This is a genomic window from Streptomyces sp. NPDC037273, from assembly GCF_055603625.1.
Genome location: NZ_JBVJVO010000005.1, coordinates 149674 through 196020, shown reverse-complemented (window position 1 = coordinate 196020; position 46347 = coordinate 149674). Strand labels below are relative to the sequence as shown.

General features: G+C 72.4%; 29 protein-coding genes and 1 pseudogene (1 of these 30 only partly in view). 17 read left to right on the top strand and 13 right to left on the bottom strand.

The genetic code is table 11. The features are described 5' to 3' along the window. Positions 1 to 297 precede the first annotated feature (297 nt). From ACZ7G1_RS15780 to ACZ7G1_RS15760, 5 genes are all read left to right on the top strand, one after another. A complete protein-coding gene (locus tag ACZ7G1_RS15780) occupies positions 298 to 2430 on the top strand; it encodes a discoidin domain-containing protein (RefSeq protein ID WP_470881184.1) in 2133 nt (710 codons plus the stop codon). 67 nt (positions 2431 to 2497) lie between these two features. Further along, complete coding sequence (locus ACZ7G1_RS15775; protein ID WP_470881182.1) at positions 2498 to 3577, top strand: DUF1996 domain-containing protein; 1080 nt, start codon at positions 2498 to 2500, stop codon at positions 3575 to 3577. A 52-nt stretch (positions 3578 to 3629) separates the two neighbouring features. Further along, on the top strand, positions 3630 to 6161 hold the full coding sequence (locus ACZ7G1_RS15770; protein WP_470881180.1) for a beta-glucosidase: 2532 nt from the start codon (positions 3630 to 3632) through the stop codon (positions 6159 to 6161). 180 nt (positions 6162 to 6341) lie between these two features. Continuing rightward, positions 6342 to 7415: a LacI family DNA-binding transcriptional regulator gene (locus ACZ7G1_RS15765; protein WP_470881178.1), complete on the top strand. Its 1074-nt coding sequence runs from the start codon at positions 6342 to 6344 to the stop codon at positions 7413 to 7415. Positions 7416 to 7578: 163 nt separating this feature from the next. Then, entirely contained in the window at positions 7579 to 8973 is a 1395-nt protein-coding gene (locus ACZ7G1_RS15760) for an ABC transporter ATP-binding protein (protein WP_470881176.1), read from the top strand. A gap of 29 nt (positions 8974 to 9002) precedes the next feature. Here the strand turns inward: ACZ7G1_RS15760 and ACZ7G1_RS15755 are convergent, their stop codons facing one another. Further along, on the bottom strand, positions 9003 to 13088 hold the full coding sequence (locus ACZ7G1_RS15755) for a CHAT domain-containing protein (protein WP_470881174.1): 4086 nt from the start codon (positions 13086 to 13088) through the stop codon (positions 9003 to 9005). 151 nt (positions 13089 to 13239) lie between these two features. Further along, positions 13240 to 14550 (bottom strand): ROK family protein, encoded by a 1311-nt coding sequence (locus tag ACZ7G1_RS15750; RefSeq protein ID WP_470881172.1) that lies wholly within the window; start codon positions 14548 to 14550, stop codon positions 13240 to 13242. A gap of 184 nt (positions 14551 to 14734) precedes the next feature. Between ACZ7G1_RS15750 and ACZ7G1_RS15745 the strand changes: the two genes are divergently transcribed. The 8 genes from ACZ7G1_RS15745 to ACZ7G1_RS15710 all read left to right on the top strand — a co-directional run bounded on the left by ACZ7G1_RS15745 (position 14735) and on the right by ACZ7G1_RS15710 (position 29529). Continuing rightward, positions 14735 to 16051 (top strand): ABC transporter substrate-binding protein, encoded by a 1317-nt coding sequence (locus ACZ7G1_RS15745; RefSeq protein ID WP_470881171.1) that lies wholly within the window; start codon positions 14735 to 14737, stop codon positions 16049 to 16051. Between the two features lie 14 nt (positions 16052 to 16065). Beyond that, a complete protein-coding gene (locus tag ACZ7G1_RS15740) occupies positions 16066 to 17061 on the top strand; it encodes a carbohydrate ABC transporter permease (RefSeq protein ID WP_470881170.1) in 996 nt (331 codons plus the stop codon). A gap of 28 nt (positions 17062 to 17089) precedes the next feature. Beyond that, on the top strand, positions 17090 to 17929 hold the full coding sequence (locus ACZ7G1_RS15735) for a carbohydrate ABC transporter permease (protein ID WP_470881241.1): 840 nt from the start codon (positions 17090 to 17092) through the stop codon (positions 17927 to 17929). Positions 17930 to 17967: 38 nt separating this feature from the next. Next, the gene (locus ACZ7G1_RS15730; RefSeq protein ID WP_470881169.1) at positions 17968 to 19326 is read left to right on the top strand and encodes a GH1 family beta-glucosidase; all 1359 of its coding nucleotides are present in this window, start codon (positions 17968 to 17970) and stop codon (positions 19324 to 19326) included. Between the two features lie 180 nt (positions 19327 to 19506). Then, complete coding sequence (locus tag ACZ7G1_RS15725) at positions 19507 to 20517, top strand: LacI family DNA-binding transcriptional regulator (protein ID WP_470881168.1); 1011 nt, start codon at positions 19507 to 19509, stop codon at positions 20515 to 20517. Positions 20518 to 20813: 296 nt separating this feature from the next. Beyond that, positions 20814 to 24194: a CARDB domain-containing protein gene (locus ACZ7G1_RS15720; protein WP_470881167.1), complete on the top strand. Its 3381-nt coding sequence runs from the start codon at positions 20814 to 20816 to the stop codon at positions 24192 to 24194. A gap of 38 nt (positions 24195 to 24232) precedes the next feature. Further along, on the top strand, positions 24233 to 28513 hold the full coding sequence (locus ACZ7G1_RS15715) for a discoidin domain-containing protein (RefSeq protein WP_470881165.1): 4281 nt from the start codon (positions 24233 to 24235) through the stop codon (positions 28511 to 28513). Between the two features lie 248 nt (positions 28514 to 28761). Next, positions 28762 to 29529, top strand: coding sequence for an IclR family transcriptional regulator (locus ACZ7G1_RS15710; RefSeq protein WP_470881163.1), 768 nt, complete (start codon positions 28762 to 28764; stop codon positions 29527 to 29529). 25 nt (positions 29530 to 29554) lie between these two features. Here ACZ7G1_RS15710 and ACZ7G1_RS15705 read toward each other — a convergent pair whose 3' ends face one another. Beyond that, positions 29555 to 30121, bottom strand: coding sequence for a GNAT family N-acetyltransferase (locus tag ACZ7G1_RS15705; protein ID WP_470881162.1), 567 nt, complete (start codon positions 30119 to 30121; stop codon positions 29555 to 29557). A 185-nt stretch (positions 30122 to 30306) separates the two neighbouring features. On the opposite strand from ACZ7G1_RS15705, the gene ACZ7G1_RS15700 reads away from it, so the two are divergent. After that, positions 30307 to 32349 (top strand): calcium-binding protein, encoded by a 2043-nt coding sequence (locus ACZ7G1_RS15700; RefSeq protein WP_470881161.1) that lies wholly within the window; start codon positions 30307 to 30309, stop codon positions 32347 to 32349. A 289-nt stretch (positions 32350 to 32638) separates the two neighbouring features. On the opposite strand, the gene sigJ is transcribed toward ACZ7G1_RS15700, so the two are convergent. Then, complete coding sequence (sigJ, locus tag ACZ7G1_RS15695; protein WP_470874661.1) at positions 32639 to 33604, bottom strand: RNA polymerase sigma factor SigJ; 966 nt, start codon at positions 33602 to 33604, stop codon at positions 32639 to 32641. A gap of 191 nt (positions 33605 to 33795) precedes the next feature. Between sigJ and ACZ7G1_RS15690 the strand changes: the two genes are divergently transcribed. Further along, on the top strand, positions 33796 to 34200 hold the full coding sequence (locus ACZ7G1_RS15690) for a hypothetical protein (protein ID WP_470874662.1): 405 nt from the start codon (positions 33796 to 33798) through the stop codon (positions 34198 to 34200). Here ACZ7G1_RS15690 and ACZ7G1_RS15685 read toward each other — a convergent pair. The 9 genes and pseudogenes from ACZ7G1_RS15685 to ACZ7G1_RS15645 all read right to left on the bottom strand — a co-directional run bounded on the left by ACZ7G1_RS15685 (position 34197) and on the right by ACZ7G1_RS15645 (position 44198). Continuing rightward, positions 34197 to 36274 (bottom strand): annotated as a pseudogene (locus tag ACZ7G1_RS15685) (HelD family protein). The gene ACZ7G1_RS15690 and the pseudogene ACZ7G1_RS15685 overlap by 4 nt on opposite strands. A gap of 64 nt (positions 36275 to 36338) precedes the next feature. Continuing rightward, entirely contained in the window at positions 36339 to 36965 is a 627-nt protein-coding gene (locus tag ACZ7G1_RS15680) for a TetR family transcriptional regulator (protein ID WP_470874664.1), read from the bottom strand. A 55-nt stretch (positions 36966 to 37020) separates the two neighbouring features. After that, a complete protein-coding gene (locus ACZ7G1_RS15675) occupies positions 37021 to 38232 on the bottom strand; it encodes an NADase-type glycan-binding domain-containing protein (protein ID WP_470874666.1) in 1212 nt (403 codons plus the stop codon). Positions 38233 to 38237: 5 nt separating this feature from the next. Beyond that, positions 38238 to 38807 (bottom strand): phage tail protein, encoded by a 570-nt coding sequence (locus ACZ7G1_RS15670; RefSeq protein ID WP_470874667.1) that lies wholly within the window; start codon positions 38805 to 38807, stop codon positions 38238 to 38240. Beyond that, a complete protein-coding gene (locus ACZ7G1_RS15665; RefSeq protein WP_470874669.1) occupies positions 38804 to 40789 on the bottom strand; it encodes a putative baseplate assembly protein in 1986 nt (661 codons plus the stop codon). The genes ACZ7G1_RS15670 and ACZ7G1_RS15665 overlap by 4 nt, the downstream gene beginning before the upstream one ends. Before the next feature lie 6 nt (positions 40790 to 40795). Continuing rightward, positions 40796 to 41194: a GPW/gp25 family protein gene (locus tag ACZ7G1_RS15660; protein WP_470874671.1), complete on the bottom strand. Its 399-nt coding sequence runs from the start codon at positions 41192 to 41194 to the stop codon at positions 40796 to 40798. A gap of 13 nt (positions 41195 to 41207) precedes the next feature. Further along, entirely contained in the window at positions 41208 to 43022 is a 1815-nt protein-coding gene (locus tag ACZ7G1_RS15655) for a VgrG-related protein (RefSeq protein WP_470874672.1), read from the bottom strand. Continuing rightward, entirely contained in the window at positions 43019 to 43759 is a 741-nt protein-coding gene (locus tag ACZ7G1_RS15650; RefSeq protein WP_470874674.1) for a CIS tube protein, read from the bottom strand. The genes ACZ7G1_RS15655 and ACZ7G1_RS15650 overlap by 4 nt, the downstream gene beginning before the upstream one ends. A 1-nt stretch (position 43760) precedes the next feature. Next, positions 43761 to 44198, bottom strand: coding sequence for a phage tail protein (locus ACZ7G1_RS15645; RefSeq protein WP_367826902.1), 438 nt, complete (start codon positions 44196 to 44198; stop codon positions 43761 to 43763). A 182-nt stretch (positions 44199 to 44380) separates the two neighbouring features. On the opposite strand from ACZ7G1_RS15645, the gene ACZ7G1_RS15640 reads away from it, so the two are divergent. Together ACZ7G1_RS15640 and ACZ7G1_RS15635 are read left to right on the top strand one after the other, a co-directional pair. Continuing rightward, the gene (locus tag ACZ7G1_RS15640) at positions 44381 to 44560 is read left to right on the top strand and encodes a hypothetical protein (RefSeq protein WP_470874677.1); all 180 of its coding nucleotides are present in this window, start codon (positions 44381 to 44383) and stop codon (positions 44558 to 44560) included. Positions 44561 to 45316: 756 nt separating this feature from the next. After that, on the top strand, positions 45317 to 46347 hold the 5' portion of the coding sequence (locus ACZ7G1_RS15635; protein ID WP_470874678.1) for a hypothetical protein. The gene runs 160 nt beyond the window's last position; the window shows 1031 of its 1191 coding nt (coding positions 1-1031); it begins with the start codon at positions 45317 to 45319; the stop codon falls past the right edge of the window.

Genomic DNA, 46347 nt, shown 5'->3' with positions numbered 1-46347 from the left:
TCTCGCTGCGCGTGGTCGCCGACCACATGCGCACCTCCCTCATGCTCATCTGCGACGGCGTCACGCCGCCCCCCCCCCCCCCCCCCTCCCTCCTCCCCCCCCCCCCCCCCCCCCCCCCCCCCCCCCCCCCCCCCCCCCCCCGGGGCTTCGCCGTAAAGAGCACCTCGGTAAGGGGACCTCCTTAAGTCAAGCCAAAAGAAAAGTCGGTTGCGGTTATTGACGACGTTCGGCGGGCGCGGGCAAGGTCTGGGAGAGCGCTCTCCCGCAACTCCCCCCTCGCCACAAGGAGATCCCCCCATGCCCTCAGCCGGCATACCCGTGGCCACCGTGGTGGCCTCGACACTGCTCGCGCTCCTCCCCGCACAACAAGCCCAGGCCGCCGCCCCCACCCTGCTGTCCCAGGGCAAGCCCGTCACCGCGTCCAGCCAGGAGCACTACGGGACCCCGGCCGCCGACGCCGTCGACGGCAACCTCGGTACCCGCTGGTCGAGCGCGGCCTCCGACGACCAGTGGCTGCGGGTGGACCTCGGAGCCCCCGTCGCCGTCAGCCAGGTCGTCCTGCGCTGGGAGGCCGCGTACGCCAAGGCGTACCGGATCGAACTGTCCACCGACGGCACGACGTGGACCTCCGCCTACAGCACGCAGAGCGGCGCGGGCGGCACGGAGACCGTCGCCGTCTCCGGCACCGCGCGCTACGTCCGGATGCACGGGGTGACCCGCGCGACCGGATACGGCTACTCGCTCTGGGAGTTCCAGGTGTACGGGGAGACCGGCACCACACCACCGCCCACCGGCGCCGTCCGGGTCACCGGGAGCCAGGGCGACTGGCAGCTGACCGTGGGCGGGCAGCCGTACACCGTCAAGGGCCTGACCTGGGGCCCATCGGCCGCCGAGGCCCCCAAGTACCTGCCCGACGTGAAGTCCATGGGCGTCAACACCCTCCGCACCTGGGGCACCGACGGATCCACGAAGCCACTCCTCGACGCCGCCGCCGCCCAGGGCGTCAAGGTCGTCAACGGCTTCTGGCTCCAGCCCGGCGGCGGGCCCGGCGCGGGCGGCTGCGTCGACTACGTCACGGACACCGCGTACAAGACCTCGATGCTCGACGAGTTCGCGAAGTGGGTGGAGACGTACAAGACCCACCCCGCGACCCTCATGTGGAACGTCGGCAACGAATCCGTCCTCGGCCTGCAGAACTGCTACAACGGCACGGCCCTGGAGAACCAGCGCAACGCCTACACCGGCTTCGTCAACGACGTCGCCCGCAGGATCCACTCCATCGACCCCGACCACCCCGTGACCTCCACCGACGCCTGGACCGGGGCCTGGCCCTACTACAAGCGCAACGCCCCCGACCTCGACCTGTACTCGATGAACTCGTACGACAACCTCTGCAAGGTGCGGCAGGACTGGATCGACGGCGGCTACACCAAGCCCTACCTCATCACCGAGACCGGCCCCGCCGGCGAATGGGAGGTCCCCGACGACGCCAACGGCGTCCCCGACGAGCCGACCGACGCACAGAAAGCCGCGGGGTACACCGCCGCCTGGAACTGCGTCACCGGCCACCGGGGCGTCGCCCTCGGCGCCACGATGTTCCACTACGGCACCGAACACGACTTCGGCGGCGTCTGGTTCAACCTGCTGCCCGACGGCCTCAAGCGCCTCTCCTACTACGCCGTGAAGAAGGCCTACGGCGGCTCCGTCACGGGCGACAACACCCCGCCCGTCATCAGCGGCATGACCGTGACCCCGGCCACCGCCGCCCCCGCCGGGCGCGAGTTCACCGTCCGCGCCGACATCCGCGACCCCGACGGCGACCAGGTCACCCCCAGGATCTTCCTCAGCGGCAACTACGCCAACGGCGACAAGCGACTCGTCGAGGCACGGTGGCGCGCCACCGGCGACGGGACCTTCGCCGTCACCGCACCCGAGAAGCTCGGCGTCTGGAAGGTCTACGTCCAGGCCGAGGACGGCCACGGCAACGCAGGCATCGAGACCAAGTCCGTCCGCGTGGTCGCACCCCCGGTAGCCGGCACCAACCTCGCCCTCGGCCGGCCCACCACCGCCTCCTCCTACCAGACCGGCTACGGCGACTGCCCCTGCCCGCCGGCCCACGCCACCGACGGCCGCGCCGACACCCGCTGGGCCAGCGACTGGAGCGACCCGCAATGGCTCCAGGTCGACCTCGGGGCCGTCAAGGACATCCGTACCGTGCAACTCGTCTGGGACCCCGCCTACGCGAAGTCCTACGAGGTCCAGGTCTCCGACGACGGCACCACCTGGCGCACGGTCCACGCCACCACCACGGGCGACGGCGACGTCGACACCATCTCCCTCGCCACCACCGGCCGCCACGTACGGCTCCAGCTGACGGCCCGCGGCACCGGCTGGGGCCACTCGCTCCACGAGTTCGGCATCTACAGCTGACCGCCCCCGCCGACCGACCACCGAAACGCACCGCATCACCCATCCCCTCTCACGGGCAGGAGACCCCATGAGCGCGAGTCCGAAACGGCTCCCCGCACTGCTCCTCGGCACCGCCCTCGTCGCCACCCTCCTCGGCATCGGCACCCTCGCCTCCGCGGCGGACCCGGCACCCGACGCCACGCCGCCGGCCGCCGCCGCGCACGCGGGACACCGGATGGCCGCCTCGCTCCAGGCATCGGGCGACGACGCCGACGGAGACGGCTACATCCCCGCCGTACCCCAGGTCACCGGCGTGACGCCGTCGACGGCGACCCCGCCGCCACGCTACTTCCACGAGTTCCAGGCCAACTGCGCGGTCACGCACACGGCCCCCGACGACCCGATCGTCTACCCCGGGCAGCCCGGCAGGTCCCACGACCACACGTTCATGGGCAACACCTCCACGAACGCCCACAGCGTCACCGACACCCTCTACGGCGGCGCCACGGCCTGCAAGGCGCCCGCCGACGCCTCCGCCTACTGGATGCCCTCCCTCTTCGAGGGGGAGCGGAAGGTGCTGCCCAGCGGCCCCCAAGTCATCTACTACAAGACCGGAGTCACCGACTACACCAGCGTCCGGCCCTTCCCCAAGGGGCTCCGCTTCGTCGTCGGCAACCCCCTGCAGAGCGCGGACCAGTTCCGCGACCACCCCGGCTGGGTGGAGGGCTGGGAGTGCGGCAACAGCTACAAGAACGCCGACTTCCCGCAGAACTGTCCCGCCGGAACCCAGCTGAACCTGCGCATGCAGGCGCCGAGTTGCTGGAACGGGCTGTACCTCGACACCCCCGACCACCAGAGCCACATGGCCTACCCGGTCGTCAAGCCGGGCACCAACGACGACGTGTGCCCGGCGAGCCACCCCGTCGCCCTGCCGATGATCGAGTTCAAGATGGCCTTCCCCGTCGACGGCGACATGTCGGACGTCCGCCTGGCCAGCGGCCGCGGCTACTCCTTCCACTACGACTTCTTCAACGCCTGGGAAGAACGCACCCTCAAGGCCCTGGTCGACCACTGCATCATCGGCGGCCTCCAGTGCGACGCACGCGGCTACGACGAGACCCACCCAGAGCGCGGCGCCGCGCTGAACGCGCAGTACCGACTGCCCTGACCGCGCGCGGCCACCGGCATCCGATGACAGCACCCGCGAGGACGAGGGAGAGATGAACGACGAACGGGGCGCCCTGCCCGACGACATGCCCGATCAGCCGGCCGGCAGGCTCGCCCCGTCGGTCGACGAGCTCGACCCGCCGGCCGGCGAGTTCGACTCGCTCATCGGCAGGCTCGACCTGGAGCGCAAGGTGCGGCTCCTCACCGGGGCCACCACCTGGCGGTCCGCCGCCGACGCGGCGATCGGGCTGCGGGAGATGGTCTTCTCCGACGGACCCGCGGGAGTGAGGGGAGAGGCCTGGGATGAGCGCCGGGTCTCCTTCCTCCTGCCGTCGGCGTCCGCGCTGGGGGCGACCTGGGACGCACCGCTGCTGCGGCGCCTCGGCGGCCTGCTGGCAGCCGAGGCGGTCCGCAGGGGAGTCGACGTCGTCCTCGCGCCGACCCTCAACCTCCACCGGACGCCACTCGGCGGCCGGCACTTCGAATGCTTCTCCGAGGACCCGGAACTCACCGCCCGCACCGGCACCGCCCTGATCCGAGGCATCCAGGAACACGGCGTCGCCGCGACCGCCAAGCACTACGTCGCCAACGACTCCGAGACCGAACGCCTCACCCTGGACGTCCGGCTCTCCGAACGAGCCCTGCGCGAGGTGTACCTGGCTCCCTTCGAAGCCGCCGTCGACGCCGGGGTGTGGCTGGTCATGGCCGGCTACAACAGCGTCGGCGGTACGACGATGACGGCCCACCCGCTGCTCGCCGAGCCTCTGAAGGGGGAGTGGGCCTTCGACGGCGTCGCGGTCTCCGACTGGGCCGCCGTCCGGACCACCGACGAACCGGCGCGGGCGGCGCTCGACCTCGCCATGCCCGGCCCGACGAGCCCCTGGGCGGCGGAACTCGCGGAAGCGGTCCGCGCCGGCCGCGTCCCCGAGCGCGCCGTCGACGACAAGGTCCGCCGCCTGCTCCGGCTCGCCACCCGGGTCGGCGCACTCGGCGACCACCCCCGCCGCAGGCCCTCCCTCCCGGCCGAAGGAGCGCGGCGACTGCTGCGCCGCACGGTCGCCGCCGGAGCCGTACTCCTCCGCAACGACGGCGTCCTGCCCCTCGACCCCGGAGGGCTCGACACGGTCGCCGTGATCGGGGAGCACGCCGCTTCGCCCCGCGTCCAGGGCGGCGGCAGCGCCGGCGTCTTCCCGTCCGCCGTCGTCACCCCGCTCGCCGGCATCCGCGCCTGTCTCCGCGGACGCGGGCGCGTCACGTACACCGCGGGACCCTCGACGGACGGACCGCCCGCACCGCTCGACACCGACCGGTGCACCGATCCGCGCTCCGGCGAGCCGGGCGTCCTGCTGCGCCTCCTGGACGCCGAAGGCCGCGAACTGCGCGCCGAACGGCGCCTGTCGGGCCGCCTGCTCGAACCGGACCTCGCACCGGACACGCACACGGTGGAGATCCGGGCCCTGCTCCGCCCCGACACCACCGGGCCGTGGACCTTCGGCATCGGCGGCTTCGGCCGGATGACGATCGAGGTCGACGGGCACGTCATCCTCGACGGCACCCACCCGCGAACCACGGACGACCCTGCGATCGTCCACGTCACCCCGCCCCTGCACACCACGACCGCCCACCTGGAACGCGGCCGCCACGTCCACCTCGTCGCCCGCCGCGAACTGGTCCCCGGCTCCGGCCGGGCGACGATCGTCGCCGCCGCGCCCCCTCGGCGCGCCACGGCTCCGGCGCTCGCCGAAGCCGTGGCGGCGGCCCGCGAGGCCGACGCGGCGATCGTCGTCGTCGGCACGACCGAGCACGACGAGACCGAGGGCCACGACCGCACCCACCTGTCCCTGGGCGCCGCGCAGAACGACCTGGTCCGCGCGGTCGCCGCCGCCAACCCCCGTACCGTCGTGGTCGTCAACAGCGGCGGCCCCGTCGAACTCCCCTGGCGCGACGAGGTCGCCGCGGTGCTCCTTGCCTGGTTCCCCGGCCAGGAAGCCGGCGCGGGCCTCGCCGACGTCCTCTTCGGCCGCCGCGAACCAGGCGGCCGGCTCCCCACCACCTGGCCCGCCACACTCGCCGACGCCCCCGTCACCCGCACCCGCCCCGTCGACGGCCGCCTCGACTACTCCGAGGGCCTCCACATCGGCCACCGCGCCTGGCTGCGCTCCGGCACACGCCCCGCCTACTGGTTCGGCCACGGCCTCGGCTACACGACCTGGGAGTACGGGACCCCCGACGTCCCCGCCCGCGTCGACCCCGATGCGCCCTTCACCGTCCGGGTGCCGGTACGCAACACCGGAGCCCGCCCCGGCCGCGAGGTCGTCCAGGTGTACCTGGCGCGACCCGACTCCGAGGTCGAGCGGCCCGTTCGCTGGTTCGCCGGCCACGCGGCCGTCCACGCGGAGCCGGAGACGACGGTCGCGGCCGAGATCGTCGTGGAGCCGCGAGCGCTGCGGTACTGGTCGCCAGAGCACGGCCGTTGGCGCACCGAACCGGGGGAGTACCGGCTGATGGTCGGTCGCTCGGCGGGTGCGGTGGAATACGGGACGACGGTCACGGTCGAACCTGCTCCGGACGACCGGAATGCGTGACCCTGTCGGCGCGGCGCCATCGTCCGTATATCGAATTCCTCTTTCCCGTACGCGGTGAATTCCGGGTGCGGGAACCGCGAATGCTCATCCGTGAATAGCGCACCGAGGTCGTCTCTGGCGCCCGCCACCTCTCGCGGCCCGCCCATCGTCCTCGGGAAAACGGCGCGTTACAGTACGGGAGTGATCAAGCGGGGACCGACGCTGGAGGACGTGGCGCGGGAGGCGGGTGTCTCCAGGGCGACGGTGTCGCGGGTCGTCAACGGGGTGCGCAACGTCGACCCGGCGATCCAGGACGTGGTGCGGCAGGCCGTCGAGCGCATCGGATACACCCCGAACAGTGCCGCCAGGAGCCTCGTGACCGGCCGCGACCCACACCCGGGCCCGCGCGCCGAGACCGTGGCGCTGGTCATCGCCGGGGCGGGCGACGAGTTCGCCGCGCGCGTCTTCGCGGATCCCTTCTTCGGGCGCGTCGTCAGCGGAGCCGTCACGTATCTGCGCGGGCGCGGGGCCCATCCGGTGCTGATGTTCGCGGAGTCCGACGACGCCAGGCGCCAGGTCGTGGACCACCTGCGGCGAGGCAGCGCGGACGGGGCGCTCGTCGTGTCCATCCAGGCGGACGACCCGCTGCCGTCGATGCTCGCCGCCTCGGGCGTTCCCCTGGTGCTGTTCGCGCGCCCGCCGGAGGCATCGGAGGGGGTGGGAGTGGACGCATCGGGTGGATCGGAGATCGCCTACGTCGACGTGGACCACCACGAGGGAGGCCGGCTCGCCGGCGCGCACCTGCTGGCCAGGGGATGCGAGCGCCTCGCCACGATCCGGGCGCCCCGGGACCTCCCGGCCGGCGCGGCCCGCCTCGCCGGGTTCCGCGAGGCCCTGGAGCGTGCCGGACGAGCCGCGCCAGCGGTGGTCGAGGGCGGGTTCACGGTGGAGAGCGGCGCGGCGGCGATGCGGCGGCTCCTCGCGGAGCACCCGGGCGTGGACGGCGTCTTCGCGGCCAACGACCTGATGGCCCAAGGGGCGTGCGAGGTGCTGCGCGAGCGGGGCCTGAGCGTGCCGGGAGACGTCGCGGTCGTCGGCTTCGACGACTCCAGCGTCGCCGTGACCTGCCGGCCGCCGCTGACGACGGTCCGCCAGCCGGTGGAACGGATGGCCGCGGCGATGGCGGAACTGCTGATCGCGCGGCTCCAGGGCGCGTCGGAGGGGCCGGCGCACGTGGTGTTCGCCCCGGAACTCGTCGTACGGGAATCGGCCTGAGGGCAACACGCGCGACGGACCCCGACAAGCCCCGTACCCCTGTCATTCCCCCCGTGGTGAATTCCTCTTTCCCTATCCGTACGAAACTGTTCCGCAGCGCTTCATGATGGGCTACTTTCGGCCACACACCCCCCTGTGATCCTTCTACTCCGGGCGGATTTCCATGAGTCGCGCCATCGTGCTGCGAGATGTGAGCAAGAAATACGGCGGTTCCCCTGTGGTGCGGCGGGTCTCCCTCACCGTCGAACCGGGCGAGTTCCTGGTGCTGCTCGGCCCCTCCGGATGCGGCAAGTCGACGGTCCTGCGGATGATCGCGGGCCTGGAGGAGATCACCGAAGGAGACCTGTACCTCGACGGCGAGCACGCCAACCACATACCGCCCCGCGAGCGCGACATCGCCATGGTCTTCCAGAACTTCGCCCTCTACCCGTCCATGACCTCGCGCGAGAACATCGGCTTCCCCCTGAAACTGCGGGACCCCTCGGCCGACCACGACCCGCAGGTCGAGTCGACCGCCCGCATGCTCGCGATAGAGGACCTCCTCGACCGGCTCCCCGGTCAGCTCTCCGGCGGGGAACGCCAGCGCGTGGCCATGGGCCGCGCCATCTCCCGGCGCCCCTCCGTCTTCCTCCTCGACGAGCCGCTCTCCAGCCTCGACGCGAAACTGCGCGGCCACCTCCGCGCCGAGATAGCCCGCCTCACCGACGAACTCGGCGTCACCACCGTCTACGTCACCCACGACCAGTCCGAGGCGATGTCCCTCGGCGACCGCGTCGCCGTCATGCGCGACGGCGTCCTCCAACAGGTCAGCCCACCGCAGGAGTTGTACGCCCGCCCCGCCAACGTCTTCGTCGCCGCCTTCGTCGGCACCCCCCGCATCAACCTCCTCGACGCCGTCGTCCACGCCCCCCTCGACGGCCCGATGAGCCTGGAACTCGGACGCCAACGCCTCCTCCTCCCCCTCCCGTTGAGCGTCGACCACCAGCTCCTGCGCATCCAACAGGGCCGCCCCATCATCGTCGGCCTCCGCTCCGAAGCCGTCCGCATCGCCCCACCCAGCCAGGCCCGCCCCGGCGAGGCCTCGCTCGTCGGCATCGTCGAGCACGTCGAATACCAGGGCCACGAAGCGCTCGTCCACCTCGACACCGGCTCCCGCCCCGCCGTCGTGGCCGACCTGGAGGCCTCCCGGCCCCGCACCGGCGGCCGCCGGGCCTCCCTGCGGAGGAAGCGCGGCCTCGGCGGCCTCCGGGCACGGGCAGCGGCCTTCGGTGTCGGCAGAGCGAGGGCCGTCCTGGAGACCGAGCGGTCCCCTTCGGGTGCCCCGTACGCCGTACCGGCCCCGACCGCCGTCCCCGCCTCCGCACCCGACCCCTACGCCGCCGCCCAGCGCCGCACCACGGGCCGCAGCGACCTCGTCCTTCGGACCGGCCCCCACGTCCGCGTCCGAACCGGCGCCCAGGTGCCGCTCCTCGTCGACCTCGCCCAGCTGTACGTCTTCGACCACCAGGGCACGAGGATCTGCCCGGCGCCGGACGCACTCCCGGGCCTGGACCAGTAGGCCCTGCCCTCAGGGGGCCGGCCATGGCCTCAGCCGGCGGGCCCCAAGTGGACGAAGCCGGCCCAGCCCCACGGATGCACGGGCGGATGCCCCCCTACCCCTGTGTCCGAGGCCAGGCGCTCCCTCAGGGCGCGCAGGGCCCGGTGAAGCGCGAGACCGGGATCGGGTTCGTCGCCCAGCGCGCGATAGAAGCCCGCGGCCAGCTCGGCACCCACCCGATCGTCCAGCTCCTGACGGACGGCGATCACATGGCGGAAGCCCGCGACATGGACGGCGGCGGCCAGATGGGCGGACTCGTCCAGGTGATCCGAGTCGGGCGTGGCGCCGTGACACGTCGACAGGTACGCGAGCACGCCTCCGGCGCGGCGCAGCCTGGTCAGGTCCGCGAGCGTCACCGGGCCGTCGAAGGCGCTGAGGGCCGTGTCCACGGGGTCGGTCACGGCCGCGGCGCCGTGCCCGGCGAAGTGGAACCAGGCGTGCCCGGGCAGGCCGTGGAGCAGCGCGGCCCGCGTCACCTCCGGCCCGTCGAGGCGGGTCACCGGCACCGGAGAGAACGCGCTCACCGACGCGACCTCGTCCGCGACGCCGTGGAGGACGTCCGCCCTGTCGTACGGGGTGGGGACCCCGGCGACCAGAAGCCGCGGCTCGGTCTGTGCGGGAGCACGCGATCCGGCCTCGGCCAGGGTCCTCAGCGTCGGCGTCTCGGAGGACACGACACGGTCGATGACGGCCCTCATGGAACCGTCGTGGTGCCCGGTGGCCGCCAGCGGGAAGGCGGTGAGAGGCCCGGTGGGGCACCACCAGACGCGCGGCCAGGGCTCGCCCTCGGCCGGAGCGGTCCGGTGCCCGAGGGCTTCCAGGACGGGCCCCGTGATGGTGTCCCAACCCCAGGCGAGCACATCCGCTATCTCGGCAACGGCGGTGCGGAACGCGACGGTCGCCGAAGGGGGCGCCGAGGAGCCGGCGGCCGACAGGAAGCCCTGGGCGTTCCCGGCGGTCCGCCACGCTTCCGTGAACCGGGCCGTTTTCTCGGCGATCTCCTGGGCGGTGACGGCGAGCGGGAGACACTCCTTACCGGCCGCCGTGACGAGGACGGCGTCGCAGCGCGTCGGCGCGACGTTGAGGACGACGACCGCGCCGCCGTCGACCGCACCCGCCAGGGAGCGCGGGGACGGCGGCCCGAGGAAGGCGTCGAACCCGTCGAGCCCGCGGATCTCCCGCACGAGCGCCCGGTGCTCGTCGTTCACCCGCGCCAGGAACTCGGCCCTGCCCCCCTCCAGCGCCCCCCGCACGTCCGCCCGTGCCGGCTGCCCGTCCGTCAGCTCTCTCGCCTGGGCGCGTACGGCCAGGAAGCGGTCGGCGAGGTCGCCGTCGACCTCCCGCAGCCGCTCGATGTCCGACTCGTGCTCGGTGAGCTGTGCCCAGAGGAGACCGCGTCCCTGCTCCAGGAAGTCGACCGCCCTTTCGGGATCGCCCGCCGCGAGGGCCCAGGCGGCGGCTTCCCGCGCGAAGCCACTCCATTCCTGGACGAGCCGCAGCCGGTCCGTCACCGTCATGCCGTGCCAGTCGATCTCGGAGAGCAGCTCCCAGGCGAGCTGGGCGCCCTCGGCGGCGGCTTGGACGCCGTCGTGGTCGTCCCGGAGGGCGCGCAGGGAGGCCCATTCCCGGGCGCACCAGGCTCGCAGGTGGATGAGGGAGCTCTTGTGCTGTCGACCCTCGTCGAAGGCGGCGAGTGCCTCGTCGTAGGCGGTGGGGATCTCGTCCAGTTCGGTCGTCACCTGGGCGAGCCGGAAGTGGAACTTCAACTGTTCGCCGAGCGTGCCCAGGAACTCCGCCCGGTTGGCATGTTCGAGGGGAATCGCGCGTACGGCGCCTCGTGCGCAGGCGATGCAGGCGGTGAGGTCCGCGATCTCGTAGCCCGTCGTGAAGCGGACCCGCAGGAGCATCGCGATCCGGCTGACGCGGCGGCCGCGTTCCACGTGGTCGGGCGGGGTCTCCTCGACGGCGCGCCGCGCGTGCGCCAATGCCTCGTTCAGGTCCGCGGGTTCCCCGGAGTGGTGGTACCGGCTCAGGAGCGCGCTGGCCAGGTTGTCCCATCGGGTCGCGGCGTGCACCTCGCCGTTCCCGGTGAGCGCCACGCACTCCCGTAGCTGGGCGATGGACCGTTCGAGATCTCCCATGTCCCCGAGCCGGCTGAACAGTTCGCCTTGGGCCGTTCCCAGGTTGTCGAGGACGGAGGCCTTGAGGCCCGGGTTGCCCGACAGTCGATCGACGGCTTCGGAGAGCGCGGCGATGGAGGCTCGCAGGTCCGTGAGGTCCCGGTTGTGGTCGTAGCGCAGTCTGAGGGCCAGGCCCAGGCGGTTGAGGGACATGGCTCGGGCGGGGCCTTCGCCGAGGTTGCCGAGGGAAGCGGTGGCCAGCTGCACGGCCTCGTATATGTCGGTCTTGGCGCCCCGCTGTTCGTACCGGACGCGCAGCAGTTGACCGAGCGTCGACGCCACCGTGGCCCAGTCGCGCGAGTCCTCCGCCAGCTGCTGCAGCACCGAGCGGAGCCGCGTGACGCACTCGTCTAGGTCTCCGGTCCGGCCCGTGCGCTGGATCCGGTCCTCCCGGAGCTCCGCGAGGACCGCGTGGAGATCGGCGTACCCGGGATCGCCGGGGCCGACTGTCGTGAGCAGCTCGTCCCCCTGCCGGATGGCCGTCTCCAGATAGAGGGGGTTGCTGTGTTCCGAGTAGAGGAACGCGAGGGCTTGGAGGGCTCTCACCTCGCCGGCGATGGCGGACGGGGACGTGTTGAGCGAGGCGATGTTCTCAAGGGCGTCCGCCTCCTGCAGACGGCCGAGGCCCGAGGCCAGGGATGCGGCCTCGTCGGCGTCCTCCAGGCTGCCGGTCACGATGGATCTGGTCGTCAGGGCGGTGTACAGGTTGCCGGTTGCCCGCCACCGATCCGGATCGTCGTGCGGGTACGCCTCCCAGGTGCGGCGTGCGGTCTCGACCAGCAAGTCCAGCGCCGCACGGGCGGGTGCGCCCGTTCCGCTCAGGGACCAGCGGCTGTGGAGCAACGTGGACAGGGTCGTCAGGTGTGCGGCGTGCCGGGGGTCCGCTTCGCCGTCGTCGTCGAGCAGGGCGCGCGCCTCCGCGATCGCCTCGTCGAGGTCCAGGGCCGAACGACAGAGCGTGGGGACGAGAGCCAGGGTTCGCCAGACCTTGTCGAGAACCGCCCACCGCGCGGGTCCGGCTTCTTCGATTCGCGCGGCTTCCTTGAAGGCTTCCAAGGCGTGGCGCAGCGTCTCCATGTCGCGGCGCGTCTCGGCGAGCGCGAACAGCGCCGCGCCCAGGTTGTCCGTGTAATGGGCCAGCCGGCCGTCGTCGGCCGGCTCGTCTCCCGGGCCGATCTCCAGGAAGCGGGAGTGCTGGAAGACCGACTCCTCAAGGAGCTCCACCTCGTAGGTGGCCCGATAGAGGAAGTACAAGGCGGTACCGAGCGAGTCGCACATCTCCGCGGTCGGGCCGGGGTCCGAAGGCCCGAGCGGCTCGGGGTCGGCCGCCTGACGCGCGAGTCGCACCGCCTGCTCCAGGACGGCGACGTCTCCGGACTCCCGGTGGCTGTCGTACTCCACATGGGCAAGGGTGTTCAATGCCTTGCGTCGCAGACGAGGAGTCGACGTCAACCGGGCGGCGATCTCCAGTACGGCCCGCGCGGTGGCGAGCCGCGCGGGCGAGCGGGCCAGCTGCGGGGCTTGCACGGAGAACGCGTCGCACGCGAAGAGGGCCAGCTCCGGTTGCTGGTCGATGAGACCGTGAGGAATCGCGGACACGGGATACGAAGTGCCCGTCGCCACTTCGAGCAGGACCGACGTGAGGATGATGGCGACGGGGGAGTCGATGTCATGGAGGTCGACCCCGCGCTCCGGGTCGAACCGGCGGAGGTGGAACCAGCACAGGGTGCTCAGCCCGTCCATGTCGAGCCTGCCGTCGTCCAAGGACGCGAGCGCGTTCCGGAGCACCGCGGCGGCCTCCGCGAGCGCCTCCGGCTCCCTGAGCAGCGTCCGGTCGCCGCTCTTCTCGTACCTCGCGAGCCGTGCGTCGAGCGCCGCTGCCGTCCCGTCGGACACGGGCGTCCCCTCCCTGTTGGAGCCGAACTGGCGCAACCGGGGGCGCTGCAAGGGAGTTGCGGCCGAAACCCCTGGTGTCTTGGTGAACTCGACGTGTCCGAGCGTGAGTTCGGTTCCCGGTAGGCAACGTCACTGATTCCCGAGGCAGTTCCTAGTGGGCAGCCCGCTCCCGCAGCGTCTCCTGCCAGGCCGGGGTGACGTCCGGGGCGGCGGGTGGGGCGGGGCGGCCGCCGCGGGCGAAGAAGTCGGCGAGGGGGAGGATGGCGGAGCCGACGGTGACGGCGTCGGGGCCGAGGGTGCCGAGGCCGATGTGGACGCGGGAGGCGGGGAAGGTGAGGGCGTACTCCTGGGCGTATCCCTTGACGGTCTCCAGGAAGCGGGTGCCGAGTTGGAGGCCGGCCCAGCCGCCGACGAGGATGCGTTCGGGCTGGAAGAGGTTGATGAGGTCGGCGAAGCCGGCGCCGAGGTATTCGGCGGTTTCCTCGAGGACGGAGAGGGCGGTGGCGTCGGGCTCGGCGTCCGGGGCGGAGGGGTAGGCGGCGGCGAGCATGGAGGTGAGGGCGGTCTCCTCGTCGGCGCCGGCCGGGGGGTTGCCGCCGGCTTCGCGCCAGCGTTCGAGGAGGGCTTCGGCGCCGGCGTAGGCCTCCAGGCAGCCGCGGGAGCCGCAGCGGCAGCGGCGGCCGCGGACGCGGACGGTGAGGTGGCCCCATTCGACGGCGCGGCCGGGGCGGAGGTCGTCGGAGACGACGGAGGCGCCGACGCCGGAGCCGAAGAGGACCACCACGGCGTTGCGGACGCCGCGTCCGGCGCCGAACCACATCTCGGCCTGGCCGAGGGTCTTGGCGCCGTTGTCGATGACGTACGGGACGGAGGGGGGCAGGGGGACGGCGGCGCGGAGGAGGCGTTCGAGGGGGACGGCGTCCCAGCCGATGGTCTGGCCGTGTACGACGGCGTGGTCGTCGGGGTCGCGGACGACGATGCCGGGGACGCCGACGCCGACGCCGAGGAGGCGGTCGGGGGAGACGCCGGCGTGGCGGACGACCTCTTCGATGCCGTCGCGGACGTGGCCGACGACGACGCCGACGTCGTAGCGGTCGACGCGGCGGGGGCCTTCGGGGTCGAGGGGGTGTTCCACGCGGGCGAGTTCGGTGAGGGCCAGGTCGAAGAGCTCGACGCGGACGCGGGTCTCGCCGACGTCGACGCCGATCATGTAGGCGCTGTTCGGGCGGATGCGGAGGAGGGTGCGGGGGCGGCCGCCGGCCGAGTCGACGCTGCCGGCCTCCTCGACGAGGCCGTCCGCGACGAGTTCGGCGACGACGTTGCTGACGGACCCCGAGCTGAGTCCGGTGGCGGGGCCCAGCGCGAAGCGGCTCATCGGCCCGTCGAAATACAACCGTTGCAGGACCGCGGTGCGGTTCTCCCGCCGCAGGTCACGCACGGTCCGGCCGCTGCGTACGCTCACCGAGCACCCTCTTCCCTTGGATCGGATTCGCAACATACCCCTGGCGGACCTCTTGACGCCACCTTCGCTTGAGGTTTAACTCACATCCTAAATTAAGTCGGGAGAGGGCTTCGGAGGTTGAACGCGAGGACGTCGCGCTCCCTCTTCCCCGACTTCCACGACCCCACGAAAGGCCCCTGGGATCATGCGCAGAATCAGAGCCGCCGCCGTCGGTGCCGTCACCCTCTCCCTCGTTCTCTCGGCAGCCGCCTGCGGCGGCGGCAGCACGGACGGGGCCGGTTCCAACTCCCAGCCCAAGACCCTCACCTACTGGGCCTCCAACCAGGGTTCGAGCCTGGAGGTCGACAAGAAGGTCCTCCAGCCCGAACTCGACAAGTTCGAGAAGGAGACCGGCATCAAGGTGAAGCTGGAGGTGGTCCCCTGGTCCGACCTCCTCAACCGCATCCTCACCGCCACCACCTCCGGCCAGGGCCCCGACGTCCTCAACATCGGCAACACCTGGAGCGCGTCCCTCCAGGCCAGCGGCGCCCTGCTGCCCTGGGACGCGAAGAACTTCGAGAAGATCGGCGGCAAGGACCGCTTCGTCGACTCCGCGCTCGGCTCCACCGGTGTCCAGGGCCAGGACCCGGCGGCGGTGCCGCTGTACTCCATGGCGTACGCGCTCTACTACAACAAGAAGATGTTCAAGGACGCCGGCGTGGAGAAGCCCCCGGCCACCTGGGACGAACTGATCGCCACCGGCAAGAAGATCACCCAGGGCGGCGGCTCCGGCATCGGCGTCGAGGGCTCCAACCTCTCCAACAACATCCACCAGGTCTTCGTCCTCGGCAAGCAGCACGGCGCCGACTTCTTCACCCCCGACGGCAAGGCCGACTTCACCTCCGACGGTGCCGTCGCCGCCGTCAAGCAGTACGTCGACCTCATGGCCAGCCACAAGATCGTCGCCCCTGGCAACGCCGAGTACGCCCAGAACCAGTCCCTCAGCGACTTCGCCAAGAACAAGACCGCCATGGTCCTCTGGCAGACCGCCTCCGCCACCTTCAAGTCCCAGGGCATGAGCGACGACGAGTGGGGCGTCGCCCCCGCGCCCGTCCCCTCCGGCGCCCCCGGCCAGGGCACGTCCACCAACTCCATGGTCGCCGGCATCAACCTCGCCGTCTTCAAGAACACCAAGAACATCGACGGCGCCCTCAAGTTCGTGAACTTCATGACCGGCGACGCGGAACAGAAGATCCTCAACACGGCCTACGGCTCCATCCCGCCCGTCAAGGCCGCCCAGCAGGACCCCGCGTTCAACACCCCCGCCGTCGCCGTCCTCCGCGACACCCTCGCCACCAGCGCCGCCGCCCTGCCGCAGGTCCCCGAGGAGTCGCAGTTCGAGACCGTCGTCGGCACCGCCGTCAAGGAGCTGTTCGCCGACGCCGCCGCGGGCCGCGCCGTCACCACCGAGTCCGTACGGGCCAAGCTCGAAAAGGCCCAGCAGCAGATGCCCAAGAAGTGAGTCCGGACGCCACCATGACCACCACCGCCCCCGAGAAGACCGGCGGACGGAACGGACAGCGGCACACCCCCGGGACGGCGCCCCGCACGCGCCGCCCCGGGCGGCTCCGGGCCCTCGGCCTGCCGTACCTGCTGCTCCTGCCGGCCCTGCTCCTGGAACTCCTCGTCCACCTCGTCCCGATGCTCATCGGCATCGCGATGAGCTTCCGGGAACTCACCCAGTTCTTCATCCGCGACTGGAGCAGCGCGCCCTGGGCCGGCCTGGACAACTACGCCGTCTCGGTCGACTTCGACGCCCCCGTCGGCGAGGCCCTGCTCGCCTCCTTCCTCACCACCTGCCTCTTCACCCTCTGCTCGGTCGGCCTGTGCTGGCTGCTCGGCACCGCGGCCGCGATCTTCATGCAGGAGACCTTCCGAGGCCGCGGCTTCCTGCGCGCCCTCTTCCTCGTCCCGTACGCCCTGCCGGTCTACGCGGCGGTCATCACCTGGGCGTTCATGTTCCAGCGGGACAACGGCCTGGTGAACCACGTCCTGCACGACCAGCTCGGCATCGGCGACAGCCCCGCCTTCTGGCTCATCGGCGACAACGCCTTCGTGACCCTGCTCGTCGTCTCCGTCTGGAAGGGCTGGCCCTTCGCCTTCCTCATCATGATGGCCGGGCTTCAGAACATCCCCAAGGAGATCTACGAGGCCGCGGCCCTCGACGGCGCGGGCGTCTGGCAGCAGATCCGCCGCATCACCCTGCCGTCGCTGCGCTCCGTCAACCAGGTCCTGGTCCTCGTCCTCTTCCTGTGGACCTTCAACGACTTCAACACCCCCTTCGTCCTCTTCGGGAAGGCGGCCCCCGAATCCGCCGACCTGATCTCCCTGCACATCTACCAGTCCTCGTTCCAGACCTGGAACTTCGGCACCGGCTCGGCCATGTCCGTCCTGCTGCTGCTCTTCCTGCTGGTCGTCACGGGCGGCTACCTGCTCCTCACCACCCGGGGAAGGAAGACGAGCGATGTCTGACACCGCACGAAGGCGCCCGCGCTCCCCGATGGCCGCGCCCCGCTCCTTCCTCTGGAGCCGCCGGATCTTCCTCACCCTGCTCACCGGCTTCGTCCTGCTGCCGGTGTACGTGATGATCTCCAGCTCCCTCAAACCCCTTGAGGACGTCTCGGGGAAGTTCCAGTGGATCCCCTCCGGGCTCACCCTGCGCCCGTACGCCGACATCTGGGAGACCGTCCCGCTCGCCGACTACTTCGTGAACTCGGTGGTCGTGGCCGGGGCCGCGACGGTCTGCTCCGTCGTCATCGCGATCTTCGCGGCCTACGCCGTCAGCCGCTACGCCTTCCGCGGCAAACGCGTCTTCACCGTCACCGTCCTGTCCACGCAGATGTTCCCCGGCATCCTCTTCCTGCTGCCGCTGTTCCTCATCTACGTCAACATCGGCAACGCCACCGGCATCGCCCTCTTCGGCTCGCGCGGCGGTCTGATCCTCACGTATCTGACCTTCTCGCTGCCCTTCTCCATCTGGATGCTCATCGGCTACTTCGACGCCGTCCCGCGCGACCTCGACGAAGCCGCCAAGGTCGACGGCTGCGGACCCCTCGGGGCCCTCTTCCGGGTCGTCATCCCCGCGGCGGTCCCCGGTATCGTCGCCGTCGCCGTCTACGCCTTCATGACCGCCTGGGGCGAAGTCCTCTTCGCCTCCGTCATGACCAACGACACCACCCGCACCCTCGCCGTCGGCCTCCAGGGCTACGCCACCCAGAACGACGTCTACTGGAACCAGGTCATGGCCGCCTCGCTCGTGGTCAGCGTCCCCGTCGTCGCCGGCTTCCTCCTCCTCCAGCGCTACCTCGTCACCGGCCTCACCGCGGGCGCGGTCAAGTGACGCCCACCACCGGCGCCGGCGCCCCCGAAAGGACTCCCGTGTCTGCACCGCTCGACCTCGCCGCCTTCCCGCCCTCCTTCACCTGGGGCACGGCCACGTCCGCGTACCAGATCGAGGGCGCCGTCGCCGAGGACGGCCGCGCCCCCTCGATCTGGGACACCTTCTCCCGCACCCCCGGCGCCGTCGACAACGGCGACCACGGGGACACCGCCTGCGACCACTACCACCGCTGGCCCCAGGACGTCGCCCTCATGAAGGAGCTGGGCACCGACGCCTACCGGCTCTCCGTCGCCTGGCCCCGCGTGGTCCCCGGCGGCGACGGACCCGTCAACGCGCCCGGACTCGACTTCTACGACCGGCTCGTCGACGGACTCCTCGACGCCGGCATCACCCCCTCCGTCACCCTCTACCACTGGGACCTGCCGCAGGCCCTCCAGGACCGCGGCGGCTGGACCGTCCGCGAGACGGCCGAACACCTCGCGGCCTACGCCACCGTCGTCGCCGAACGCCTCGGCGACCGCGTCACCCAGTGGGCCACGCTCAACGAACCCCTCTGCTCCGGCTGGATAGGCCACCTCGAAGGCCGCATGGCCCCGGGCCTCACCGACCTCACGGCCGCCGTCCGCGCCTCGTACCACCTGCTGCTCGCCCACGGCCTCACCACCCAGGCCGTCCGCGCGGCCGCCCCCGGCGCCCGGATCGGTCTGGTCACCAACCACTCGACCGTCGCCCCCGCCTCCACCCGGCCCGAGGACATCGCCGCCGCCGTCCGCATGGACGGTCACACCAACCGCTGGTGGCTCGACCCGGTATACGGCCGCGGCTTCCCCGCCGACATGCGCGAGCTGTACGGCGTCGAACTCCCCGAGCGACCGGGGGACCTGGAGACCATCGCGAGCCCGCTCGACTGGCACGGCCTCAACTACTACTTCCCGGCCACCGTCGCCGACGATCCGGCCGGCCCCGTCCCGTACGCCGCCGAGGTCCGGCTGCCCGACGTCCCGCGCACCGGTATGGACTGGCAGATCGACGCGGGCGGCCTGGAGGCCTTCCTCCTGCGGCTCACCGAGGACTACGGCGTCCGCAAGCTGTACGTCACCGAGAACGGCTCCGCCTTCCCCGACACCGTCGGCCCCGACGGCGAGGTCCACGACCCGGACCGCGCCCGCTACCTGGAGCAGCACCTCGCCGCCTGCGCCTCCGCCCTGCGCAAGGGCGCCCCGCTGGCCGGCTACTACGCCTGGTCCCTGCTCGACAACTTCGAATGGGCCTACGGCTACGACAAGCGCTTCGGCCTCGTCCACGTCGACTACGCGACCCAGCGGCGCACCGTGAAGACGAGCGGGCGACGGTACGCCGACATCATCCGCGCCCACCGGGAGGCCACCGCCGGCTGACCCACCTCGCACCTCACCCACGAGAGCCGCCCCGGGCACACCGCCGGGGCGGCCTTCGGCATGCCCGCGCGACAGCGGCCCGAACCCGGCGGCCCGATGTGTGCGTACCGGTCGATGTCGGGCGGGCTCGATTGCGGGGAGCTGCAACTCGCTTGCGTGACTTGCGCTACGCTTGCGTTCATGACGCGACGACTTGCTCAAGTGGCGAAGAAGGTGGGGGTCAGCGAGGCCACGGTCAGCCGTGTCCTCAACGGCAAGCCCGGGGTCTCCGAAGCGACACGGCAGTCCGTGCTCACCGCCCTGGACGTCCTCGGATACGAGCGCCCCACGCAGCTGCGCGGCGAGCGCGCCCGGCTCGTCGGCCTGGTCCTGCCGGAGCTCCAGAACCCGATCTTCCCGGCGTTCGCCGAGGTCATCGGCGGCGCGCTGGCCCAGCAGGGGCTGACCCCCGTGCTGTGCACCCAGACCAAGGGCGGCGTCTCCGAGGCGGACTACGTGGAGCTGCTGCTCCAGCAGCAGGTCTCCGGCGTGGTCTTCGCCGGAGGGCTCTTCGCGCAGGCCGCCGCACCGCACGACCACTACCACCAGCTGGCCGAGCGCAACATCCCGGTCGTCCTGATCAACGCGGCGATCGAAGGGCTCGACTTCCCCTGCGTCTCCTGCGACGACGCCGTCGCCGTCGAGCAGGCCTGGCGCCACCTCGCCTCCCTCGGACACGAGCGGATCGGCCTGGTCCTCGGGCCCGGCGACCACATCCCCTCGCGCCGCAAGCTCGAAGCAGCCCGCGCCCTCGCCGCAGCCTCCGGCAAGGAGCTGTCCGACGAGTTCGTCGAGCGGTCGATCTTCTCCCTCGAAGGCGGACAGGCCTCCGCCGCGCGGCTCCTGGAGCGCGGGGTCACCGGGATCGTCTGCGCCAGCGACCCGCTGGCCCTCGGGGCGATCAGGGCGGCGCGCCGCCGGGGCCTCTCGGTCCCGGACGACGTGTCGGTCGTCGGCTTCGACGACTCGGCCTTCATGAACTGCACCGAGCCGCCGCTCTCGACCGTCCGGCAGCCCATCGAGGCCATGGGCCGCGCGGTCGTCGAGCTGCTCTGCGCCCAGATCCAGGGCACCCAGACCCACCCCGGCGAGCTGCTCTTCGAGCCCGAACTCGTCGTCAGGGGTTCGACGGCGCAGCCGCCCGTCGGCTGAGTCAGGGCCCCGCCACACGCTCTTCCGTCCCGCCGGCACCGGCACCGAGGACGCCTCCCGAGGCGCCCGGTGCCGGTGCTTTTTTGCGTCCCGCTGTTCCCCGACCGTTGACAAAGTCGTGACCCGGTAGAAACCTGTCACCTCGGCGCCGCAAAAGATTGACTGAATCGCTCAAAAGTCAGGTTGCGCGCCGCATTTCACTGTCGGAGTCATGCCGGGTTCCCGCCGAACGCCCCTGTCGCTCTCCTCTCCGCAGGTAGCGCCCGAGCCGCGGCCCGGATCGTGGAAAGGTCACCATGAGAGGCACACACCTGAGCCGGCGGCTCACGGCCGGCGCGCTGACCGCCGGCCTGCTCGCCATCGGGCTGCTACCCGCCCCCGCGCACGCCGCCGCCCCGGCCGCGGAACCCAACCTGGCGCTGGGCAGGGCGGTGACGGCCGGCGGCGCCCACGGCTCCTACCCGGCCCGCAACGTCACCGACGGCAGCCAGCAGTCCTACTGGGAAGGGCCCGCGGGCTCGTTCCCCCAGTGGGTGCAGATCGACCTCGGCGCCGCGGTGAGCGTCGACCGGATCGCGCTGAAACTCCCCACCGGCTGGGAGGCGCGCTCCGAGGCGGTCGGTGTCCTCGGCAGCACCGACGGCGCCGCCTTCACCTCCCTCTCCGCCCCGCGCGCCCGCGCCTTCGACCCCGCCGCAGCCAACACGGTGGACATCGACCTCACCACGGCCACCACCCGCTACCTGCGCATCCAGGTCGACTCCAACACCGGCTGGAACGCCGCCCAGTTGTCCGAGGTCGAGGTCTACGGCGAACCCGGCGGCCCCGTCGATCCGCCCGTCGAGGGGACCAACCTGGCCCGCGGCAAGCCGATCGAGGCCACCTCCACCACCCAGAACTACGTGGCCACCCACGCCAACGACGACAACGCCGCCACGTACTGGGAATCGGCCGGATTCCCCGCCGACCTGACCGTCCGGCTCGGCGCCGACGCGGACATCAGCGCGGTCGTCGTCAAGCTGAACCCCGACGTCGTCTGGGGCCCGCGCACCCAGTCCTTCCAGGTTCTCGGCCGCCCGCAGGGAGCGAGCGGCTTCACCTCCCTGAAGGCCCGCGCCGACTACGCCTTCAGCCCCTCCTCCGGCGGGAACTCCGTCGTCGTCCCGGTCACCGGCCGCTACGCGGACCTCCGGCTGGCCTTCTCCTCCAACACCGGCGCCCCCGGCGCCCAGGTCGCCGAGATCCAGGTCCTCGGCACGGCCGCCCCGAACCCCGACCTCGTCGTCACCGACCTGACCTGGACCCCGTCCGCGCCCTCCGAGGCCGACACCGTCACGGTCGCCGCCACGGTCCGCAACGCCGGCACCGCGACCGCGCCCGCCACGACCGTGAACGTCAGCGTCGAGGGCACCGTCGCCGGATCGGCTCCGGTGGCCTCCCTCCCCGCCGGAGCCTCCGCGACCGTCGCCGTACCCGTCGGCAAGCGCCCCATGGGCTCGTACACCGTCTCCGCCGTCGTCGACCCGGCCGACACGGTCCCCGAACAGGACAACGGCAACAACAGCCGTACCGCCGCCGGCAAGCTGACCGTCGGTCAGAGCCCGGGCCCCGACCTGAAGGTCACCGGCATCACCAGCAACCCGTCGGCGCCCGCCGTCGGCGCGGCCGTCTCCTTCGCCGTCACCGTCCAGAACCGCGGCACCACCGCCGTCCCGGCCGGCACGATCACCCGCCTCACCGCGGGCACGACCACCCTCCAGGGCACCACGCCGGGCATCGCCGCCGGTGAGACCGCCACCGTCGCCATCGCCGGAACGTGGACGGCCACCAGCGGCGGCGCCACCCTGACCGCCACGGCCGACGCCACCGGCACCGTCGCCGAGACCGACGAGACGAACAACGTCCTCGCCCGCTCCCTCGTCGTCGGACGCGGCGCGGCCCTGCCGTACACGGAGTACGAGGCGGAGGACGCCCGCTACCAGGGCACGCTGTTGACCAGCGACCAGAAGCGGACCTTCGGGCACACCAACTTCGCCACCGAGTCCTCCGGCCGCCGCTCCGTGCGGCTCACCGCCACCGGCCAGTTCGTCGAGTTCACCTCCACCAACGCCGCGAACTCCATCGTCGTCCGCAACTCGATCCCCGACGCCCCCTCCGGCGGCGGCACCGAGGCGACCATCAGCCTCTACGTCAACGACACCTTCCTGCGCAAGCTCACCCTCTCCTCCAAGCACAGCTGGCTCTACGGCACCACCGACAGCCCCGAAGGCCTGACGAACACCCCCCAGGGCGACGCGCGCCGGCTCTTCGACGAGTCCCACGCGCTCCTGACCCAGACCTACCCGGTGGGCACGAAGTTCCGGCTCCAGCGGGACTCCGGCGACACCGCCGCCTTCTACGTCCTCGACCTTATCGACCTGGAGCAGGTCGCCCCCGCCGCCACCCAGCCGGCCGGCTGCGTCTCCATCACCACCTACGGAGCCGTCCCCAACGACGGCATCGACGACACCGACGCCATCCAGCGGGCCGTCACCGCCGACCAGAAGGGCGAGATCGGCTGCGTCTGGATCCCCGCGGGCCAGTGGCGCCAGGAGCAGAAGATCCTCACCGACGACCCGCTGAACCGCGGCGAGTTCAACCAGGTCGGCATCCGCGACGTGACCATCCGCGGCGCCGGCATGTGGCACACCCAGCTCTACACCACCACCCCGCCCCACCAGGCGGGCGGCATCAACCACCCGCACGAGGGCAACTTCGGCTTCGACATCGACCAGAACACCCGCATCTCCGACCTCGCCATCTTCGGCTCCGGCACCATCCGCGGCGGCGACGGCAACGCCGAGGGCGGCGTCGGGCTCAACGGACGCTTCGGCACCGGCACCAAGATCAGCAACGTGTGGATCGAGCACGCCAACGTCGGCGTCTGGGCCGGCCGCGACTACTCCAACATCCCCGAACTCTGGGGCCCCGGCGACGGCGTGGAGTTCACCGGCATGCGCATCCGCAACACCTACGCCGACGGCATCAACTTCGCCAACGGCACCCGCAACTCGACCGTGTACGACTCCTCGTTCCGCAACACCGGCGACGACGCGCTCGCCGTCTGGTCCAGCAAGTACGTCAAGGACACCTCGGTCGACATCGGCCACGACAACCACTTCCGCAACAACACGATCCAGCTGCCCTGGCGCGCCAACGGCATTGCCGTATACGGCGGTTACGGCAACACCATCGAGAACAACATCATCTCCGACACCATGAACTACCCCGGGATCATGCTGGCCACCGACCACGACCCGCTGCCCTTCACCGGCCAGACCCTCATCGCCGGCAACGCCCTGTACCGCACCGGCGGGGCGTTCTGGAACGAGGACCAGGAGTTCGGCGCCATCACCCTGTTCGCACAGGGCCAGGACATCCCCGGCGTCACCATCCGCGACACCGACATCAGCGACTCGACCTACGACGGCATCCAGTTCAAGACCGGCGGCGGCGCCATGCCCGACGTACGGATCACCGACGTCCGCATCGACGGGTCCAGGAACGGCTCCGGGATCCTCGCGATGAGCGGAGCCAGGGGCAGCGCCACCCTCAAGAACGTCACGATCACCGGCAGCGCCGAGGGAGACGTCCTCGTCGAGCCCGGTTCCCAGTTCGTCGTCAACCGGGCCGGCTGACCCCCGTGCCCACCCACCGAGAGCGAGGACAGACGACCATGCGCACCTGGAGATCACGGGCCCTGAGCGCCGCGATCGCGACCAGCCTCCTGGCCCTGGGCGGCCCCCTCACCACCGCCACGGCGGCGGGCGGCCCCAACATCGCCCTGGGCGACGCCACCGCCGCGGCCAGCGCCCACGCCGAGTACGGCGCCGCGAACATCACCGACGGGAACCAGTCGACGTACTGGCAGAGCGCCGGCAGCACCCTGCCCCAGTGGGTCCAGGTCGACCTGGGCGCCACGACCAGGGTCGACGAGGTGGTCCTGAAGCTCCCCGCGGGCTGGGAGAGCCGCAACCAGACGCTCTCCGTCCAGGGCAGCGCCGACGGAACCAGCTTCACCACCCTCAAGAGCTCCGCCGCCTACACCTTCGCCCCGGGCGCCGCCAACACGGTCACGGTCGCCTTCCCGGCCTCCCAGACCCGGTTCGTACGCGTCGACATCACCGCCAACACCGGCTGGCAGGCCGCCCAGCTCTCCGAACTGGAGGTCCACGCCGCCGACGGCTCCTCGGGCAACCTCGCGAGCGGCCGCACCCTCACCGCGAGCAGCCACACCGAGGTCTACACGGCGGGCAACGCCAACGACGGCAACCGGGCCACCTACTGGGAGAGCGCCAACAACGCCCTGCCCCAGTGGCTCCAGGCCGACCTCGGCTCCTCCGTACGCGTCGACCGCGTCGTCCTGCGGCTGCCCGAGACCTGGGGCGCCCGCAGCCAGACCCTGAAGATCCAGGGCAGCACCGACGGCACCACGTTCACCGACCTCACCGCCGCCCGGGCCTACGCCTTCGACACCACCACCGGCCACTCGGCGACCCTCGCCTTCGACGCCACGACCACCCGCTTCGTACGGGTCCTGGTCACCGCCAACACCGGCCAGCCCGCCGCCCAGATATCCGAACTGGAGGTCTACGGCCCGACCGGCGGCGACACCCAGGCTCCCTCCGCACCGACCGGCCTGGCCTACACCGAACCCGCCACCGGCCAGATCAAGCTGACCTGGAACGCGGCCACCGACAACACCGTCGTCACCGGCTACGACGTCTACGCCAACGGGTCGCTCCTCACCAGCCTCGCCGGCGACGTCACCACGTTCACCGACAACCGGCCCGCGAACCAGACCGTCTCCTACCGCGTCCGGGCCAGGGACGCGGCGGGCAACCAGTCGGCCGACAGCAACACCGTCACCCGCACCGGAGACGCCGGCGACACCCAGGCCCCCACCGCACCGGCGAACCTCGCCTACACCGAACCCGCCACCGGCCAGATCAGGCTCACCTGGAACGCGGCCACCGACAACACCGCCGTCACCGGCTACGACGTCTACGCCAACGGGACCCTGCGCACCACCGTCGCCGGCGGCGTCACCACCTACACCGACACCCAGCCCGCCTCGGCCACCGTCACCTACCGCGTCAGGGCCAAGGACGCGGCCGGCAACCAGTCGGTGGACAGCAACAGCGTCACCCGCAACGGCACCGGCGGCACCGGCTCCGACCTCGCCGTGGCCAAGCCCATCAGCGCCTCCTCCACGGTCCACACCTACGTCGCCGAGAACGCCAACGACAACAATCTGTCGACGTACTGGGAAGGCGCGGGCGGCAGCTACCCGAACACCCTCACCGTCAAGCTCGGCGCCAATGCCGACCTCGACCGGCTCGTGCTCCGGCTCAACCCCGACAGCGCCTGGGCGGCCCGCTCGCAGACCGTCGAGGTCCTCGGCCGCGAACAGAGCGCCACCGCCTTCACCACGCTCGCCGCCGCGAAGAGCCTCCGCTTCGACCCGGCGGACGGCAACAGCGTCACCGTCCCCGTCTCCGGGCGCGTCGCCGACGTCCAGCTGAAGTTCACCGCCAACACCGGCGCCCCCGCCGGCCAACTCGCCGACTTCCAGGTCATCGGCGTCCCGGCACCCAACCCCGACCTGGAGGTCACCGGCCTCACCGTCTCGCCCGCCGCCCCGGTGGAGTCCGACCCCATCACCGTGTCGGCCACCGTCCGCAACAGCGGCCCGGCCGCCGCACCCGCCAGCGCCGTCGCCCTGCGGCTGAACGGCACCAAGGTCGCCACCGCACAGGTCGGCGCCCTCGCCGCCGGAGCGCAGACCACGGTCAGCGCCTCCATCGGCGCCCGCGAAGCCGGCAGCTACCAGCTGAGCGCCGTCGCCGACGAGGCCGGCGCCGTCATCGAACAGAACGAGTCCAACAACACCCACACCAGCCCCACCGCCCTCGTCGTCAAGCCGGTCGCGGGATCCGACCTGATCACCGCCTCGGTGACGAGCACCCCGTCGAGCCCGGCCGCCGGAGACACCGTCACCTTCAAGGCGACCGTCAGGAACCAGGGCACCGACGCCAGTGCCCCGGGCAGCCACGGCGTGACCCTCAGCCTCCTCGACTCCACCGGTACCACGGTCAAGACGCTCACCGGCGCCCACACCGGCAGCCTCGCACCCGGCGCCAGCGCCGAGGTGACCCTCGGACCCTGGACCGCGGCCAACGGCTCGTACACCGTGCGGACCGTCCTCGCCGACGACGGCAACGAACCGCCGGCCAAGCGCGCCAACAACACCACCACGCAGCCGCTGTTCGTCGGCCGCGGCGCCCACATGCCCTACGACATGTACGAGGCGGAGGACGCCACCGCGGGCGGCGGCGCCACCGTCGTCGGACCCAACAGGACCGTCGGCGACATCGCGGGCGAGGCATCGGGCCGCAAGGCCGTCAACCTGGACGCGACCGGCGAGTACGTCGAGTTCACCACCCGCGCCGCCACCAACACCCTGGTCACCCGGTTCTCCATCCCGGACGCCCCGGGCGGCGGCGGCATCGACTCCACCATCAACGTCTACGTCGACGGCGTCTTCAAGAAGGCGCTCCCGCTCACCTCGAAGTACGCCTGGCTGTACGGCAACGAGACCGCCCCCGGCAACTCCCCGGGCTCCGGTGCCCCCCGCCACATCTACGACGAGGCGCACCTCCTCCTCGGCGAGACGGTGCCGGCGGGCGCGAAGATCCGCCTCCAGAAGGACGCCGCCAACACCTCCACGTACGCCATCGACTTCGTGAACCTGGAGAAGGTCGCCCCGGCCGCGAACCCCGACCCGGCCACGTACACCGTGCCCGCCGGGACCACGCACCAGGACGTGCAGAACGCGCTCGACAAGGTCCGCATGGACACCACCGGCACCCTCGTCGGCGTCTACCTGCCGCCGGGCGACTACCAGACGTCGAGCAAGTTCCAGGTGTACGGCAAGGCCGTCAAGGTCGTCGGCGCCGGACCGTGGTTCACGAAGTTCCACGCCCCCACCACCCAGGACAACACGGACGTCGGCTTCCGCGCCGAGGCCTCGGCGAAGGGCTCCCTCTTCAAGGGCTTCGCCTACTTCGGCAACTACACCTCACGGATCGACGGCCCGGGCAAGGTGTTCGACTTCTCCAACGTCTCGGACATCGTCATCGACGACATCTGGAACGAGCACATGGTCTGCCTCTACTGGGGCGCCAACACCGACCGCATGACCATCAAGAACTCCCGCATCCGCAACCTCTTCGCCGACGGCGTCAACATGACCAACGGCTCCACCGACAACCTCGTCACCAACAACGACGCCAGGGCCACAGGCGACGACAGCTTCGCGCTGTTCTCGGCCATCGACGCCGGCGGCGCCGACATGAAGAACAACGTCTACGAGAACCTCACCACCACCCTCACCTGGCGGGCCGCGGGCGTCGCCGTCTACGGCGGCTACGACAACACCTTCCGCAACATCCACATCGCCGACACCCTCGTCTACTCCGGAATCACCATCTCTTCCCTCGACTTCGGCTACCCGATGAACGGCTTCGGGACCGGACCCACGACCTTCGAGAACATCTCCGTCGTCCGGGCCGGCGGCCACTTCTGGGGCGCGCAGACCTTCCCCGGCATCTGGGTCTTCTCCGCCTCGAAGGTCTTCCAGGGGATCAGGGTCAACCACGTCGACATCGTCGACCCCACCTACAGCGGGGTGATGTTCCAGACGAACTACGTCGGCGGCCAACCCCAGTTCCCCATCAAGGACACCGTCTTCACCGACGTCTCGGTCACCGGCGCCCGCAAGAGCGGTGACGCCTACGACGCCAAGTCCGGCTTCGGCCTCTGGGCCAACGAGATGCCCGAGTCGGGACAGGGCCCGGCCGTGGGTGAAGTGACCTTCAACGGCCTCGAACTGAACGGCAACGCCGTCGACGTGCGCAACACCACATCCACCTTCAAGATCCACATCAACCCGTAGTGCCGGCGGCCCTCGGGCCGCCTCCCACCCGCCACCGGCGCGGGCCCCACCCGGGGTCCGCGCCGCACGCGTGAAATGGGCCTGGTCAGAGGACCTGTCAGCATGGTGGGCTATGCCTGGGGAGGCCGAACGCAGGACGTACGGATTCGGGGGAACTACGACCGGCCGCCCCGCCCAGGACCGGACCACGAAACAACACGCAGCTCGCCGCCCGACCGCGACGGGAGGCACCCAGGGGGAACCCCGCCATGTCGCCATCCACCTCCGAGGGCCCCACGCTCATCGGATCCGTCCGGCGCGCCATGCGCCTGCTCGAAGCCGTCGCCGAAGACCCCTCGCGCTCCACCGCCAAGCACCTCGCCCGGCGCACCGACCTCCCGATCGGCACCACCTACCACCTGCTCCGCACCCTCACCCACGACGGCTATCTCCACCGCGACGGCGGCCGCTACCTCATCAGCTCCGCCACGGCCCGCCTCGGCGGCGCCCTACCCGAACAGGACTCCGCCCGTGACCTCCAGGCATGGCTGGACTCCCTGCGGGACGAGATCGGAGCCGCCATCTACTACGCCTGGTACGAGGAGGGAGAGGTCAGACTCGTCGGCCAGTCCTCCGGGCCCGGCGCACCCGCGTGCGACGAGTGGGCGGACTTCCGGCGCACCGCCCACGCCCACTCCATCGGCCAGTGCCTGCTCTCCCAGCTCGACCCCGACGAGCGACGCGACCACCTCTCCCGCCACCCCGTCGAACACCTCACCCCCTACACCGTCCCGGACGCCGACGCACTCCTTCGCAAGCTCTCTCGGGTCTGCAGGGGCCACGCGGTCCAGGAACGCGAGGAGTACGCCCCCGGCACCGTCTGCGCCGCCGTCCCGATATCCGTCGGCACCGTCCCGGCCGCCCTCGCCTTCTCCCTCCCCATGAGCCGTGCCCACCTGCTCGACCCCCTCTCCCACCACCTGCGCCTCAAGGCCGAGACCACCTTGACCAGCCACGCCTTCATCCTGCGCTTCTGACCCGGCGGACCGCGGACAGACGGACTCAGGGCTTCCGGCGGAAGTCCAGCATGTAGAAGACCTTGTCGTAGCGGCGTTCCCCGACGGCGACGAAGTCGGGCAGGCGGCCGTACTCGGAGAAGCCGAGGGACCGGTAGAGCCCCAGGGCGCCCTCGTTGTCGCCGCGGGCGTCCAGGGTGAGCACCTCGACGCCGGCCCGGCCGGCGTCCGCGACGAGCGCGGCCGTCAGGGCCCGTCCGATGCCACGGCCGTGGGCGGCGGCGTCCACCGCGAGCTTCTCCAGATCGGCGTGGGGCCGATGGGTCGGGCGGGCGTAGCGCAGCCAGTACCCGAGTCCCACGAGGCGCCCGTCGGCGTACGCGGCCCGCAGGCCGCCGTCACCCGCGCGTGCCGCGGCGACGACCTGGTCGAGGAGGCGCGCGACCTCCTCGGCCGACGGAGGATCGACCCAGCCGAGGGCGGCGCCGCCGCGGACCAGATCGGCCAGGATGCGGTGCGCGGAGTCGGCGAAGACGGGCCCGAGCGCGGGATCGGACATCACTCCTTCGGCGTCGAGGATCAGGGGCGCGTCGCTGGTCATGGCTGTGTGCATGACCGGAAGCCTAGTCAGCGGGTGTGCCGTGCCGGGGTCGTGGGGGCGCCGTGCGCGCTCCCTCACGGGAGTGGTTCCCGGGGGCCAGTGGGCGCAGTGCGGCGCGGCCGGCGGGGGAGCGGGGGAGCACCGGTACGAGGCTGTGCGCTGCCCGTACACCTGCGACAACGGAGGTTCCCGCACCCATGACCCACGTACATCTCAGGCCCGCGGGGTGGCGCCGGAGAGCCGGCGGGAGGGCCGGGGCGCTCGCCGCGTGCGGCCTGGCGCTCGCCCTGGCGCTGCCCGGGACCGCGCTGGCCGCCCCCGGTGACCTGGACCCGACGTTCGGCCCCGACGGCCGGGTGATCACACCGATCCCGGGGTACGCGGAAGGCCACGACATCGCCCGGCAGGGCGACGGAAAGCTCGTCATGGCAGGGCTCAGCAGCGAGGCCGGATTCGCCCTCGCCCGCTATCTCCCCGGCGGGGGGCTCGACACCTCCTTCGGCGGCGACGGCATCGTGACCAGCGACTTCGGCGGTGGCGCCCACGTCGCCAACGCGGTGGCGATCCAGCCGTCCGACGGCAAGATCGTCGTGGCCGGCACCACCGAGGTCATCGCGGAGGAGGGCGGCGGCTGCTGCTTCTTCTCCGTGGCCCGCTACAACACCGACGGCAGCCTCGACACCGGCTTCGGCGACGGCGGCCTGGTCCGCGTCGACGAGTTCGGCGGCTCGGCGGACGGCGCGGACATCGCCGTACAGCCCGACGGCCGCATCCTCGCCGCCGGCAAGAGCGGCGGCGGAGGCTTCACCCTGGTACGCCTCGACAGCGGCGGCGCCTTCGACCCCAGCCTCGGCGGCGACGGCACCGTCATCGCCGGCTTCACCCCCACCTCGCCCCAGGACGGCGGCGGCATCGCCCGCGCCATGGCGCTCCAGCCCGACGGCAAGATCGTCCTCACCGGTTACGTCGGCAACACGGCCTTCGACATCGGTGTCGCCCGCTACCTGTCGAACGGCAGCCTCGACACCTCCTTCAGCGGCGACGGCATGGTGACGGCGGACTTCGGCGGCACCGAGTTCGGCAACGCCGTGGCCGTCCAGTCCGACGGCAAGGTCCTCGCCGCCGGCAGCGGCGGAGCCGGCTACGCCCTCCTGCGCTACAACGAGAACGGCACCCCCGACACCGGCTTCGGCACCGGCGGGCGCACCTCGGTGGCCTTCCCCGGCGACGGCGGAACCGCCAACGCCATGGCCCTCCAGACCAACGGGAAGATCGTCCTCGCCGGCCGTGCCGACGACCCCAACAGCTCCGAGGCGAACGACTTCGGCGTCGTCCGCTTCAACACCGACGGCGGCGTCGACACCTCCTTCGGCGGCGACGGCTTCGTCGTCACCGGCTTCAACGACTACGACGAGGCCCGCGCGGTCCTCGTCCAGCCCGACGGCAAGATCGTCGCCGCCGGCCACGGCGCCGGCTTCGCCTTCGCGCTCGCCCGCTACCTCGGCGGCGACGGAACACCGCCCCCCGCGCCCAAGGCCGACCTCGTAGTGACCCAGCCGGCCAGTGCCCCCGTCAGCATCGGCGACCGCGTCACCTACACCGTGACGGTCGCCAACTCCTCCGCCTCCACGGCGACCGCGACCGGCGTCACCCTCTCCGACACGCTCTCCGGCGCCGGCGTGACCGTCCTCTCGGCGACCTCCACCCAGGGCAGCTGCACGACCACCGCGACGAGCGCCAACTGCGCGGTCGGCTCCCTGGCCCCCGGCACCAGCGCGATCGTCACGGTGACCGCCGAGCCCCGCGCCACCGGCACGATCACCCACACCGCCACGGCCACGGGCACCCCGCAGGACCCGGCGCCCGCCAACAACACGGCCGTCGCGACCACTTCGGTCAACAACGCCCGCGGCTGCACCCTCATCGGGACCAGCGGCACCGACACCCTCACCGGCGGCTACGCCAACGACGTCATCTGCGCCCTCAGCGGCAACGACACCGTCCGCTCCGGCTACGGCAACGACACCGTCCACGGCGGCTACGGCAACGACACGATCGACGGCGGCTTCGGCGACGACACCCTCAACGGCGGCCCCGGCAACGACAACCTCGCCGGCTACTACGGCAACGACCGCCTCACCACCACCGACGGCGTCTCCGGCAACGACACCGCCAACGGCGGCTTCGGCACCGACACCTGCACCACCGACACGGGCGACACGCGCATCAGCTGCCCGTGACCCCCGCCCACTGAGGGGATCTCGCTAAGGGGATCTCACAGAGGGGGGGGGGGGGGGGGGGGGGGGGGGCGCGGGGCGCCCCCCCCGTCCCCCCCCCCCCACCCCCCTCCCCCCCCCTTCCCCCCACTACTCCTCGCCCCTCCCCCCCGCCCCACACCCACCACCCCCCCCCCCCCCCCCCCCCCCCCCCCCCCCCCCCCCCCCCCCCCCGCGACGCCCCCCCCCCAGCCCCCCCCCACCGCCCCCCCCCCCCCCCCCCCCCCCCCCCCCCCCCCCCCCTCGCGCCGTTCTACTCCGGCGAGCCGTCCGTACGTTCCTCCGTCCACGGCCGGAGCTTCTCCGGATTGCGGACCGCCCAGATGCGCGTCACCCGCCCGCCGTCGAGGTCGAACGCGGCGACCGTCACCGTCCTGCCGGAGTGCTGCGCGACCAGCCCCGGCCGGCCGTTGACCGTACGCTCAAGGAGCGTCAGGCCCGGGGCCTTGTCGGCGATGTGGATCAGATACTCGGCGATCCGCGCACCGCCCTCGACCGGACGCAGGACCGTCCCGACGAGCCCGCCGCCGTCCGCGGTCATCGAGGCCGCCGGATCGAGGAGTCCGACCAGAGCCTTGATGTCCTTCGCCTCCCAGGCCTCCTTGAAGTCCCGCACCAGCGCGGCCTGTCCCGCCGCGGGAGCCTGCGACGCCTTCGCGTCACGCACCCGGCGCCGGGCCGACGTCGCCAGCTGCCGGCACGCCGCCGGGGTACGGCCGACGATCTCGGCGACCTCCGGGAAGGGGTAGCGGAAGACGTCGTGCAGGATGAACGCCACCCGCTCGGCCGGAGTCATCGACTCGAGCACGACGAGGAACGCCATGTGCACCGACTCGTCGAGCGTCACCCGGTCCGCGGGATCGGCCGGCTCGCCCCCGCCGTCCCCGGCCCGTCCGCTGAACCACTCCGTACGGTCCGGCAGCGGCTCCGGCAGCCACGCGCCGACGTACTTCTCGCGGCGCGCCCGCGCCGAGCCGAGCACGTCCAGACAGATCCGGCCCGCCACCGTCGTCAGCCAGGCCCCCGGCGACTCGACGGCCTCCCGCCGGCGCGGTGACATCGCGTACCAGCGGGTGTAGGTCTCCTGGACCGCGTCCTCGGCCTCGGCCAGCGAACCGAGCAGCCGGTAGGCGAGATTGGTCAGATGGCGCCGCTCGCCGACGATCTCGCTCGGCTCCGGCCCGCGCCGGTCGTGCACCTGCTCGGTGGGGGTGCTCATGCTCGCGACCGCTCCCTCGTTCCGCTCGTCCGGTCCTGCTCCCTCGTACGTCACATGATCATCTCATCGCTGTCCCCGAACGTGACCGGCGTCTCACCGCACACGCACCTCACACTTCGCGGAGCTGTTTCGTCGAAGAGTCGAGCGGCCGGACAGCCGCACAGCCAAGCAGCAGAACAGGGGACCGCACCATGGCCACCATCACGACGGCAGCACAGCGCAGCAACTCCTTCCTGCGCGTCTCGATCGCCCTCCAGACCCTGACCCTCTTCCTCCAGGCGGTCTCCGCGGGGCTCCTCCTCTCCACCTCGTACGGCGAACTCCTCCACGGCGTCGGCGCCCGCGTCATGTACGGCGCCACCATGCTCTACGTCCTCGCCGCGATCCTCGCCTGGCGTCCGGGTGGCGGCTCCCCCCGCCCGATCCTGTACTCCTCCGGATTCCTCGTGCTCGCCTCGGTGCAGGTCGTGCTGGGCATCGCCCGCGTGCCCTCGGTCCATGTCCCGCTGGGCGTCCTGATGTTCGGCCTCAGCGTCCTCGACCTCGGCCGCATACTGACCACCCGTCCGGCGGGAGCCGCCACCGCGCGCGCCTAGCCTCGCGGCGCGAGGGCCGCCGGCAAGGGCCTCGCGTGGACGATGTGGAGCTCCGACACCGCCCGGGTGAGGACGACGTACAGACGGTTCAGGCCACGGGGCTCGGCCTCGACGATGTCGGCGGGTTCGACGACGATCACGTGGTCGTACTCGAGGCCCTTGGCCGCCGTCGCGGGAACCACGCACACGCGTGCCCCGAGGACCTCGGGCCCGGCCGCGGCGACACCGGCCGCCGTCAGGGCGGCGCACAGCGCGTCCGTGGCGGAGTCGGCGGCGACGACGCCGACGGAACCCTCGCGTTCCACGGCCCTGGTCACCGCCGCCACCACCGCCGTGGCCGTGTCGCGCACGGCCTCGGTCGTCGCCCGCCCGTCGAGGCGCAGGGACCGGGCCGGCGGCACGTCCACGTCGAGATGGGGAAGCAGCCGGTTGGCGAGCTCGGCGACGGCCCGCGGCACCCGGAAGCCCGTGGTGAGCGGGGCGACGGCGGTGCCGGGCTTGGCCAGGTGGGCGAGGAGCCCCGGCCAGTCGCGGGCCGCCCACGGAGTCGTGCCCTGGGCCAGGTCGCCCAGCACGGTCAGCGAGGCGAAGGCCGAACGGCGGGCGATGACGCGGCACTGCATCGGGGACAGGTCCTGCGCCTCGTCGACGACCACATGCCCGTAGCTCTCCGGGCGCTCGATCAGCCCGGCGAGCTCGTCGAGCAGGACCAGGTCCGCCGCCGACCAGCGCGCCGCACCGGCGGAGCGCCCCCGTCCCGCCCGGAGCAGGTGGTTCTGCTCCGACGCGTCCAGGAGGCCTTCCGCCGCGGCCGCGAGGGTCTCCGGCCGCGTCAGCAGCTCCCCGAGGATCCGCTCCGGCCGTACGGCGGGCCAGACGGCGTCCACCAGCGCGCTGACCGGCCTGGCCCGTGACGTCTTCTGCAGCCAGGTGTGCGACCGGGGCCCCGCCCGGCGCTCCGCTTGTACCTGTTCGGCGCGGATCAGGCGGGTACGCACACCCGCTCGCGCCCCACCGCGTAGGCCGGGTCCTCCTCACGTACGTCCCTGACGATCCGCTCCACCTCGTCGGCCGGCACCCGCCACCGGTACGAGCCGTCCGGAACCGCCAGCGACTCCGCCAGGTCGGCACGCACATGGGCGTACAGCGCGCGGTGGAGGACCTCGGCCATCCGGACGTCGTGCTTGACCGCCGCGGCCTCCGCGCTGTCCTCCGCCCGCACGGGATGGCGGGCGATCTCGTCGTCGAGCGTGGACTGCCTGACTCCGGTCTCGCCCAGCGCGGGCAGGACCTCGGAGATGTAGGACAGGAAGGCGCGGTGGGGACCGAGGATCAGCATGCCGCCCCGCTGAACGCGCTGCGGATGGGTGTACAGCAGATACGCGGCACGATGCAGCCCCACCGCCGTCTTCCCCGTCCCCGGCGCGCCCTGCACACAGAGCGACGCGCCGAAGGCCGCGCGCACGAGGTCGTCCTGCTCGGGCTGGATGGTCGCGGCGATGTCCCGCATGGGCCCGGTCCGGGGGCGCTCGATCTCGGCCGCGACGATGCCGCTGTGCCCGGGGCCGCCGCCCCCGTCCGGCGCGCCCTCGCCGAGGTACTCGTCCTCCATGCCCGTCAGATCGGCCGAGTCGCCGCGCCCCGCGGGCGACCACCCGAACCGGCGCCGCACGGCGACGCCCCGCGGGTCGCGGGTGCCGGCCTGGTAGAAGGCGCGCGCCACCGGGGCCCGCCAGTCGACCACCAGCGGCGGCGCCGAGGGATCGCGGGCGATGCGCATGCGCCCGATGTGGTACGTCTGCCCCGCGTGTTCGCCCGCGGCCGCCGGCGCGCGGGCGAAGTCGAGGCGCCCGAAGAACAGCGGGCCCGGGGGCAGCTCGCGCATGTCCCGCGCCTGGCCGCGGAGCTGACGACCGAGCACTTCGGCGTCGGCGCCCGACGCGGAGGCGTTCCGGCCGTCGACGACCTGCTGCAGGGCGCCGTCGACCATGGCGGTCAGTGCGGTGCGACAGGCGTCGTGGTGGGCGCGTTCCTGGTCGAGGGCATCACGGAGTAAGGAGTCGGACTGTGGCATGCAGGCACAGTAACGCAACTCGGTGAAATATGTAACTCAGTAATGTATTCTCGGTGTGCGGACCTCAGGCGAGCAGGGCCACCCCGACGCCGAGCTGCTCGAACGCTGCCGAAGCCACGGCGACCGCCTCCGGAAGAAGCGCGTCCGCACCGGCGCCCCCGGTGATCCGAAGCCAGTTCTCCCTCGCGAGCACCCGCTGAACGGCGACGACCTGCCCCGCGGCGAGCCGCGCCTCCACCCCGCCCCCCAGCGCCTCGGCGAGCAGTTCCTCGTTCCGCTCCACGAACGCGTGCAGCCGCGCCACGACCGACGGCGTCCCGTACACCAGCCGATGGAAGGCGAGCACCGGCTCCTCGTCGTTCAGGCCCGTCACCGGATCACGCCGGGCAAGCCCGTCCAGGAAATGCCCCCGCAGCGCATCGAGCGCTGAGACCCCGTCAGGCCGCTCCGCCACCACCCTCGCGGCCTCGCCCTCGTGATCCGCGAACCGGTGCAGGACCAGGTCCTCCTTCGACGGGAAATACCGGAACAGCGTCGGCTTCGAGATCTCGACGGCCGCCGCCACATCGGCGACCGTCACCTCCTCGAAACCCCTCTCCATGAACATCCCGATCGCCGTATCCGACAACCGCGCGTACATCTGCCGCTTCTTGCGCTCCCGCAACCCGCCCGGCTCACCCGTCTCACCCATACCGAGCACCCTACGACGTGACCTTCCACGGGAGCTTCGCCTCAACGGCGCAGCGTCACGACACCGACCGCCCGAAGAACTCCAGCTCAGCGACCGCCACCTGCTTGCGCGGATCGGCCCGCCAGGCCGTGCCCAGGACCAGGCGCACGGAGAGCGCGTCGCGGACGCGGAAGTCGACACGTTGGGTGCCGCCGTCGTTGATGCGGTGGTGGGAGACGTGTGTCTCGCCGGAAGAGTCCCGCACGACGAGATCGAAGGTGCGGGGGGTCGCCTGACCGTCCGCCTGGGTGGTGTTCTTCGAGCTGCCGGGCGTGATCAGGAGGCTCAGCAGATCGGTCGGCTCGGCGAACGAGGCCTCCAGCCACTGTCCCGCCGAGTCACCGGCGTAGCCCGTGCCCCACCAGGTGTTGGAGTAGCCGTCGCCGGCCAGCTTCGGGTCCCGCTTCGGCGCCGAGTGCGAGGCGGTCCAGGAGACGGGGTGCGCCGGTACCCGGGTGGCGAAGTGGTCCTGGACGGCCCGCGCGGCCGGTGGGCCGCCGATCACCCCGCCGACGACCACGCCGACGACCGCCGTGGCGATCAGGGCCCGGACGATCCACCGGCTGCGGTCCCGGGCGAGCCCCGGACGCCGGCCCGCGTAGGGGCCCTCGGCGTCGGAGAGCCGCTCCGGGACCATCGGGGTCGCGCAGAAGCGGCAGAAGTGGCGTCCCGGCGTGTTCGCCAGCGAACAGGCCGGACACGGCGTGCCGCCCTGCACCGGCGCGGGCGCCTCCGCCGCTCGGGCCACCGGCCGCGCCGCCTCGGGACGCGCGGGCAGCACCGGCGCGGCGACCGCCGGCTCGGCCGGCCGGTTGCCGGGCACGGGGACGAGCAGCGCGCGTACGACGGTGTCCGACGGGCCGTCGCCGGCCGGCCCCTCGGGCGCCTGATCCCGCGCCTCCGCTTCCGCCTCTGCCCCTACTTCGGCCTCCACGGCCGGCAGCGGGGCCGTGACCTCTTCGGAGCCGGCGGGGGTGTCGGGAGGCGTGGCCGCCGGGACCGTAGCGTCCGCATCCGAAACCCTCGGAGCTTCCGGCGTCACCGGCGTCACCGGCGGCTCGGCGGGCTCCGCCGCCCCCGTGCTGCCGGAGCCGGCGGTGTCGGCTGCCGGTGCCGCCGGGGTGTCCCAGCGCAGGAACGCTCCGCAACTGTCGCAGAACGACTGGTCCACCGTGCGCACCGGGCTCGCGCAGTCCGGGCAGGGGCGGGTCTGGGGGACGTCACTCATGGGGGTCAGGCTCCTTCGGAGGTACGGGGTGCGGTCACCGAGACCGTGAACGGCAGGTGGGCGGGGCGGGCCGCGGCGACGACGGCACGCAGCCGGTGGGGGTCGACGGAGGCGGGGTCGGCGACGCGGAGGGTGACGTGCAGCCCGGCCACGGGAGTCCCGGGGAAGGGGCCGAGCGGGCCGGCGGACCAGGTGGCGCCGCCGCTCTCGGTGATCTCCGCGGGGACGCCGAACGCCAGCCGGACCGCCGCCGCGAGACCCTGCCGGGTGCCGCGGACGCGGTGCAGCGCGACGGCCGTGGCGACGGCGTGGCGGCGCAGTGGCAGCGGCTCGGAGCCGTCGATCTCCGCGCCCACCCAGGTGGCGAGGTAGTCGACGAAGTCGGCGGGCGCGAGCGCGGGCGAGAAGTACGCCTCAAGGGAGTCAAGGACGTTGAAGAGCGGCGCGAGGACGACGTCCAGGCCGCTCACGAACCGCTGCCCGAAATCGTCCTCGGCGTAGACGGCGGGCAGCGCGGCCCCCAGCGGGTGCGGGGTCGCGAGCCCCGGGACCGTACCCCGGGCGGAGCCGCTCACCGCGCCTCGATCACGCGGACGCGGTGGTCGAACGGGAAGAGCAGCGCGGAGGGCGCCAGCTCGATCCGGTCGGTCGTGTCGCCCCGGCGGCCGGTCAGCGGGTCGGCCGGGTGCAGCAGCACCTCGTCCACGAGCTCCACGCCCGGCACCCGCTGGAGCGCGGCGAACACCTCACCGGCGCGCAGCGGGCGCCCGAACGGCCACCCCTCGCCGTGCGCGCCGCCGGTCAGCGGGTCCAGGTAGGCGTACAGCGCGTCCAGCGCCTCGGCCCGTACCCGCTCCGCCTCGGCCGCCCGGAAGGAGTGCAGCGTCGCGACCACCGTCACGCCCTGGTAGAAGGGCGGCCCGACGGCCAGCCGGGTGCCGAGGGGCCGCCGCTCGTCGAGGAAACCCGTGACCCGCGTGAGGAGTTCCTCGCCGGGCACGAGCTGCTCGAAACGGAGCCGGCCGCCCCGGTCGGGCACCGCCTGCGGCACCACGAGCACGCGCACCGCGTTGTCACCCGCCTCGGCCGCGTCCGCCGCCAGGCAGGCGATCCGCGCCGCCTCGGGCGCGGCCCTCCGCGCCAGCTCCTCGTAGTCGCGGGCGGTGACGGCCCGCTCCTGGGCCCGCAGGGTGATGGGCGCGCGGGCCTTGGCCTCCTCGACGGTCTCCCCGTCGACGCCGCCCCGCGCCGCCTCCCGGTTCTCGACCCGGGCGATGTAGGGGATGGAACTGCGGAGCACGGTGATCGTGGCGCGGGCCACGTTCCCCGCCCGGCCGCCGCCGGTGCCGTACCGGAGCGCCCGGATCGCCGCCCCCTTGGGCGGTACGGCTCCGAACTGCCGCAGCGTGCCGTCCGGTTGGCGTACGGACGGGCCGAAGGCGATCTCGCCGGTGGTGGCGTCCAGGGTGTAGTGCCGGTCGCCGGGGCGCGAGGAGGCGAAGTCGCGGACGGCCGTCCACTCCTGCCAGCCGGCCTCCGGATCCTCCTCGTCCGCGCCGTCCGCCCGCTCGGCGACCTGGAGCAGCAGCGGCGGCCGGTCCACGACCGGCGCGTGCGCGAGCCGCACCCGCTGCCCCGGGACGCCCTCCGACTCGCCGAGCGTCTCGTCGCGCACCGCCTCCGCGTGCGCCGCCCGCACCGTACCGCCGATGGTGAACGCCCCGGCGGCCCGCACGGTCGGCGACTCGCTGTACGACGGCAGCCCCTCGACCGGCGTCACCACCCGGCACCGCACCCAGCCGGCCTCATGACCGCCCAGACGCGAGGACACGTGCCCGGACGGCATGTGGAGGACCACCTCGCCCGGCCGGTTGAGCCCGCCCGTGGAATCCTCGTCCACCTCGCAACCCACCCACCCGTCGGACGCCGTCCACGCCTCCCACACCAGCGGCGGCCGCCGCGGATCCACACCGACACCGTCCACCCGGCTGTCGAGGTCGAGGACGAGCACACAGTCAGGCACCGCCGCCGAGAGACCGAGCAGCAGCACGTCGCCGACCTGCGGCAGCGCGGAGAACACGGAGACGTCCTCGCCGCCGAGGACGTCCTGCGACCGGTCCTCGGGCGCGCCCCCGGACTCCTGGCGCAGCACATGGGTCAACGAACAGGGCACGACGGTCAGATCGGCCGTCGTCGCGAACACGACCGCCTCCTCCGTCTCCGTCCGCCCCGTGGAGACCTCCGTACCGGTGGGCAGCAGCACCGGCTCGGGCTGCGGCGCGGACAGCCGGAACGTGATGTCGGCGCGGGCCGCGGCGGGCGGGAAGAGCGTCACGCCGAGCAGGTCGAGGAAGGCCAGGTGGTTCTTCTCCGGGACCCGGTTGAGCCGGTAGACGAGCTGGTCCGCCATGTGTGCGACGGCCTCGACCAGCGTCACGCCCGGGTCCGAGACGTTGTGGTCGGTCCACTCGGGGCACGCCTGCTGGATGTAGCGCTTGGCGTCGTCGACGAACTGCTGGAAACGACGGTCGTCTAGATGGGGTGCGGGCAGGGCCATGGATGCTCAGTCCTCGGAGGGGATGACGTAGAAGGGGAAGACGAGGTTGCGCGGGTTGTTGGCGCCGCGCACCCGGTAACGGACGTCGATGTACAGCGTGGTCGGCTCCATGGGCGCCGGGGCGACCGTGACGTCCTCCACCTCGATGCGCGGCTCCCAGCGGTCGAGCGAGGCCATCACCTCGTGCCGCACCCGGCCCATCGTCGAGTCGTTGACCGGAGCGAACACCAACTCGTGTACCGCGCATCCGAATTCGGGCCGCATCGGCCGCTCGCCCGGCGCCGTCGCGAGGACCAGCCGCATCGACTCCTCGATCTCTCGGTCACGCCGCACGAGGGCGATGGACCCACTCGGCCCGGTCCGCAGCGGGAAGGCCCAGCCCGCACCGACGAAGTGCTCACTCAACGGAAAGTCCTCCTCAGAACGGCAGGTTCGCCAGCACGGGGTTGGGCATCGGGATGGTCGCCGTCACGAACGACGGCGCGTTGACGACGGCCTGCGTCACCGCCGACACCTTGAACTTCGCCCCGGCCTTGATGTCCACACCGAGCCCCGCGTTCATCCGGATCTTCCCCGCGGCCGACAGCGTCAGATCCATCCCGGACTCCACCGTCACACCCCGCGCACCCGAGATCGTGACCGTCCCGTCGCTGTCCACCGTCAGGGTCGTCCGCGCCTCGTTCAGCTCGATGCTCAGCGAACCCTTCCCGGTGCGCAGCCGGATGCCGTGCGAGGCCCGCGTCCGGCCGCCGTCCTCGCGCAGCTCCACCGTGTGACCCGTACGCGAAGTCAGCGCACGCCACTGCACCCGCCCGCTCGTCGGATCCACCGGCGGCACCCGGTCGGTCGACGGCGTGTGCCGGTCGACACCGTTGTACAGACCCGCCAGCACGTACGGGTGCTCGAGAGAACCCCGGTCGAAGGCGCACAGCACTTCGTCGTCCACCTCGGGCAGGACGAGCCCGCCGCCCCCGCGCCCGCCGAGCTGCGCCACCCGGCACCAGCCGCTCTCGTACGTCGCCGAGAGCCACGGGAACCGCAGCCGGACCCGGCCCAGCGACAACGGGTCCTTCGTGTTCGTGACCAGCGCGACCGCCACACCCGGCATCGGCGGCGCCGGCTCACCGCCACCGGAAGCCGTCCCGTACAGCGAACGGAACTGCCGCCCCGACACCGTCAGCCAGCTCGTGAACTGCCGCCCCGAAGCGAAGACATGACGAACCCCCGTCGCCGTGTAACGGCCCTCGAACGGGAACCCCGCCCCCTTCACGGCCACCGGCTGTCCCGGCTTCAGCGCCGGATTGCCCGTGACCGCGACCTCCACCTCCGCGAACGAACCGGTCACATCGTCGGCCAGGGACTTCGCCGCCTGAGCCACCTCCGACTGCGTCGTGAACGGCGTGCCGGTCGAGGCCAGTTCGGCCGCACCGAACGGCGCCGACAACTGCGCCGGAGTGATGTCCGAGACGATGTCCTGACTCGCCACCGCCGGCGTCGGCGCCGAAAGCGCCTGCTTCGTCCGCGGATCCCAGCCCCGTACGTCGACCTTCCCCACCTGCCCGGCGGCCGTCACCGACACCCGGCTGTGCAGGGTGTTGGACCCGAAATCCAGCACGTACGGACTCTGCGCCGCCGGCGTCGTGTCGGCCGGCGCGGACGACGCGGGCGGCAGCGCGGCGAAGACCAGCCGGCCCGCCGTGTCCAACGACAGCCGGACGTCGTTCTCCCGCGCCAGACGCGACAGGAAGTCCCAGTCCGTGATGTTCGGCTGCGTCGCCAGCTCGTACACCGTCGGCGTCGCGTCCACCTTCCCCAGCGGAATCCGGTTCAGACCCGCCAGCTTCCGCACGATGTCCGACGCCGTCATGTTCGGATAGCCCTCGACCCGCCGGTTGCGCAGCAGCCGGTGCCCGGGGTCGTAACCCCGCAGGATCAGATACCTGCCGTGCCCCGGGGCGGCGTCCACCTCGACGGCCGTCACCTCCCCGGTCAGCATCGGCTCGCCGAGCCGGCCGTCGGTGAACGGCGAAAGCACCGCCATCGCACCCACCTTGAGGTACGGGAACTTCTGCGTGAGGGTGCCGTCCTTGTCGCTGAACGTCAGCTGGAAGGCGGACGGCACGTTGACACTGGCGTCCACCCACCCCTCGGTCAGCCGGACCGCCAACGGGTCCGGCAACGGCGTGCCGTCCAACTGCACATGGAGGACGGTGGTGAAGGTCTTCTCGCTCATGAGGCGCCCTGGGTCTCCGGCGTATCGGTGGTGGACGGGAGCAGCAGTTCCGTACCGGGACGCAACCGCATGGGATCGTCGATGCCGTTCGCCTCGGCGATCACCCGCCAACGCGTCGCGTCCCCGTACTCCCGCCACGCGAGGGACGCCAGGGAATCCCCGGCGACCGTGCGGTGCGCCCGGCGCGCCGACAGCGCACCGGACGTCGGATTCTGCTTCTTGGTCGCCGTGGCGACCTCGGTCAACGACAGCGAGCACGTGGCCCGGATCGGCATACCGCTCGGACTGAACAAGGTGTACGTCGCCGACACGGACGTCACATACGCGACGAACTGCACCGTCGAGAACGACCCCCACGAGAACTGCACCCACGGCGGCGAAGGCGCCTTCGCACCGATGCTCTGCTGGGTCACCTCACAGCAGGACAACAACAACTCCACCTGCTGCTGCACATCGTTGGAGGACGGATCGTCCGACCGGTCCAGAAACACCTCGAGCTGCAACTGCGCCGGCTCACTGCCCGTGAACTTCGGTGGCGCCCCCCGCGTGTACGCCACCGCCGGCTCCGTGTGCCAGTTCGCCGACCGGCTCAACTGCAACTGGTTCGGATTGAACTGGAACTTCACCTCACCGATCCGGCCACCCATCGACCCGCCCAGATCCGTCGGCGGCTGATGAATCGACAACGAAGCGCGCGACAGACCCCGCGCCGCCAACGCCCCCATGAGCGACGCCATCTCACGCGCCCCCCGCGTCCGTGAACCCGTGATGCGCGATCTCCAGCGACTCCGTCGCCACCGCCGGACTCGCCGGATCCAACGTCGGCCCCGTCCACCGCACCGGCAGCACCTCCACCAGACCCCACTGCGCCACCACCGACCCATCGGCCCGCAACGCCGCGATCTGCGCCGTCGGCCGCGTGATGCCCGTCGCCAACGACGAGATCCACGCCGCCACCTTCGCTGTGTCCGGCGTCAACGGCCGCGTCAGCCGAATCGTCGAAAACGTCACCCGCGTCGGCAACTGCCACACGAACCCGTTGTTCCCACCCTCCTGCCGCTGCTCCACCTCCACCTCCGACGACAGCCCGTCACAACCGTTGAACAGGCCCAGGTCCTGCCCGTCGATCGTCAACTTGAAGAAGACGGTGGATGCGGGGTCCAACTGCGTGGGCATGATGCGGATCTCTCGGTAGTCGGTGTGGGTGTGGGTGCAGCGCGGATACGGCGGGATACGGCGACGCCGTCTAGTGGCCGTGGTCTCTCAGACGACCCACCCGCTCCCTGTCCGCGCGCAACTCCGCGCGCAACAGCCGCGACAGCGGCGTCACAAGCCGCCGCGCCAACTCGTCCAACTGCGTGGGCGATTCCGCCTCGGACGCCCCCGCACCGCCGGACGCGGTCCGCTGCACGGCCGGCGCCGCCTGCGCCGCCGTACGCGTCACCGTGACCGGTCGCGGCGGACGGGGAGCCGGGGCCGCCGCCGTCTTCTGCACGGGGGCCGGGGTCACCACGGGCACGCTCGGCGCCACGGCCTGAGCCGGTACGGGGGCCGGCTCAGACGCGCTCTGCCGCTGGACGGCTACGGCGACGGGGCGGGCCACGGGGCGTACGGCGGCGGGCGGGGCGAGAGGCACCACGGGGTGCGATGCGCCCGTGCCCGTGCCGGCGGATGCGGATGCGGCTGCGGCGGGGCTCCGTTGCACGTTCGGAGCGGAGGTGGGACGGGAGAGCGGGACAGCGGGATTGCCGGCGGTACGGGGGGCCACCGGCGCGTTCGCCGTGTCGGCGACGCTCGGCGCGAGCGGCCGGGTGGTGGCGAGAGGAAGCGTGGCGCGGCGCTGTACCGGGGGAGCGGTGGCCCTGGGGACGCCGATGACGGTGACGCCGGCCGTTGCCGGGGCGGCGGGGGCCGGGCGCGCGGGAGCCGGGTGCGCGGGGGCGTTGGACGGCGTCCGGCGCTGCACAGTGGGAAGCGGGGGTGCTGCCGGAGCGGGTGACACCGGAGTGGGTGCTCCCGAGGCGGTTGACGGTTCGCGCGTGGCCGGGGGCGCCGTGGGCGCGGCGGCGGGGCGCTGGACGGCGGGGACCTGGGGTGCGTGGCCCTGCGGAGGCGTCGGCGTGGCGGGCTTGGCCGAGGTCGCGGCGGGGCGCGCGGAGGGCGCGCGCTGGACCGTGGGGTCCTGGGGCGCGTGCGCTCGCGGGGGCATCGGCGCGGAGGAAGCCCGCTGTACGGCCGGAGCCTCGGATTCGCGAGCCTGCGGGCCCACGACAGCGCCGGGCTTGGCCGGCGGCGTGAGCGGAACCGGCGCATCGGCGCGCTGTACCGCCGGCAGGGCGGGTCCGGCAGAGGCCGCCGACGACTCCGCGGTCACCGAAGCGACCGGCCGGACGGCCTGGGGAGCGGTCGGGTTCGTCGTCGACGGGGTACGAGCCGTCACCGGCGCGTCCTGGCCGCGCGCAGCGATCGGCCCGGAGGAGTCCGCCGCCTTCGCGGCACGCTGTACGTGCTCCGGCTCCGCTACGCGGCCGGCCGCGGGCGCCGCCGAACGCGCCGGCCCTGCCTGGGGGACGACCGGGGTGGCCGCCGCCTTGACGGGCGCGGCGGCGTCCGGCATCGCGGACGCCCGGCTGATCGGCGCCCCGATGGGGGAGCGCCGCGAAGCCGGGGTCGCGCGAGGCGCGGGGGTCTGGGCGGCGCCGGTGCTGTCGTCGGTGGCGCGCTGCACGGGAGCCCCGAGGCCGGGGCGGGCCGCCGGGTTCGCCGGAGGTGCCGGGGACACGGAGGAACTCGGCGGCACCGGCGCCGAAGGGCGGGCGGAAGCGCGAGGCGTGGCAGTCTGCACCGAGGGTGGGGCCGGTGCCGCACCGACCGGCGGGGCAGAGGCCGACGTGGGTGCCGGGGGCGCGGCAGGGGCCGGGACAGCGGGGGCAGGGGGAACAGGGGCAGGGGCCGAAGCCCGAGCAGAAGGCGGGGCCGAGGTCGGGGCTGGGGCCGCGACTGAGGCAGGCGCGGCCGAGGCGGCCGAGGTCGGCGCAGACGTCGACGCCGAGGTCGGCGCAGCGGCCGGGGCCGCAGCAGCTGAGGTAGGTGTAGGTGCAGGTGCAGGCGGCGCGGACGCCGTCGTCGTCCAGTCGGCGCCCGGTGCGCGCCGGGAGCGCCGCACCTGGGGCCGGCGCTGCACGGGCGCGTCGAGCGCGCTGCCCGGTGGAGTCCCGGGCCCGGCGGGGGAACCGGGACCCGGGACGTTCTGGGGCCGTCCGGAGGCCGAAGGCTCCGGTACGGCGGTGTCGGGCGTGCCGGAGGGCGTCGCCGCGACATGGGC

Coding starts and splice junctions, on each gene's coding strand:
- ACZ7G1_RS15645 (WP_367826902.1), bottom strand. CDS start 44,198: ATGCCCACGCAGTTGGACCCCGCATCCACCGTCTTCTTCAAGTTGACG.
- ACZ7G1_RS15655 (WP_470874672.1), bottom strand. CDS start 43,022: ATGAGCGAGAAGACCTTCACCACCGTCCTCCATGTGCAGTTGGACGGC.
- ACZ7G1_RS15650 (WP_470874674.1), bottom strand. CDS start 43,759: ATGGCGTCGCTCATGGGGGCGTTGGCGGCGCGGGGTCTGTCGCGCGCT.
- ACZ7G1_RS15665 (WP_470874669.1), bottom strand. CDS start 40,789: ATGGCCCTGCCCGCACCCCATCTAGACGACCGTCGTTTCCAGCAGTTC.
- ACZ7G1_RS15705 (WP_470881162.1), bottom strand. CDS start 30,121: ATGCACACAGCCATGACCAGCGACGCGCCCCTGATCCTCGACGCCGAA.
- sigJ (WP_470874661.1), bottom strand. CDS start 33,604: ATGAGCACCCCCACCGAGCAGGTGCACGACCGGCGCGGGCCGGAGCCG.
- ACZ7G1_RS15745 (WP_470881171.1), top strand. CDS start 14,735: ATGCGCAGAATCAGAGCCGCCGCCGTCGGTGCCGTCACCCTCTCCCTC.
- ACZ7G1_RS15760 (WP_470881176.1), top strand. CDS start 7,579: ATGAGTCGCGCCATCGTGCTGCGAGATGTGAGCAAGAAATACGGCGGT.
- ACZ7G1_RS15720 (WP_470881167.1), top strand. CDS start 20,814: ATGAGAGGCACACACCTGAGCCGGCGGCTCACGGCCGGCGCGCTGACC.
- ACZ7G1_RS15690 (WP_470874662.1), top strand. CDS start 33,796: ATGGCCACCATCACGACGGCAGCACAGCGCAGCAACTCCTTCCTGCGC.
- ACZ7G1_RS15700 (WP_470881161.1), top strand. CDS start 30,307: ATGACCCACGTACATCTCAGGCCCGCGGGGTGGCGCCGGAGAGCCGGC.
- ACZ7G1_RS15775 (WP_470881182.1), top strand. CDS start 2,498: ATGAGCGCGAGTCCGAAACGGCTCCCCGCACTGCTCCTCGGCACCGCC.
- ACZ7G1_RS15780 (WP_470881184.1), top strand. CDS start 298: ATGCCCTCAGCCGGCATACCCGTGGCCACCGTGGTGGCCTCGACACTG.
- ACZ7G1_RS15740 (WP_470881170.1), top strand. CDS start 16,066: ATGACCACCACCGCCCCCGAGAAGACCGGCGGACGGAACGGACAGCGG.
- ACZ7G1_RS15735 (WP_470881241.1), top strand. CDS start 17,090: ATGGCCGCGCCCCGCTCCTTCCTCTGGAGCCGCCGGATCTTCCTCACC.
- ACZ7G1_RS15725 (WP_470881168.1), top strand. CDS start 19,507: ATGACGCGACGACTTGCTCAAGTGGCGAAGAAGGTGGGGGTCAGCGAG.
- ACZ7G1_RS15710 (WP_470881163.1), top strand. CDS start 28,762: ATGTCGCCATCCACCTCCGAGGGCCCCACGCTCATCGGATCCGTCCGG.
- ACZ7G1_RS15675 (WP_470874666.1), bottom strand. CDS start 38,232: ATGAGTGACGTCCCCCAGACCCGCCCCTGCCCGGACTGCGCGAGCCCG.
- ACZ7G1_RS15715 (WP_470881165.1), top strand. CDS start 24,233: ATGCGCACCTGGAGATCACGGGCCCTGAGCGCCGCGATCGCGACCAGC.
- ACZ7G1_RS15680 (WP_470874664.1), bottom strand. CDS start 36,965: ATGGGTGAGACGGGTGAGCCGGGCGGGTTGCGGGAGCGCAAGAAGCGG.
- ACZ7G1_RS15770 (WP_470881180.1), top strand. CDS start 3,630: ATGAACGACGAACGGGGCGCCCTGCCCGACGACATGCCCGATCAGCCG.